Source organism: Acinetobacter sp. ANC 4558, assembly GCF_002135375.1.
Classification (GTDB): domain Bacteria; phylum Pseudomonadota; class Gammaproteobacteria; order Pseudomonadales; family Moraxellaceae; genus Acinetobacter.
This window is the reverse complement of record NZ_NEGH01000003.1, coordinates 57,672-115,342: the sequence shown is the minus strand read 5'-3', so window position 1 is coordinate 115,342 and position 57,671 is coordinate 57,672. Positions and strand designations below refer to the sequence as shown.

The window sequence follows — 57,671 nt, the reverse complement described above, 5'->3', positions numbered from 1 at the left end:
AGCAGCAAAAATTTTACATGTGACCCAACCATCAATTAGTTATGCATTAAGAAAAATTTGGGGATGAAATATTCTTGCGTCAAAAAGCAGAAATGATTCCAACAATTAAAGCAGAGATCATCTACAAAGTCTTTAAAAGTGCCTTATTACAGATAGACTCTATTTTAGTAGAAGAAAAGTTTGATTTAAGTAATTCGAAAGGAGTATTCAAAATTGCAGTATCCGATTTAGGAGCTTCATTTTTCATTCCTTTTATATATAAAAAAATTAAAGATATTGCTCCAAATTTAAATTTAGAAGTTATTCAACTCGATTATAAAGATATTAAAAATAGTATATTAAAAGGTGAGGTTGATCTTTGTATAGGAAATAAGATAGAAGAATTGAAAGATTTTTTTTATGAACTCATTTTAAAGGATGAATATATAGGAGTTATTAGTTCATCCCAAGATTTTCAGGAAAATAAAATAAAAGATTATTCTTTTATTTCTATATCCTCTCATGCAGGTCATAAACAATTGGAAGATTGGATTAAGACTAATAAGTTAAAAAATAAATTAAAATTGCCAAATTTCAATGCTATTGAGTATATGATAGAGAATGAAAATCATATAGCTATAGTCCCGTACACATTAACAAAAAAACTAAATTCAGAAGTAAAAATAATTGACTTGCCTCTTGAATTTCCAAAAATTGAAATTGTAGTTTACAGAAGCAATAATTCACTGCATCCCCATTTATGTAAATGGATTTCTACTGAAATAAATAAACATAACTGGTATTACTAATACAATAAAATCTATTTATATTTTTAGTGAAAAAATAGCGAGAAAATTAAATTACCAAACCAAGTTTATTCCTCGCTATGCTTTATTCCACCCCATATAATCAATTCTATTTTAAGCTGTATAATCGATAATTTTAATATTTACCCACGTCAGACTCTATTTTCAAGTCTTAAAATGGGGAAATAACACGTTTTCGAATGTTCAAAGATAGTTTTGCTGTAACAAAATCAGTCGAATAAAATTTGTTAATTTAATATAAATGAAGTTATTCAAATTCAAAAATGTGGTTTTTAATATCCCATTTTTACTATATTTTTAGAATAGCTATCATATTAAATTCTATTGATTTTTACTTTTATAGAGCATCTTATAATTTTGATAGTTTCTCTAAGAAAGAGTTGAATTAACATACATCTATAAAATTAGATAAGGCAGTATATTGTAATTATACTGCCCTAATATACATATTTAGATTAGAACTTATATGTTAATGATGCTGTCACATTACGAGGAGCGCCATAACTTGAACCACTCGCATTTACAAAATAAGTTTTATCAAATAAGTTATTAAAGTTTAATCCTATACTTGTTTTATTATCTACTTCATAACGCATCATTAAATTGACTAATACATAATTATCTTGCATTGTTGCCGCTTTTACTTGAGGGGTAGCTGTTGCGTTAAATATTTTTGACTGCCAGTTTACGCCACCACCAATCATATATTTTTCTGCAAATTTATAACTCGTAAATAATTTAAATGTATGTTCAGGCAATGTCGTCAGTAGATCTACGCCTTTTTTATCGATTGCTTTCGTATCGGTATATGTATAACCCGCATTAATTTGCCAATTAGGTCGTAACTCTCCACTCAGCTCTAATTCAACCCCTTGCATTTTTACACTATTTACACCGACATATGCATTTGAGCCATCAGAAGTTTTTTCTGTGGTTCCATCGGCTTTATAGTCGACCATTGGATAATCATCAACTTTAGTTTTAAATAATGCAATAGAGCTATTTAATGAATGATCAAAGAAACTTCCCTTTAGTCCTAACTCATAACTATTACCATTTTGTGCATTTAAATATTGATCATATTTGTCTCTACTTGATGTCGGTGAAAATATACTGGTATAACTTGTATATGCTGTAATTTGATCATTTATATCAAATAATATTCCTATATAAGGTGTAAATTGATTATTTTCTTTCTGTTTAACACTCACTGTTTTATGCGTTGCATACGTTAAAGTATGAGTATCTCGTTCCCATCGAGTGACTCGACCGCCGATTAATACAGACAATGGATCTAAAATTTGCCATTTACTCGAAGCGAAGATACCCAAAGATTTTTCATTTGTTTTGGTATTCCCTGTAATATTAAATACAGGCTGCATTGCCGTAGAACCATCCCAACCATTGATTGGTGTTTTAATTGTAAATCTATAGAAGTTTGGATCGCTTGCTTCACTTTGATAACCATTAAAACCAACGGCTATTTCATGTTCTTTTCCAAATAAATGTAATTGGCCATTTAAATAGGCATCTAAAGAGTGTACATCTGGCGTTGCTTTGAAACGTCCCCCCACCACTGTCATTTCACCAGGGTATGCAGTAATAGGATCATTCCAAATGACGCCTGTTGATTCACTCGTATAAAAAATACCTGATGATCCTGCTACACCATAAACTCGATCAGTTTTAACCTTCGTATAAGAATAATTCAATATTGCTTTCCAATCTGAATTAAATTGATGCTCAATTCCAGCAAAAAGATTTAATTTATCTGTATCACTATACGTCCAATTTGCCGCAGCATTATCTTTACGACCAAAATGAACAGGGACTGCTGGCTTATCACTGGATAGACGAGGAAAACCATGCACTGTTAGCTGATTTGCATTTTTGCGAACTAGATTTAATGCAGTAGTAATCTGTGTTCGTTCTGAAAGATCAAAGTCTAACGCTGTATAAAAAAGTACATGATTGTAATTTGCACGATCTTGCCATGTATTTCCTTGTTCATAAGCAGCAATTGCACGACCACGAATAGAACCACTATTATTTAATGGTGCAGAAACATCAACTTGGCTACGATAATTATCCCATGATCCTGCTTGAACATTTATAGACCCTTGTTTTTCATAAGTTGGTCTTTTACGCACATAGTTTAGACTCGCACTTGGATTTCCTGACCCATTAGTCAGTCCTGTTGCACCGCGGATCACTTCTACACGCTCATAAATTGCAGTATCTTCCAAACCGACGTAATCACTTCCACCAAAAGAAGCACTCGAAGTAGGAATACCATCTCTTTGATAGTTATTAATTGGGAAACCACGTGAATAATAAGTGGTATATGCAATTCCCTTACTCCCGAATTGGATTTTACTCACACCAGGCATTTGTTCTAGAACAGCATCAATATCTTTTAAATTTTGATCTTCAATCTGTTGCTGAGTAATTACGGTTATCGACTGTGGCGTTTCTTTTAGTGATAAATTTAATTTGGAAGAGCTCTTAGAGTTTTTAACACTATAACTAGTTTCATTTTCTTGGCTTGCTGATGTTGTAATGGTAGGAAGTACCGCTTCAATATTCGCAAAAGCAACTGTAGTGATGATTGGACTGGTATAAATACTTAAAAATAGTATCGTTTTAATCGCTTTAGCTAATGGCTCCTGAATAAATGTAAGTGATTCAGCCATTACTTTCCCCTTATAAAGTGATTTGTTCATTTCAAATAAGTAACAAAAAATAAAGGCAATAGTACAAATAAAAAATCACAAATAATAGTGATTATCATTATTATTTTCGCTATTTATTTTATTTATAGTGGTTAGTTAAAGACAAAGTCATTTCCCTTTCCCCATCCAGCCCTAGACGGAATAGTTGAATAGTTATGATTATTAAGGGAACTATAATCAATAAAAAGTTCCCTAAGATAAGACTACCTATTAATACATGTTTTTCATGTTTTTCATGTTTTTCATGTTTTTCAATATCGGCCTAATTCATCTAAAGACGTGAATAAATGGATATTAGAACAAATGACTAAAATTCGAGATGAATGGGACGATTGGTATAATCGCTTCATCTCTTTTGCTTTTCCTATTTATGAAAATACGGTAAAGCCGTTTGATTGTATTTTACAACCTGAAGATTACTTCCAAATAAATGGAGTATAATGCACCCTTCAGAGATTGGTTCGTCTTTTCAATAGTACTTAAAGCCGTGTCAATTTTAAGCGCAATATCTTCTTGCTTTGCATTTTGTTGAATGAAACTCCAACGACTTTCAACTGGCAAATAGAACACATTATCTTTTGTATAAGCTTGAACTACATCAATATGCTTTTCATAACCTTTTTCAATGAGTTTCTGTTTTTTCTTTTCAAAAGTATCGCTGATGAATTTTAAGAAAATTAGGCTTAGAACAATGTGTTTATGTTCAGACGATTCAACACTACCACGCAATTTATTCGCAGCATCCCAAAGTGCCTCTTCAAATGATTTATCATTCTTTTTTTCAGATGCTTTTGCCATTACTTTCAATTCTCAACCATGCATTCATATACTCTGACACAAAGTAAATTATTTGCTATAGCATGTAAAGAATAGAAGATTGTGAAAAAACCTGTACAGTCAACAACTCTCTATATTTACTTAGACTTATATAAAACCAATTCATATAAAAAATTAATTTTCTAAAATTTTTTGCATCCAACTTGGTTTCTTTGCATTAAGAAGGCATTGATATTCTTCTTTCGTCAATCCTTTCCTAAGTTTCTTTACGATTAACGCTTGATCTAAAATAAGCGGTCCAAGATAATACAATGTTGATATTGCCCAACCTACACGCTCATAAGGATACTGAAATACATCATGACAACGGGTTTTAATAAACCGAACCGTATAACTAAAAAATTGAAATTCTTTAGAATTTTTATCAGTATAGAAAACATCGATTAATGGCACTTGTGTACTTAGCCCTAATAGATTAGCTGCCCTTCCACCCTCATCTTGAAACTTTTGCCCAGCCCGTTTCGTTAAAGCTTTTAGTGCAATCACGATACTAGGAGATAAGATTTTATCTGGAAAAAAGCTATTCATTTTTACTTTGTAATAAATGGTCGGAAAGGCTGTAATGACTTCACCTTTTTCGAAAGAATTTCTTAGAATCCAGCGAAGCTTTTTATCATTTATATAAACACTAAAATCCGAAATCGAAAATATTCTTCCCTTCTCAAATTTTGCATACTCTTCTCGTACTATTTTTTCTTTAGACAGTTTCACAAAAGATATTCTCTGTTTTCTATATATTTGTTTAAGAATGCTCGTTTAAGATCATTTCCTTAAGTTGAGGCATTAAGTCTAATTATGTACCAATTACTACTATTACCAACAACTATATAGTTGTTGGTAATAGTGCAGTATTTTTACACGATTTGAATTTTCTAAAATTCAAAATCGGCATTTGATTCATTCTTTTGTTTAGGTATTAGTTCTGGCTCATAACTGTACTGCGTAACCTTAGATAGAACTTCATCAGAACTTTGATGAGTTGAAGACCTAACAGCTTCAATTCGTTCCTTGATTTCATCAAAGTTTTTTAGGCACGAAAGATATGAAGCTCTTTGAGCTTCAAGATGATCATTTTTATGGGATAAGACTGAATCACATTTTAGATAGTTCAGCATCCTTTCATCATTCTTGATGATTTCCCCAATCCTTGCATAGTCACTACGATCAATATTTCTTCTGGCTTCAGTCATGTAGGCTAGGAGTTTTTCCATTTTTTGCTCTGTGATCTCAATCAGCCATAGTGCTTTTTCATTCTGATAAGCCTGTTGTTGCTGTGCTGACAACTCTTGGTAAGCTCTAACATAACCAGGATAAAACCCATCAAATCTTAACTGCTAGACTGTTGCTGGCTTAGGCTTGTATCGCATTTGAGCAACAATAGGTTTTAGTTGTTCAAGTTTTTGATTAAGGTCATTAAGCCTTCTACAGTTTTCCCAAGCGTATTGATCTACTTGCTTTGCGTCTCCAAATCTTCGTAAAAGTCTATTGGTGGTTGAAATTGCAATATTTTCGAGAGTGCTGCCCTGAGATCTGATTGCTGTTCGATTATGGTTTGCTGAACGGGCTGCAATTCTATCCTCACTAAGTTTGCGATAGTCGTTTTTAAATCCAGCTGATTGAATACTGTCATTAATTGCTTTTGCAATTGGACTTTCAAGTTCTCTTGAAATTCTCTCTGTAATTGCTCTGAAAATTCGCCCTGCTCCAGCCTGAACATTTCGAAATCAAAAGCTCTTGGAATGAAAAATGTGGCAAATATGTGGCAATAAAAAAGCCACTTAATATGAGTGGTTGATTTATAACAAGAATCTTGGTGGAGATGGCGTCAATTGAATTCAAAACCTAAACCTCTAATTTTAAAAAGCTTTTATATTATTTATAAAATTCTGTACCCAATTTTTACCCAAATTAGATTTAATGCATTGAATCCTAAAACTAATTTTGTTCAAAGTCAGCTTTAGGATTTGAACTTGGGTACTGATTGTAGCACGTATAAACTCAATGTAAATTTAATACGTTATATCATTACCTTTATGTGTTTCTTTTTTTTCATATATCATTCAGAAGTACATCTTCAGGGTTTAGGTTATGTTTGAAAATATTGATGCTTTAAAAGCAAAATTAGATCAGCATCGTCCTCTTTCCCCTGCAATTGTAAAAAATCTACAAGAAGATCTTATTGTTCGTTGGACATATCACTCAAATGCAATCGAAGGCAATTCACTTACATTGCTAGAGACCAAAGTCGTTTTGGAAGGTATCACGGTTGGTGGAAAAACATTACGAGCGCACTTTGAAGCAATCAATCATAGAAATTCTATCTACTACGTTGAAAATATTATTAGAAAAGAAGAACCATTTTCTGAATGGCAAATTCGCAATATCCATCAACTCATTTTAAAAAATATTGATGATGACAATGCAGGGCGTTATCGCCAACAAAACGTATTAATTTCAGGTGCCACAACTACGCCGCCCGACTATACATTATTGAATGACAAAATGGCTCAGCTAGTCGATTGGTACAATACTGAGGCGCATAAGCTACATCCTATTGAACGTGCAGCTAAAGTACACGCAGATTTTTTAGGCATACATCCATTCACTGATGGCAATGGACGTATATCGCGTCTCTTGATGAACCTTGAGTTGCTCAAAGCTGGATACCCTCCTTGCGTGATTACAGTCGAAAATCGCTTAGCCTACTATAGAGCCATAGATCAATGGATGGCTTATGGAAAGACAGAGCCTATTATTCATTTGGTTGCTGATGCTGTACTACAAGGGTTTAAACCATATCAGGTTGTTTTAGGGATATAACCCGCTTTTACGACAGATTTGAAAAATATAAATAAATTAAACTTATCCAATCTTTTAACGGAATTGAAAGATTAGACTGTCACCAATCTACTGAATAAATTTTGTTTATCCATTATAAATCTAAATGAGCTGTTTATCATAATTATTTGACTCACCATTTGAGCCGAATATACACTATATTCTCATCACATTATTCAAGTAAAAGAGTAATCATTATGTATGATGATTGGATATGGAAACAAGTTAACTGGACAGCCTTCACATGGGATGACCATAAGATCCTTCCTCTAACGAGACACATTCATCAAAAGGTCGGTATTTTACTCGGGCAAAGTCAACATAATCCTGAAAAAGAACACTTAGCATTGGATAACTTAATTGCTAATCTTGTTTCCTCTTCTGCTATTGAAAATGAGACTCTCAATGTCTACTCCTTACGATCATCTTTAGCAAAACGCTTAGGTGTATCTCTAGAACAGCCTTATCCAAGCTCTGAACGTTCTGATGGATTGGCAGATATTATGTTCGATGCACTTAATAACTTTAACCAAGGTTTGACGATTGAAAGATTATTACAATGGCACCAATGGCTCTTTAATGAAACTGATTGGACAATGCAACGGATTCGTGTTGGTCAACTACGTGGACATGAGCCAATGCAAGTGGTTTCTGGTCGTATTGAATATCCAACTGTACATTTTGAAGCCCCACCACGAATTGGGCTAGAGCAGCGACTGAATGAATTTATTGAATGGTTTAATGCAAGTAAATCCAATCATTTGCTTGATCCAATTATTCGAGCAGGTATTACTCATCTGTGGTTCGTAACTCTCCATCCTTTTGACGATGGTAATGGACGTATAACACGAACACTAACCGACCTTGCCCTAGCGCAAATGGATCAACAAAGTATCCGACTGTACGCAATGTCACCTGTTATTTTGAATAAGCGGAAAAGCTATTACGAGGTACTTGAAGCCACTCAAAAAGGTGATTCTAATATCACTGAATGGCTAGTTTGGTTTTTAGAAGCTCTCAATGAAAGTCTAGAGCAGACTTTAAAACGTATTAACAGAACACTTTTTAAAAGTAATTTTTGGAAAAGATACTCTGAAATTGACTTCCACGAAGGACAACGTAAAGTCTTAAACAGACTGCTAGATGGTGGTGAAAATGGCTTTGAACATGGTATCAGTGCAGCACAATATCAAAAAGTTGCGAAAGTAAGCAAAGCTACAGCCACTCGTCACCTTACTGATTTATTAGAAAAAGGCTGTATTGTGAAATTAGAAGGTGGTGGGCGCAATACTAGATACCAAATTCATGATTCATTGAATTAAATAGGTGAGCATCCGATGAACCCCATCGCAAAGTTTTAACGGGGTTCAGCGGATGCTTACAAACCTTCAACATCCCCACTGAATTTCTACTATGACATCTGCTTTTGCGGCAAAAGAAACTTCATTTTCCTCAACGTCCGTTTTCATACCTTGAATGCAATATTTTGAACAGATAAACCCATTATATTCTCCTTAGTTAAGCAACTCTTTTTTCTGATTCAATAATTTTTATGTTTTGGTCGAGCTTATTTAAGTTATCTTCAGGATTCAACCACCAATCTACACTCCAAACTGAAATCGTTTCCCAGCCTAATCCCTTCAAGACAATTGGTCGAAGCTGATCCCGATCTCTTGCTGTTGCTGCTTGAGCATACCCTTCTCCATCAACAATGATACCTGCCAAGTAATTACCAGCTCTTTGATCATCCCTGATAGCTAGATCGACACCACTTTCACCATGCCCAACACTAAGATCAGCATTCCAACCAAGCTCTTGAAGCTTAAGTTGAAGATATTGTATAAACTCTTTTTTCATCTGCTTTTTCTTATGATCAACTTCACTCAAATGCAGTTGTCCATTTCGAGCAAAGATGAGGAAGTCTTTTAGATCTTTAACGCCTTCACTATTGGTACGTGCTAAATTAATTTCCTCAGGACTCAAGGCAGAGAAAACATGCAAACCCTGCCTAGCACGAGTAATTGCCACATTTAAACGCCGCTGTCCTCCTTGACGATTCAATGCACCAAAGTTCATTGATAACCGACCATCTTGATCTTTGGCATAGGTAATTGAGAAGATAATAATATCCCTTTCATCACCTTGTACATTCTCTAAATTTTTCACAAAGAGCGGTTCAATACCAGCTTTGCTAAGCGCTTCTAATTCAGGATATTTTGCCAATTCATTATCGAGTAAATCCTCAATTAACTTCTGTTGTGTCATATTGAAGGTGACAACACCAAGAGTTAAAGGGCTATTTTGACCAAGCTGTGATTTCAGATGATGAATAATAAACTCTACAATTGCTTTAGCTTCACCTAAATTTGTACGCGTATCACCTTTATCATAAACTCCATCGACCATATGCAACTGTATCGCTGTATCTTTCGCTACAGGTGCAGGAAATGTAAATAACCCACCTTTGTAGTATTTATGATTACTAAATTGAATCAGACTTTCATAGCGACTGCGATAATGCCAATTTAAAGCTAGCTCTGGTAATTGAGCAGCAAGACATTCATCCAAAATGCTTTCTAAATCCTCAGTTATTTCCTCATCAACTTCCTCATCCGAATCACCTTTTCCGAAAAAGCTTGTCGGAGGCATTTGTTTATTATCACCTACAACAATGGACTGTTTTCCTCTTGCGAGTGCCCCAATTGCGTCCCAAACTGGAATTTGTGATGCTTCATCAAAAATTACTACATCGAACTTTGCTTGAGTATCAAGATATTGAGCGACCGATAAAGGACTCATAAGCAAGCATGGCTTAAGTCCAACAAGTACATCTGGAATCTGTCTCATCAGTTCACGAACTGGTAAATGTCGACGCTTTTTGCCTAATTCCTTATTTAGTAAAGTCCATTGCACCTTATATTTATCTTGCTCACTAAAAATCTTATTCCAACGGTGAATGATTTCCTGACTCGCTGCTAACTGGTGCGCTCTATCTTGTTCTGCAAAAGACTGTATTTTTTGCTCATGCTCATCACTATTAAACTGATTAAGCTCAGGATGTTTACTAAATTGATAGACAATCCACTGTCGAGCTAAGTTTATATTTAACATTTTTAAAGCCGTATCAGGATCTCTTTCCTCCTTCAACAATTCAAGAGCCAAAGGCTTGAGGCCTTCTTTAAATAACCTATTCTTAATAACTTGCCAATTCAGCCAATTTCGCCAAGATTTATTTGAACGTTGCAACTGTTGCTGTCTGAAAAGAATATCCTCAAAGTCAATATCTCCATATGAGGTACGTTCTTTGTCAGGCTGTAATTGATGATCATTAAGCAACTTATCCAACAAAACTTCCAATTGTTGTACATGAGAAGATAGCTCATCCAAACTATGGGTTTTACTAAATTCCAGCGCTTTGAATAAAGTTGCTTTATCCTCTAGATTACTAGCAATAATTCTTTTAAATTCTTGCCACTGATTGAAAGCATCTTCAAATGTTTGCCAAGGTGTATTTTCACCTTGCCAATACTCCCCGAATTGATTCGAGCATTGATTTTCTATTTCAGAGAATTCTCTTTGTTGCTTTTGAATCTGCTGTAAAATTGGCAGATCATGAGCAACTGCAAGTGCTGTAAGGCGATTCGAATTGACTTGATATATTTTCATCAGGTTTCTAAGCTGAAACTTAGCAAACCATGAAAATGGAAAAATCTTAGACTCAGCTTCACGCCATTTAAACATCAGCTGATCTAATTCTACCTTATATATTTCATCATTATATTGCCCTACAAGTTTAGAACGTTGCCCATTCAGGTCTTCAACTAAATTCTTACAACGACGAATGGTATTAAGATCAACCTCCTTAATATACCCAAGCAGTTTTAGATCAGTGCGCTGAACTAAACCTACAATTGAATGAAACACCTTAAAATATTTTTTGATTTCATTTAAGTTTGCTTTTTGAGTGAAGCCAAAAGCTTCATTCCATTCATGTATTAAGTTATTTACATTGTTGACTTGAATCCCAATCTGATCTTGTACATGCTGATACTCTTCTTGCCATGCTAATGTCCAGACTTGTTCAGATAAACCCTCACCAAAGCCTTCTAGCTCTTCGACCATATTTGAAGACACTAATTGACGTTGATTCACAGCCTGTACAACAATTTGATTTAACTCTTCACGCTTTTCAGCTGTTAAATTGGCAATATCAATATCAGGCAAGCGTAAGGTTAGCGTTTCACGATAACGCAACTCATCACTCATCGCAGTATATAGACTCCAGCCTATCTGATGCTGGCTATGTAAATTTTTTACATGTAGGTTTAATTCATCACGGGTTTGGACTAATCGATCAGAAAGTTTTTTCCAGTCTGTATTTTTAGCTTGATTGGTGAGAAAGTACGGATCGTTATTTTTTTGAGCACGTTCTCTTAACTGATCTAAAACTTCCATCTTTTGAGCTTTTGATGAGTGCAACTGCAAACAAAGCTCACTAAGCCCAACCTGAGTTAGTCGTCTATATACTACATCTAAAGCAGCCATTTTTTCCGATACAAAAAGTACAGACTTCCCATCCGCTAAACATTGAGAAATCATGTTGGTAATGGTCTGAGATTTACCTGTTCCCGGTGGCCCTGATAAGACAAAAGTTCTACCTAAAGCTGCTGACATCACTGCAGACAGCTGAGATGAGTCGGATGACAGAGGAGTAAATAACTGTTGAGGTTGATAAGCTTGATCAAGTTTCTCTGACTGAGGAAACTCATCTTGCTTAATGAAAGGCTCTCTTGGCGTTTCAATCAGATGATTGACGACTGGCTGATTTTTTAATTCTTCTAGACGTGTATTTAGATCTAGCCACATTAAGTATTTTGAAAATGAGAATTGCCCTATAGCAGCCTCAGCTTTTACTTCCCACCCTGCAATATTGACAATAGCTTTACGTACAATATGCAAAATTTTATTTACATCTAGACCAGCATCATCCGTTGGCAATGGATTTAGCCCTGCTATATCGAGCTCAAAATCCTGTCTTAATAGCTGTAACAGCGTGGCATTAAAACGAGGCTCATCATCATACATAAATAACCGATACCCAGTTTTTGCAGTTTCACGCGTAATTTGCACAGGTATCAATAATAATGGTGCTCTGTAAGTTTTTTTAGAGCGCTCCGACTCTTTCCATTCAAGAAAACCAATTGCAAGAAATAAAGTATTCGCTCCACCTTCTTCTAATGCTGTTCGTGACGCTCGATATACTTCGATTAAACGTTTTTCTAATACTTGGGTCTCAAGTGGGCTAAATAATAACTTTCTAGATAGATTCTCATCTACATACTGATTGATATGCTTTTTTTCATTATCTCGTTGAACATCTTTCAGTGAAATACTATCTACACTTTTAAACAGAAACCCTTCTTGGTTTGCTAATGCATCTTCTAAGTTTGCTAACGTCATTTCTGAACAGTGCAAAGGTATGCTATAGCGATTATCTTTAAAATTTAATAACTTATTACGAAGACTTAAATCTAACAACCTTCTCAACCAGCGATCAACACGTGTCGTTTTTGTTTCAACAGGTTGATCAACTTCATATACAGGAATTGATGCTGCACTCCATTCGATCTCAGAGTGATCCAAATGGTTTTTCTTTTCGTGGTGAATAGAGAGCGGTTTAATACCACGTAAGCGAGATTGCCGCACATCAATTGCAAGATAAAATTTATGTTGACGGGTTTCATCTTTAATATATTGTTTAGCAGTTTCGAGTGCAGCAGTAAATTTAGCTTGTTGGGTGAGCAATGTGGTCTCTATGAAGACCACCTCGCCAAGATCGTATCTTTTTCTTAATGATTGGATATCATCTATGATGAGATCTACATTAGGAGTTTCATTCAACCATACCCCTAGGTAAGAATGTCCTTCTTCAACCACAATTAATGTATCAAGACCAACTTGCTCAGCTAATGCACTAAACAATAATGTGGTATCTAAACAGCACGCCAATTTCTCATCAAAAATTTGTTTTGGTAGGCGTATGCGCTGTCCTGATTTAATAAAACTTGCTGGGTTTACGATGTAATGAAGGTTTTGCTGAAGTAGAGCTTCCCATATAGCCTGTAACTGCGATACAACAGAATCTCTGTCACGATCCTGATATCCATTTAATGATCCTGCATTATTACTTTTTAATATTTCACTTGCACTGACTAAAACAGGGCTGAGAGCAGTAGCATTTGGCTGTGAGAAACTGGCAAGGAGCTCAATAGGCTGGCGTTCACCGCCCCATGTGTCAACTGTCAGCAAATCAATCTCAATCACTTTATCATCCAAAATTTGATCTTGATCTGTCAACCAGATAATTTCGATTTGCCCTTTTAAATTCTCAGGTAGTTCTTGTAAAAACTGAATATCAAAAACAAGTTTCGGCTTTTCTAGTGCTAATGTTTGATCCGCATCCAAATAAGCAATATTAATCACATGTTCTTTAAAATATTCAGGATTCGACCTAATAATAATGCGGGAGCTAGAGAGTACCTCTTTCGAAGATACGAGAATTTCTCGAATCAGAGCAACCGAATTCTGCTGTAAAACTAGGTTCAACGCTGAAGTAGAATCGATCTGCATGGAATATTTTTTAATATCCTGTTGTGCTTCTTTTTCCACCACTACCACCCTATCATTTCAAAAATATTAAAATATTGATTTTTAATAAATATTTAATTTATAATAATTAAAATTTACTAATAACTAATTAATAATCATAAGTTATTGTTATTCTTAATACAAATAATCTATTTACTTATATTTTTAGAGACTAGTGTAGGTGGGGATTCTGAGGTGGTGGCAATTGAACTCACCCCAAATACCTAATGCAATCTAGCCATTATAAAAATTGAAGTACTAGATTTTAACCCCAATTTACCCCGTGTTAAAAAGGCAGTGGCTAATATCACTGCCTTTTATTTCACATACTTCAAACCATACTACTATCTTCAACTTCTAAATCATCTAGCTCATCTTCACTTAAAATAACTGAAGACAATCCACTTTGATCCTCTAATACAAATACTCTCTCTTTAAATCTTTGCTTTAATACTTTTCTTCTAGCATTATAAAAATCCTCAAAACATGTAAAACTTAGAGAGACAGAATCATCAATGAGTAAATCTCTACTTGTAAAACCACATGTATTATTATTAATCCACACATCTAAAGACTGATCACTTTTTGAAAGATTTAATGAATCATTTAGCAAATGCAAGTTTGAAATAGAGTTCCAATGATTAGGATTCAAGTAGAATTTCCTCTGCTCATCTGTATGATTTATTAAATTTCCTATATTTTTTTTAGTGAAATTTGCTTTTGGATGTAAGTGGTCAATATGAAAATTTTCTGTTGCTTTTAGCTCAGGAAATAATAGATGTAAAACTGTTCTACAACGAGCTTCTCCATATTGGATATTTAATATATTTTCTATATATACATCATCAAATCTTAAATCTTTATTTGTTGCTTCATAAGCTTTTATAATTTGACTGAGAGGAAACAAAGGCTCTGACATATTAGATTTTATAACTTTTCGCATACTTGAAATAATAGAATCAGCTTGCCCGCCGAAGATGCCTTTGAGCAATACCATATAAAACCATTGACTAATTTTTTCTCTTTGCTCAGTTTGTTTCGATAAATCATTAATTGTTAAATATAATGGATTCCCATTTTGATCATGCTTATGGTATAAGTAATAACAAATTGGTATCACAGCATTTTTAGATGTTAAAGATTGTGAGTTTACTCCAAATTTTCTAACTAACTTAAATGTTTCTTTTATACAATCTTTAATATTATCCCATTGAGTTTGTATTTCTTGAACTCTTTCAGCAGTAAAATTTTTTACTTTAAAGCGGACATCTTCATCAATGAGCATTAATGCTGTTTTTAATATCCAGTCCCGTTCGATATAAAACCCCAAATCTTGGGACTGATAAATCCAGTTTGTGAGATTTTCTATTTCTTTTCTAAAATCACCATTCCAATTTGCCACAGCAATAGACATTAATAAATCAGAAAAAGCTAGTTTTGTACCACCACTATTTGTCCGAATAAAAACATCTAACACATGATCAACCTCTTGACTTTTTTCATTAAAATAATGAATTAATTGCTCTTTATGAATGGCCATATATAACTTCAAAAGAGTTTCCGAAGCAAAACTATTTGTCGATAAATTTCTACGTGCTAACTCAGGAAAAACAACTTTTAATATTGCATCAGCCAAATCTACATTTGGCATATTTAATACATCATGTAGACATAACCATTTTTTTATATGTGCCTGATCCAATTGCTTAAATTGAACATCAGTTAAAAACTTAAAATTATAATACATCATAGATTCTTCATTATCTAAAGGCTGAGATAAATCTAAATATAATTTACGAGATGGCAATATAGTTTCATCATAAGCTGTTGGCCACCAAACTCTAGGTTGCTTATAAGCATAAGTACTACATAGACCAATATACAATGATGTCAATCTTTGCTGACCATCAATAATTGCCTTAAAATTCTTACTGCTCGCATTAATTTCGATGTGAGGATTTTCCTCATTAAATCTTTGACAATATCTTGTTAAAAACTCATAAAATTTATAGTTTTTCTTAATATCTTCATCAGTAATTTCCCACATCATAAATGAGTTTATTGGATATCCTCTAAGGATTGAATCAAATAACTGACAAATTTGATTACTTGTCCAAACAAATTTTCTTTGAATCGCTGGCAATAAAAAATCATTCGTTTGAATAGCATTTACAGCTTCTTTTATTGTTAATGGCTTTTCATATAGTCCTGACATCATTACCCCTAAATATAGCATCCAATTAACGAATTTAATTAAAAAAATAATCATAAAAAATACTCCAGCTTAAAGCTGGAGTATTTTTTTCAACATCTGTCCAAGATAAACTGTACCATTGCCTACCATAAATAAGACATTCTTTTCAGCAAATTCTTCCTCAGAAAGAGTATTATTCAGAATATCTCTCATTGGTGTAATAGATAAAATAAAACTATTTAATGTTAAGTCAGAATGTTCAAGCTTAACCTCAATATTTTTGATCTCTTTATAGAACTCAATTTTAGCATCGTCATGATTCATATTTCTGATGCCTTTAGGATCAACTAAAGTTAAATATTGTTGCCCTGTTTGTTTATTCACTAACCACAATAAAAAGTCAGGGTAAAAATTACCAGCTAAAGCAAAACCCAATCCACGATACTTATTATCAGCATTACGCAACAAATAGAGTTCATAATCTTTCAAAACATCATTAGCATCTGGTGTATTGATAAAAGCTTGTAAATCTAAAACAAACTTTACTTCACTACTTTGTGTATGACTCGTATAGTCAAACAACATTGGCGACCATGTAAACGGAAGACTTTCATCCTTTTTATCCAATAATGGATAAAACAGGTGACGATCGAATGTAATTGCTCTGAAACTTCCATCTTCCTTCCAAGGCACCAATTTTTCAACATCACCTTTACTAACCAATTCTTTCAATGTTTCTAATCGGTCAAATACTTCTTGAGCTTCATTATTTTTACCTTCTTTCGCTGTAAGCGTATATTGCTCACAAATTTGCACAGGTAAATCTTTATCATCTAAGCTAAATTCCGTCACTTCATAAAACTGCCCTTCATAGGCATTTTTAATCGCATGATAGAACTTATCCATATAAGATTGTAAAAGCTCCGTTAGAATAGCTTGCTGTTTTTTAATTCCACCTACATCACTAGATAATTCTGATCTATCAATCAAAAGCTTATACCAGTCTTCCATAGATGATTTGATACGTCTTAAACAAAACTCCTGTAAATCATCAACATTCAATTGTAGGTTGCTATATCCACGCTGGAACTTATATTGCTGAAGTTTCAAATAAATTTCATCAAAATCAAACATACACATGATTTTAGGTGAAATCTCATGCTCTTGACGCTTGTCTTTAACATCTGTTTGACGCTTTGACTTATCGGTATGAAAGGCTTGCAAGCGAGGATACAAATCCAAAACGACAAAAGGTTTTTTGATTTTACCTTCGTATTGTTTTGGAATTTTAAACATCGAGAGCTTTAACTGAGCCTTAAAACCATTGGCTTGATTATCTTTATAGCCATCTTTCAAGGTCAGCGTTTTTAAACGAGGCGCTTTAATTTTATTTGTTGGAAAATCTAAAGTGACTAAATCCTGATTCAGAATAATGCCTTCATCATTCAAGTAGTCACGGAATTTTTCCATATAGTCAGCACGTAAACCAAAAATATTAATAGTTTGCATTAAGTCTAAATGCATACCTTTATATTCAGCCTTACTATAGATTTCTCTCGGTGTTCTTTTTAAAGAAAAATTCTCACCTTTTAATCGCACACCACGACCAAAGAGCTGAATAATCTGTGCACCTTCACCTGTCCCCATGTTCAATAATCCCATGGTAGAGACACGCCAACTACTCCACCCCTCGGTAAACTTACGAGAACCAATGAGAAGATGTGTTTCACTATCATCATTATTTAATGTCGGAAATAATGACTCCGCAAAATCATCAGTACGTGCATTTAGATAATGCGTTTTACTAGATTCTTCACAATTATCGTATAAGCCTTTTTCATCACCCACATTAATAACAGCAAAAGGCGTACTTTCCCCCACCTGTAAACGCAACTCACCTTTATTCGCCGTAATACGTACTACATTCAAACGTTGATTGGTTGTAGCGTTAAAAAAACTTTTTAAAATATCTTGATAAAGATCAGTTACATTTTGACCGTGTAAAGGTGCAAATCGATTTGCAAAAATATTGATACCTTTGGTATCGACCAAACGAGATGTATTGGTAATCAAATCATTGAGCCAACCAATCACCTTGCTCTTACGAGAAGCATCTAAAAAGTCAGCCAAGAATTTCACAATGGCTAAAATATCAGAATCATCATCATTGACTTTATTTCCAACAAATACCCACAGTGGTTTTTCAATATTAAATTTAGCCAGCTTTGCCTGATTCTTTTTAAATAGATATTGCTGTTGATAGAAAGATAGTAAACAAGCTGTAAGATAAAGATTACGCTCATCATCTTCATGATATTCTTTCATGTTCAGAATATTGACTTCTTTACCATAGCCATCTGCATAGAAATATTTGTACGAATAATCGAATAAAATACTTTTAGCATATACCTCTCGAAGCGCTTCCCGACGATATTTTTGCTGTTCCAAATCATCAAGCTGAATATTTTTTTTCTGTTCTTCGGTTAGCTTATTAATAGCCACACCATACAGCATTTTGGCTTTCTGTTTTTTGGCATCTTCAAAGCGTTTATAGACGTTGTCTGCCTTACTCACGGCTTGACCAAAGGTAGCCGAGTATTCAAAACTAAAGCCATCTTTAGTGAGAATATCTCGACGTTCCATCCAAGCACCTGCACTACTACTCGTACCACGGTGTCCTTCATCGATCAGAACAAGATTCTTTCCTTCCAAGCTCATGGTCGCAACGGTTTTATCACCGTCGGTATCACTCAGTTTATTCATATCGATGATTTGAATTTCATCACGATACAAGCTATTACGACTCTTTTGTTTATCGAACAAAGTTGCTTGAAAACCTGAGTCAGTGAGTTCTCGCAAATGCTGTTCACTCAAACCTTCATTCGGTGTAAGTAAAATGATTTGGTCTGGATAAGTGCTATCGCCATTTTGATTTTGGAAATAATCCAAATACTGCAAAATATTGACATGCATAAGCAGTGTTTTACCACTGCCCGTTGCATTCCAATAACCAATTTTATTTAGGTCTTCAGGTAAATATTGCTGAAATTGATCTGCATCAATTTTCTGATCATCATTATATTGTTCAAGTTCAACATTCAGCTCATTGAGCATGACAGCTTGATGATTAAAATATTGATCTAAATACAGTTCTGTAAAAAGCAATGAAAGGTATTGAAAATATTTTAGGTTTAAAACATGCCCTTCTATTTCATTACGTTGTTCCGTGATTTTTTGCCAGTGCTTCACAATGTTTAAGTCATAGCGACGTAGAACATCGATATCTACAACTTGCTTATTAAACAAGGTATTGCTGATCACACTAAAGAATTTCGTTTGCCCTGCATTATCACCTTCATACTCGATCCCCTCAAACTGAGGATAATCAAGCTGTTGTTTCATGCCTTCCAAACGATTCGGATTAAACTTCGACCACAACCATTTATTTAAAATCAATTGCTCGTGGAAATTGACTTTAACCGCTTTCGTTTTTGCTTGAGGAGCTTTTGCCACAGTACATTACTCCTCAAACATATTCTTTAAGAAGGTTTGTTCAATTGAACGGACTTTGAGTTGCTTTTCCTCACCCTCTTTACTGATGTATTTACTTGCAACATTGTGATCGCCATTGATATAAATCAATTGGTACTCACCATCGTTTGGATTAATTTTAAGTTTTGCCAGTAATTGATCGAGTTCTGCATAGCCAATTTTGTCGCAATCACGCCATAGAACAGTCGTGTACTCACCTGTACGTAATTTACCTGTGATTTGTACATATCCTTTGTCTAACTGATAATCTGCTTCTTGAACATTCATTCCAATGAGATAGTTAAAGGTTTCAACCAAGTCAATATTTTTACGTTCAAACGCACCAGCGCTATCCGTGGTGATATTCATTTGATAGCTAAATGGTTTGAGGAAGTCTTTAACATTCAGTAATGAATCTTTGCTTTCTAGCTCAAGCATATAGTGCATGAGATAGTCACTGTAAGCATTTTGATCTTCAGGCTTGGTTGATGTTTGTTGCTCGGCTAAAAGTGTCTGTTGAGCACCTTTACGCACCAACTCTAAGTTATTGAGCGTATCTTCATAACTTTCGAGTTTCATCACTTTTAAGCAATGGCTGATACCAGACTCAGGATTGGTTGGATTACCATCTTTCCAGTCTGCTGAATACACTACTTTTTGAATACGTGGCTTAATGACGGTATCAAAATATTCGCCTTGTTCCACAAGGATATATTTACGACTACCTCGGTCTTCACGATTTAAGGCAATAGTGGCATGAGCTGTTGTACCTGAACCAGCAAAGAAGTCCAGAATATTACTATTTTCTAACTTAGCTCCGCTTGTTCTTAAACAATCTAAAACTAAGTCATGGGCTTTAGCAAAATCAAAAGATTTCTCACCAAATAAATTTTTGAGTTCTAACGCTCCATAATTAGAAGATGCGTAAGTAGATTTATCCCACCAAGTTATTGGTAATGCTGTTACATCCATTCTAATTTTAAAATCTATTGAAATCTTATTATCCTGATCTCTGCGAATTCTATATTCTTCAAGTTCTGTTCCAACTCGTTGGTTACCTCTTTGCCAATTTTTTTGTATAATTTTTCCATCCTTATTAACATCAGGAAAAACAATAGTTTCGTTTGGTAGGGGTTGCTCAAGTAATACGTATTGCCCCTCCAAATCAGACCATTCCATTTTAGGAACTCTAATTTGATCATTATCACTAACAAAAATTGGGTAATAAAGTTTAGGACGATCTTCTCTTTTATCATTATTTCCAGATCTAATAAAGTTTGCCCACGAGAAACGTCCTTTGCTATCTTCTTTCGGATATCGTGCTAAAGATTTCTCACTTTTATCTAAACTAAGTGGCACAGTATTTTCTGATTTAGCATAAAACAAAGCATATTCATGTGCTGGTGCAAATTTACCTTTCGTCTTTCGTCCTGCTGGATTAGATCGAACTGGTGCCACTCCTATCTGCTTTATAAAAAATTCTTCTGCAATAGAGCGCAATTCACTGACTTGCTCATCATCAATTGCTAAACAAATAATACCTGTTTGATTTAATAAGTCCTTAGCTTTTTCAACTCTGTTATGCATTAAAGTTGCCCAAGAACTTTTCTTGAAACCATTTTTATATAAAATAGCAGATGCATCAGTATTATAAGGTGGATCAATATAAATACTATTTAATCGAGAATAGTATTTCTCTGCTAGTAAATTGATTCCTTGAAAATTATCGCTATTAATGATCAACCCATCTGTTTGGGCATCCAAATCATCAATTTTTTGTAAAAGCTTCGCTTTAAACTCAATACTGAATAATGACGTATCCACCATCAAAGCTTGGTGCTGTTTTAAATAATCAATCGTTCCCCAAACTGCATCTGTGCCTTTAAAACCTAAATCATCCCATTGTTGCCACTGCGCTGTATTTTCTGCAATTTCAGCATACAAGGACTCATCCACTCGGTCTAAAGTAATACAATACTCAGCACTAACGACAAACTTTTTCTTTAGCCACAACTTTTTCTGAAAATCTTCAAGCGACGCTAAAAAGCTAATGATTTCTAAACCAATTTGACGTAAACACTTGATAATACTGAGTTGGCGTTCAATCTGAATAAATTGATCAGTACTCACCACATCATCTAAATGCATTACTTCATTTTTAATATAAAAATCAAGCTCATGACGCAAAAATCTACCTAAGTCTTTATGAATAAAATAATCTGCTGTATTTTTTTGCGTATAGGTACTCAAGTGCTTTTGCAACACTGTACGCTTTGGTTCTTTTTCTGTCGGTGCAAGTTGTACTAAATCATTTAGCCAGTCAGCAGTTAAAACATCTGCACTCACAATTTTGTTATACGATTCCGTATTTAGTGTTTCTTGCTTAGAGCCTTTAGGTAAGGTTGCATATTCAAAAAGAATAGTCAGTTCATTATTTTGAATAGAGAACGGAACGATTGTTTCCTCAAACTCTTCACCTTCTTCATCTACACGAATGAAAGTCTTTGGTTCTGTCACAATAATAAAACGACGGTCTTTGTCGTTATCTTTACGGTTTTCACGCGCTGTATCTGCGCTCACCAAACGGAATAAAACTGAACGCTCATCATTCAACTTAAAACGATAGTTGCTAAACATCTCACCAGACTTGGTGTAGTACTGGTCTTTGTTTGCCCAATGCAACATGACTTCCTCACCAGAGTAAGGAATAGCATAGGTATCACCCTTATAACGACGTTGGCTAATAAAATCTCCATCATCATAATAACGACTAAAGAATGTCAACAAATGGCTATACACTTGTGACTGATCTGTCATTTGATGTGCATCAGCTTGGGTTAGAGCAATATATTTTTGACCTAATGCGCTTTCAATTGCTTCAGCATCAATAAGTTGCCCTTGCTCATTAAACGCACGTTTACCAAATTCTGCTTTCAGCTCAGCCTCTAATTCTTTTATGGCATTTTCATCCAGACCTGACTTTGCTTCACCAAGATATTGTTCTACTTTGGTTTTTAAACGCTTATCCAAAAACTCTGAAATTTCTGCACTACGTGCATTTAAAATACGATAAACTCCAAAATCCAAATCAGGACGATTGATTTGAAAAATCTCTTTGAGTTTAGAAACAAGTGCAGAAAACTGAGTACTCATGAATATTTCCTATTTTTCAAAACCTTATGATAAATAGGTTCTGGTGAAACGAATTAAAATTGCTTAGGCAAAATTAACTGATAAGGATACTAGAAATAACTTTGAATATAAAAAAAATTTGTAGAAAAAAATAGCAATTGGTATTAAACCAACTGCCATCTCACGACAAATAAATTCTCGGCTTTACTTGAGCGATGTAGTCTTTGCTCCAATGCATCAATCATTGCATCACGCTTATCTGCAATTTCATCTTCAACATCAAAAACCTGCTGTCGCATGCGTCGTTTTTCTTTTTCAGTTTTTTGTATTTCTTCTTGCAATTTCTTTTCTGTCTCAATATCAGGTGCTTTGCGAGATTCTCGTTTAAGACTGGATATTTTTAACTTTATATCTTCAAGCATTTTTTCCACGGCAAGCAAACTATCCTCCGCCCACTGTTCTAGCTTATCCCGTTCCTTTTTGAAAAATTCATCATTAAGCTCCAAAGCATGGTTCAAAGCAACTTGATATTGCTTATCAATATTTGCCTGAAAAATTTCAGGAATCGGGTCTGCTACATCAGACAATACAGTTGCATTGACTTGAAGCAAACGCTCACACAAATCTACATCTAAAACCTTACCATCATCAGTCATTGCTGTGATCACAATATGTTCTTCTTCTTGAAAAGAATCCAAACTCAAGACCGTAATAGATAGCCAACCCTTTTGCCCTTTTAACCCTTCTAGTAGCGTTACCTTTTGACCGTACTGGATATAATCGAACTGAATGAATTGTTTTGGTGTAGGTAATCCTTTGGCATTATCCAAAACAAATTCACCAAGCGGATGAGTCAAACGATAGATAAAAGTATTTTCAGGAATTCGCTCACCTTTTCGTATAAGCTGATATTTCCCTGATGGTGCAGTTAATATAGGTGACTTAGTTAAATCAAAACTTAGATTATGGTCGTGAAAATGAGCGAATTTTTCTAGAATAAATTTTGTAGATTGCCAAAACAAACGACTAATTTTATCTAGCTGTAGTTCAGCTCGTTCTTTTTGTACTTTTAACAAGTCATGTATATCTGCATCAAAATGCTCAAGTAACAGCTCTTGAGTCCTTTTCATTTTATCGTTGATTTGCTCTTCAAGTTCCTCTCTCAATTGCTTAAAGCTTTGTTCGATTTCTTCTGGACTACGACACTGATCATAAATTTCAGAAATCCGTTTTTCAAAATTTATACCACTTTCGACTGTTCCTAAAATATCATTCGATGCACCAAAGACACCATCAAACAATTGAAATTTATCTTTAAGTAACTCCAAAACTCGCTGATCCGCTTCATTTCTTTCATTTAAGAAATTAACCACAACAACATCAAATTCTTGACCATAACGATGGCAACGACCTATCCGTTGTTCCACACGTTGCGGATTCCATGGTAAATCATAGTTAATGACCAAGGAGCAAAACTGTAAATTGACACCTTCTGCTGCTGCTTCTGTCGCAATTAATATTTCTGCATCATTTTTAAAGAAATCGATTAAAGCCGTGCGTCGATCAATTGCTGGTGAGCCCGTGACATGTGGAGTCCCTAAATATTTACCCAACCACTTTTGATAAATACCTGTATTTGTTGCAGATGTATTACTGCCATTAAATCCTATTACTTTTCCGTTGTGTCCTCGTGCTTCCAAGAATGCGATCAAGTATTCCTGAGTACGCTTAGATTCAGTAAAAATAACAGCCTTTCGTTTCGCTCCCATTTCAAACATACGAGCAAAACCTTGTTCAATAGCAGAAAGTAAAGCGAAAGTCTTACTATCATCTGTAATTTTATAAGCCTGCTGTATATAACGTTCAATTTCAGCTATTTCAGATTTAATTAAATTAACATCTATTTGTCCATGACTTACTTCCTCATCAAATTCATCCAATAACTCTTCATCCATATCCTCATCAACAATAAAATTACTGAGCCAATCTTCATCTAAACTCTGCTGTTCAAGCAATTTTTTCAGTCGCTGTTGGATAGCTTCTAAAGTTGCAATTACAGCAGGAGTTGATGATGCTAAAAGCTTTCTTAAAACAATTGAAATTAAATGTTTTTGTTGTTGAGGAAACGCATAGCTAACCTCTCGTTGCAAATACTCACTGATTGAGTTGTATAGACTTTGCTCATCATCCGTAGGTGTAAATGGTACGGTTAAAGCATGGCGGTCAGTGTAAGGGACATATTCCAGAACATCTTTACGCAAAGTTCTTTGCATAAATTGTTGGATTCTTTTTTTTAAAGATTGAATATCACCATCAACCACATATCTAGAACGAAATGCCTTCTCATCCCCAAATAAATGCTCATCTATAATCGTACTTAAACCATAAAGCTCCATTAAGGTATTCTGTAATGGTGTTGCTGTTAATAACAACTTTTTCTTACCTATCAAGGAGCGTTTAAGACTATTCCCAATTTTATTACTTGAGCGGTGTGCATTCCGTAATTTATGTGCTTCGTCTATCACCACCAAATCCCAGGGAATTTGTGCCAAAGCATGTTCCATTCGATTGGCAAAAGGATAAGAGATTATAGAAATCTTCCCATTTTTAAATGGATCATAAACACCATCTTTACGAGCCATATTCCAAGTTTTTAAATCTAAAACTTGCGTAGGCAAGTTAAATTTATCTTGTAGTTCTTGCGCCCATTGCTTTCGTAAAGATGCAGGACAAATAATCAATAAGTTTCGACGTCGCTCTGCCCAATATTGGCAAAGCACTAGTGCTGCTTCAATCGTTTTACCCAAGCCAACTTCATCTGCAAGAACAACACCTTTGCTCAGTGGATTATTCAAAGCAAAAAGTGCTGCTTCAATTTGATGAGGATTCACATCTACTTGCGCATCAAATAATGACTGAGATAAACGATCAACATCACTTGCTGAACGTTTTTTTGTTATTTCCCATGCGAAATACTTTATTTGGTGGTCAGTATATTTCATTGAAATTTTTAAATTATTTATAAAAAACCATCCACTATACTGTAAATGCAAATCCAATTTAAACACTTTTTACAACATCAATAACAAAAATTAAATTTGCCAAAAGAAATAATTACTCTCTTGCCCCTGAGCATATGCCCACTCCGCTACCTTATGCGACCGCTCTTTATCTGTTAGAAATCCAAGCACAGAAATTTGATCAACGATAATCAAATCATGTTCTTCATTCCGCTCCTGCCACTTATGCAAAAACCCATGTGATGCTAGTAGATTACTTTTCTTAGAATTACAACTTGAATCTGCCAACACAAAGTTATGCCCTGTGTCCGATGGGTACATCGACCAAGGGATAAAATGATCGACTGCATAATTACCTTTTCGCATCGGCTTATTACAGTAGAAACATTTATAGTCCTGTAACTCAATCAATACATCTGCTACTGCATTTAACTGATTTCGACTCGGCTCAAACATGAATTGTTCAAGGTTCGGTAATTTATTCAAAATTGGCACATTGCTACTGTTTTTACGAATGTAATCAATCCAACGTTTCTGACATAGTTCTTCAATGATCTCGCTGAATTGTCTTAAGCAATACATCACTTGAGGTAAAAGAATAAGTTGCTTTCTACACGGATCAAGTTGATATAAAAACTCAAAATTTTGACCATTTATGTTTTGCAAGTAACGGACCGGCATCTCTTTGACAGTTCGGGCAACATCTTTAACTAACTTTAACCATATCAGAGCGTCTCGTCTTAATAGCCCAAGAGATGAGTAACTCTGCCGAAGATCAATAATCCGATTTACAATAGCTGCTTGCTTACCATTGTTCTGATTTAAGATCAGTTGACCTTCATCATTAAACACATATGGCACCGCTTGCTTCCAATACAGCTCAATAAATTTTTCAGCGATATCCGTATATTCAAGTGATAGACTACCACCTGAGTCATCACCCTTCTCGATTGCCAATCGACTCAGGCTAATCAGTAAAGCAAACTTATAGGTACTGCTAAAACTACCCGATTGTAAAATCAGCTGAATGTTTTTAAGGAACTTAAGCTGTTCCTGTGCCGTAGGAATAAAGTCAGGCATATTTTTTCCAAAGCAAATTGAGCCATTTTTCTTGTCTATCAGGTCGCTGATCTATTGTGGTCCACTGATTAATTTTTTGAACATAATCAAACTGCTCTCGTAAAGCCTCCGCTTGTTCTTCGTTTAAATCAGTAAATACTCGACCATCCTTGTCTCGATCACTATCACCATATTTAAATGACATATATAGCACGCCATTTGGTTTCAATGCATTTACCAGCTTCCCTACGACCTCAACCAATCGATTACGTTCACAATGCAATAAAGAGGCACATGCCCACACACCTTCATAAATCTCTTGCTCATCAATCTCATAAAAGCTCTGCAACTTCACTTGAATACCCGTAAGTAAGGTTGCTCTTTCTACAAGCCCTACTGAGTAATCTATTGCATCGACTTTATAGCCTTTATTTTTAAAAGCTAAAGTGTCACGCCCAGATCCACAACCAACATCAAGGATGTGAACATACTCAGGCAACTCAGCTAAAAAAAGCTGATACAGGCTTTCCATATCTACATTTAATGTTGCTTGTGTAAATTCATCTGCATATTTGTTGTAATAATCTATTGTTTTCATATTGAGGACTTAGGCTAAAGGTTGATCTCAGTCTACTAAAAAACAAAAAAATAAGGGAGCAAAAGCTCCCTGGTTATTAACGCTCAGCAAGCTTTTTTTCAATCCATTGATTAATCTCATAAGCTGACCAACCGATACGATTTTGGCTAATTTTGACTTTCTTTGGAAAAGTAGGGTCGTAGTAAGGTGAGTTCTCATCCATCATTTCATAGATGGTAGAACGTGCTACTCCTACAAATTCTACAACCTGCTTAATGTTGATGAGTTGATTCATTTGAAATGTTTGACCGATAAACGCATTCATGAGCTTTACTCCTAATCATTGATGCGAGCGGTTGTTCGCTCAAATGAATAAGGACTTCCGTAAAAAATTAACTCTCTTAACTAACTTGCTGAACCGATTGTTTCAGTTGTTGTGATAAACCTACATTTACTGTTTCCATCGTAGGTTGGTCATGCTGCCCAATGTGATAAAACTCATCTAATATCTCCATTGGCTCTTGTATAAACTGTGCATTCCTTAACCCCTCACTTGCGACCTGATCCAAAGCTTGCTGATTAAAACCTGCTTGCTGACTGTGTTGATGAATTTCTTGAGCAGTTTGAATCGCTGACTGTAAATCTGTACCATCACGTAAGGTGAGATCCACGTAGTAAACAGGTTGACGATAGCTTTGAGTCGTACTCTTTCCACGTAAGGTCAATTGCAGTGGCAGGCATGAAAGCAAACCATTGGAAGCTGCATGGTAGTAACGCAATCGAGCTGCGAGAGTTCGAATACTGTTAAATCCAGTGGTTCTAAAAATAAAACTGCCCATTTCATCTGACTGATCTAAATTGGCATACAAACGCCCATAGGGTTTACAGTGCCCACCTTGCGCTAAAGCACACAGATCAGGTGATGGACAGGAATGTTGCTCTACTCCTTGTGCTGTCATCCGTTGACAGGTTTCTCCATTTCCAACACAAACAGGCCGTCCTGTCTGACGATCAAATAAACTGTATTCAGCTCGCAGATTCAAATCAGGATCATTAAATAGCATGCGTACAGGAATACTGCGTAGTTTTTGGTTTGGAGCTTGTGCTCGTAGTTGTTCATCTAAAGGATGTTTCACCCAACCTTCTTTATTTTGGATCTGACTGGTAATGGTAAATTGGTCATCTTTTTCAGGTACACGTTTACCATTTTTCTCAACCACTCGACCAATGCTGATTCGCCCTAGAATCGGTGGGGTAATAGCTAAACCTTTAATCATGGTGATTTCCTTGAATTAATTTTTTATCGATTTCAGATATGTTTTGACTACATGACTCTTTTGCCTTGGGACCAGATCGTTTCTTTTTAGGAGGTAACTCCAAAAAGACGAAAAAGTTCCGCATTTCTTTCTTTTTTAGGCATGTTGAAGAAGCAAAGCTGTTCTCACGCCCTTCCTCCATGATGGAGGAAGGGCAAACGGGACGGCTTTGCTGTTTTTGGATTGGAGCAATATGGAGATGAATTACTCCGTATAGATATTGAAGCGACGGCTCCCTGCTCTATGTAAGGGATACTGGCTGAGTAATTCAGGCTGAGCTTTCAATAAAGCTTTCGTATCTAAACTTATACTGTCTTGAGATCGTTTCCAAATCACTGAGCCAGCTTTGAATAGCGCACGCTCTGCATCTTTCATCAACATTTGAATCTGATGTTTACTTTGATCAAAAATCTCTTGATGAACTTCAATCTGTTGCTTACTTTGAATCAACTGCTCAAACAATTGATTGGCTTCAGGAAGCTCGGATAAATCCTCAACTGAAAGTGGGATATGTGCTGGATACAATTGCTGAATCACTTTTGCAGCAGAAGTACTGGCATCGACAGAAGGTGGCGTATCGCTTATCACACAGTCCCAAAAATAACGCTCTGCCTGAATCATCTGTTCAATGACCGCTTCATCACGAGAGACCTTAAAGATCTTGGTTTCGTGACTACACAGTAATACACAAACATGCGCTGCTTGTTTCCCTGTAACTGCCAGCTGATGTTGTACCTGACACAGTACATACAAGGGCACACCATCACGCCAAAGCTTGATACCATGTTGCCCTGCTGTCTTACACTCGAGAATTTGCACCTCATCAGTTCCAACAACGGCATAATCGAGATTAGCCAGCATAAAATGTTTATCAGGATCAGGATGCTGTAACACCGCATTAACTCGGCGTACCTTATTATTGGTATGCATGCTGTAATACTCAGCGACCAATGGTTCGAGTTGTTTGCCCCAATACAGTGGAGCAACACCAGAACTTTCATCTTCAATCGACTGTGTTTGCCGTCCTGTTTTGATCATCCAAAGTTCAAGCATCGACATATAAGGGTTCAAACCACAGGCGGTTGCGGCATCACTACTGCCAATACCCTGTTTTCTAACTTCAAGCCACTCTTGATAAGCCATATTTTTAGTATTGACTAAACGTTTGGCTGAATTCGCTTTTTTATGCGTGATCAATTCTGAAAGAACAGCACCCGATGAAAGTACTGGCTGTGATTGAGTTGATATATTATTTGGATTCATGATTTTTTCCTCATCGTTGAATGCGATGCAAATAAACGACATAAAAAAAACCTGTCTGACGAATGTCAGACAGATCATTATGAGATCGCCTTAATGTTTAGGCGTAATTTTCAAATAACTTAGGCTATAAGTTGTAATGCGTTATCTAAGGCACGTTGCTTTAATCCTGCACCTGCACCAAACCATGCGGAATCTAAACGATGATCAGTACTCATCGCACGACGCTCATGGTCCACAAACTCAGTCATGGCGCACAGTAAGCCATAAGCGGTATCTTTGGCTGACGAAAGCTCTGCACCTCGTCCTTGACCATTAAACATGTTCATCGCCTTGGTCATTGCACGACCATTTGGTTCCGTCTTATTCGCTTGATTTTGAGCATTTGAGGCAACCTGACGATAGAACTGAATCAAGTTATCTTCAGCGTCAATCATCACCATTGTGCTGTTGTTAAACACGGAGTCGAAATAAGCAGCCGCTTCTTGTTGTGATACTTTGCGCTGAGTCAGCTGTTTCATTTCATACATATGCTCATGCCAGTTATTCACTGAAAGACCAAGTTGTTGTTTGACCTTATCCGCATCAAACTTGGTGCTATGTGGAACTTTGACTACACCGGCACTGGCATTTGCCCCCTTAAGGGCAATGGCTAAGGTGTTATTACAGACTACACGAATTGAGGTAAATTGAGCTGTGGTCGCCAAACTGCCATCACAAGCGGTTGCCAGCAGAATATAACCATGACTGACATCTTTGCCTTTTAACGCTGTAGATTGCCCTGTACGTGCTAAAGCCCACAGTTTCTTACCACCTTTCAATACTCCAGCAGTTTCGAGTTCAAAGCCGGATTGTTCAGTCAAATCCCGATAAAACTCTAGAATTTCGATAGGTTGAACCTCTTGATAGCGTTGGCTCACAACGGATAAAGGTGCATGCGTATCAGAGCGATACAGCACACGTTGCTCTTCAAAAGGCATAATAATGCTTTGACCACGTTCATTCTTTGCCATATAGCTGACATCTGAAGATTCAATTCGCCAATCCATACCTGCCTGTTTAGCCCAGACTTCAATGGGTTGATGTTCAGTCAATTGATTTCCTAAACCATGCCAAGGTGTTTCACCAACGTAAGCCATTTGTTCAATTTGATGTGCCATGATGAGAATCTCCTTAAAGTCTATTATCTGAATGTGATGATTGAGCATGATGATTTGGACAATCAAAGCTTTGTTGACAACTAGTACAAAACATCATCGATATGAAGGATGAAAGTTTTTTAGGCGTAAAATGCTCTTGAATCACCAAAGCAACACCACTAACTACAATACCTACTGCTGTACCTAGTAATGGAGGTACTTTCATGCCTCGTGCTAATTGAGTACAGATGGCAGTAATATTGGCTGAAGAAAAGAAAGCACCAGATGTGCCAGTACTTTCTGTTGATATACGATCAATACGGATTAATTGCTCTGATCCACAATATGGACAAAATTTCATTATTTTTTCCTCTAAACAGTCATAAAAAAAGCCATGCCCTTTGCAGGACATGGCTTTTAAATTCTTTCTCTGTTGTTAGCTATTAATTAAACTGGTAGCTAAGCTGGCCTTGAGTGGTTTCTACATCGACTTGTACTACGTTATTGACATGACATTTCAATTGTAATTTTAAGATTTGTCCCATTTGAAAATAGCGTGGGAAATTTATATTTTGATAACCACATTGGCCATTATTGACCGTAACATTGGTGACCTCTATTTGTTCAGCGACATTAGAACGGATCATCAATACTGAAACAGTCTGAGCACCAGACCACCAATTACTATTATCTTGTACTGAAATTTCTACACTAAATGTATCTGGATCTAAAGAAGAAGAGCCACATGCAGTTAATGTCGATATGGATATAAGAAGAATTAAAAATGTCCAAATGAATATTTTCATTTTTTGTTCCCACTATGGAAATAATGAATCGTTTTTTCCAAACGCAATAGAATAAACATCATCATGTTGTGAATGTATAAGTACGACCGATAAATAAATTTCCGGTCTTCATCTGGGTAATATGTATCTGAAATTTATTTATTCTGAATATCGAATCCACTCTTGTAATACTTCACGTGCTTGATTGAGCTGTTGAGCATGATCAGCAATGAGCTCCTGTACTGCCAAGGGTAAATTGTGATACTGATCAGGATGAAATATTGCTATCTTTTTTCGATATGCCTGTTTAAGGGTTAGGCTATTCAATTGCTCTGGCTGTAATTCGAATAATTTACAGGCGTGTACAACAGACATTGCATCACGATCAACGTATTGCTTGTGCTCATCGTGATGATGTAATTGCTGTAGAAAAGCATCGAGTACTTGAGCAAGTATCTGTATGGATGAGCTTGAAAGCTGTGTGAAATTTAACTGTATTTGATGATTCAAAATAAGATCATGATTGATTAAGCCCAGCTTAGCTTCAATAGACTGTAACATTTGAAAAGGGTAATGAGACATCGATTCAAAATCTGCTCGATAATATAATCCTGTGTCAGTTACAACTAATCCAGCCTTAGCACTACCGAATACCGTGTCATCAACTAGTAAAAGTATAGCTGAGTGATTGATCTGCTCTGGTAGATAATATTGTGCACCTAAGCGCTTTTTATAAGGGATATCCGGTGTAATATAAATACCGAGTTGTGCTTTGAGATGATGCCTCAAAACAGTCTGTTGTAAAAAATGTTGAAAAGTAATTTGGGCCATAATTGATCCTGATCGTCAGTGTTGAGCTTTAAAAAATCCAACCCAACAACTGAAAAGGCCACGTTAATGCCTTACCGAACAGGTAGGCTTTAGAATACAAATCTGGATAGCTATAAATCAAATAAAGCCAATAACCCAGCAATACGATGACATAGAAACCAATAAAATTTCTCATTGTTTAAAATCCTAAATACTTGAATTATTTTTTTATTTCAATTTATGGATACATTTCAGCGTGTAGGCCTGACCACGCTCATTAAAGTCAGCAGGGACTTTATAAATATCTTCAATATCTTTGAGTGTCTGAGTACCGTAATGTGCTTCTAATTTATCGTAGACACATGAACAGAAGGCATTATTACCTCCTGCTTCTTTACAACCTTGTTTGAACTGGCGTTCAACTTTAGGGGCACAAGCACTCAATAGCATCGTTAGTATTGCAACGCATAGAATCTTAAAAATAGAAAAATAAGGATATTTTGGTGCAGTAGCCAAATTAAAATAGGACACGGGATTTCCCTCTAATTATTCATCATTCAATTTTGATTATTGTGAAGTACTTAAAAAGCTATTCACAACAATGTGCCAATACCTGACTAAATCAAGATGGGAATGGATGAAAATAAAGAGAATAGAAAATTATTTTTAAAATAAGTTCGCATGGCGGACTCCTTAGGTATCAAGAAGTTCTACCAAATCACTGTCAATTGATTATGGTGGCAGAACGAAAGAGGGTTGACAGACTGAACCTAAGAATCAGCACACCCGAAGGTGTCCCCCTCCCGTTCTACCGCAGAGGGAGCACGAGGGCACACACCAAAAGAAGAGATCTTTTAGTGCACTTAGGATAGCGGTCTGTCAAAACCGACTGACAATGTAGGTCAGTAGGGCAAGAATAATCAGCTAAAGGAATATCGTCAAGCTTAGAGATAGCTCTGTGCTGAAAAACCATGCAAATACTCGTTCTTTTTCTGATCAATTCCTCTACGATTTTTGGTGACATATTGCCCAGTACCAAAGGTCCGCATTCGAGGCAGACGAACACGAAGGTGTTGAAGCTCTTTTTCAGGGTTTACCAGATATTGAGCAGCACTTAAGGCATTGTGTACTTCTTTTGGATTATCTCGATGAATCATGCCTATACCCAATGTATCACTCTGAATAAATTTCTTTTTATACTCAGGATCATTAGAAATAAAACAACATCCCTTGTCTTGTGTTAATTGAGTCCAATACTGCCCAATCTGTAATCCAAGACCAAAATCATGTTGATGCTTATTTCCATCAAATATCAACAAAGTATGGCAATGTAATCCCTTATCCATACCTTCCTCTATTGCCCATGCATAGCCCTGTAAACCAGAAAAATAGCCATCTTGATTGGAGTAGCGATTCGACATCACCTGTAAATAGCCTTGGAATTTTTCAATATCAACTTCATGCTGATATTGTTTCTTAATCGCAAAATCCACACGCACAAAGAGCAACCGCGCATAATGATTCAAAAGATTGGTCAGATAATCTCGTAACTTATTTTGATTTTTTATTTCACAACGTCTGTAGCCAGCATCTTGATCAGTAATTCTTTTCGCTTGGCTTTGAATGTACTCAAATACATATTCCTTCATGCCATGTTGAGATACATATTCCTTTTTCGATTTAAGCAACTGCATCACTTCAGCATAAATCTCAATTGCTTCACTATATTTGTATCTAGAATCAAGCATAAATTCAGGAAGTAAATCGGTAGGGTTAAGCTGTTGGCTCTTGGAACCTGTTGCTAGGTTACGAACAAACTGATCAATAGAACGGTATTGTTTATGATTTAACATGATTAACTCGTGTTTGGTTTATTTCATACCAAACACAAATGATGTATTTTTTTAGTGATTAGATCTTCTTGTAGTTATCAGTCTAATACTTACACTATACACATATAGAGTATTCATTGATTCATGTACTAGCATGTATCGTATAGTTAGTTATAGATCATAGAATGTATAGGTATTGGTAGAGTATTATTATTAATTTATTAATAATATTAATAACCTGCTAAGCCAAAACTCCGTAATGCTTGACTATTCCATAGATTCTTTAATCTATCCTTATTAAAAAATCCTATAATTCCTGTAAAATTCTAAAATTATGCCTGAGCTAAAGTTAATTTAAAAAACCAACTCTTCACACGTTGGATGCAACAATCCATACTTCTTTTGGTTTTCAATAGTCATCTCAAGTTTCTCTTCAATACGCTTATAGAGTCGATCATCTTCGATGAATGAGATTTTATAAAGTTCATTTTCTTTTAAATCCTTAGATGGAAAGATATAGCCATTTAATCCGTCATCAAGCATAGGTATCGGTATAATTGAAATTTGAGAATGAATATGTGTACGCTGTACGATAGACAGTATTTCATTACACATTAAAAATTGACTTATAAATGCATAAATTTGAAATTGACCCACTTCCAAAGTTTGCCGTATCTCAGGCAATATATTTTTTATATTTTCAGACAATTCAAATTTATCGACTCTAAAATAGTTCTTAAACATCATCATATTTTGTTGAATATGGCCTATATAAAGCTGTTCTATTCCATTATTTCTCATTGATAAAAATTGAGCAATATACTTAAAAACAAACTTTAAACGATGACTATTATTTTTCTTATTATTAGTGCTTTTTAAATCAATCTCTTTCCACTCTTTCGCTTTTAAAATACTAACTCTCTCTAAAATATGCTGCGGATAAAAATCTAATAAAAAATCAAAGTTATCAAAATTTTTAAAATGATAATTACTTGTTTTTGGGTCTTTAAAAAGAGTCTCAAATATCGGTTTCTCTATATCCCCATTAAAATTATCAGTAATATATTTTATGGCTGACAATCCTTGTTCAAGTAAATCTAATTCCATTGGGAAATAAGTGAATTTAAAATTCTGATATTTTATATTTTCACCCCATAATGGATGGGACAAATTCAAAAAGTAAATTGCGGATGTGAAATTTAGATATTGATTATCAAGCGTTCCATTTATTTTCGAGCGAACGATCCCAAATTCAAATAGTTTTTTTAGTGTTCTTTGTATTGAATATCGATCCATCCCTGTAAAAATATTTAACTCGTGCATTCCTAGTTTAACGACAATTCCATGTCGATCACTATATAAGACTAAGCTAAATAAAACCAACCATGCTTTATAATCTAAATTCCAATAATTTTCGATAGATTTTTGTTTATGGTGATATCTACACCTATCAATATTAGAGATAAGAAATCTATCAAACTCGAATAATTGACACTTCGTTCTCAACGGTGAATGAAAGAGATTATTGATAATTATTCGATCATCTTCTTGTAAATAAACCAATCCTTTTTTTGATAAAACTACTAAAGTTTTTTTTAACTTTTCTCGGCCTACTTTTAACCTTTCAACCAAATCAATTAGCTTTAACTGATCTAACTTTTCAATTTCTTGATCCAGCAGCCAAAGCCTAAAAAAGATGAATCTATCAAATGAATCTAATGAGTGATCAATACCTAAGAAAATTTTATTGAATTCTTTAATTTTTTGTTGATTTGACATAAAGAGCACTATTAAAAAAATAGTTAATATTAAGTTAATATTAAGTTAATATACATGTTAATGTAACATATAATATTAATTTTTCAACAAACAAAAGGATTCCCATATGTCAAGACCGGAGATCAGTTTGCAGGAATGGTTAAATACTGATGTGGATCAAAAAATGAAGTTTCTTCAAATAGAGATGGATCCAAAAAATGCGGATGGCATACTGCAATACATTCCAAATCAGCAGGAAAACAGGATCCATATAACATTCCGAAATAACACTCAAAATCTAGAACTAAGTGGTCTTTTTAACTATAACAATGGACAACAATATTTTATATCCTATGTAGTTTTATCCTTCGACCAATATAATAAATTAAGAGCAAAATATAGACGATTTGATAGAAAAAAAAATGAATCGGGCTTATTAAAAAAACAGTATAAGTTTTCACAACAAACTGCTAGTAACATTAAAAAATTAAAAAATTATTGGTCACTTTCTAGAGAAGAAAATGTGATTGAAAATTTAATAAATTCTCATTTAAATAGAAAAGAGATAGAACAAACAAAAATCCAACTCAACACAAAACTTATAAAGGCCAATATTCTTAATCAAGCAATTGATAAGCTAAATAAAGATATTTATGATCTTAATAATAAAAATGAATATTTATCAAAAAAAATAAAAGAAATGGAGAAATTATTGGCTGTAGAATATTTAAAGTCTGATCACTATAAATATCTTTTAGATGAAAACAAAATAGAGACATCAATATCAAAAATTGATGAAGAAAAAATTCAAAATAAAATCATGGAAATAAAAGAAAACTTAAAAGTGAGTATATATAGCTAGATTGAGGTTTTAGGCTACATTTTAAAATATTTAACATATTGATATTAAATACTTTAATTTACGAGTGTTGTAGCTGTAGGATATGATTTAGCTATAACTAAAATATATAAATCCTTTTTTCTATTAAATTTTATTTGATAAAAATTCATTTTAAAACTTAGAAATAAAAAGCTCGTAATTAAACGAGCCATTCTTTTATTTTTTTACCGTACCACTCCATGATCTTTACACGCTCATCCCAATACTGTGCTCGGTTATATGCGGAACGAATGCGGTTCTGTGGCACATGGGCAAGCTGACGTTCAATCGCATCAGGATTAAATAAATTTGACTCATTCAGCACTGTACTGAAGAGTGATCTGAAACCATGTGTCGTCATTCGACCTGTATAACCAGAACGTTTAATTACAGCTAAAATTGATTCACTACGCATAGACTCTTTATTATTTAAACGGTGTGGAAATAACAAATCTTGATTATGTGTTAAACGTAATGCTTGAAGTTCATCAATCATCATATTCGTTAAGGGTACACGATGGGGTAAACCATTCTTCATCCGTTCAGCAGGAATATCCCACTTACGCTCTTCTAGATCAAATTCATCCCAACGTGCTTGCAATAACTCACTTACTCGAACGCCAGTCAACATAATCAGAATGATTGCATGGTGAGTCTGAGCATCTGCTGGATAGGCTTTAATCCGTCTAAGAAACTCAGGCATTTCACTTTCAGGTAGTGAAGCCAAATTCTTCACTTTTTTATTCTTAAGTGCATAAACCAAATCACTTGCAGGATTATCATATCGATAGCCATGTGCAATTGCATACTTCATCACCATGCCACAACGTGACAAAGTACGCTTTGCCACCTCTAATGAGCCTCTAGCTTCAATCTTTTTAATAATCTGTAAAATTTCTGGTGCTTGAATTTGATTAATGCGCTTGTTTGCTAGAGAAATATAAAGCTCATCTAACGATGCTCGCACATTACTAATATGTTTAGATGACCAAGTTTCTCTTTGGTTCTCAAACCAATCCTCTGCAACCTCTTTAAAAAATGGTTTTATATCTTGGTGCAAAACAGATTTAGAGTGTTTGTATTTCAGTTCAAGTGCAAGCTCTCTTGCTTTCTTTAAACTTAGTTCAGGGTATGGACCAAGTGACTCCGACTTACGCTCACCATGAACTGTATAACGTACATTCCAGTATTTTTGCCCAGCTGGTGTGACTAATAATGACAGGCCATTTTCATCTGAAAGACGATAACGCTTATCTTGAGGCTGTGCTTTTCTACATTCGGTATCTGTGAGCTTCATCTATATTTACCCTTTAATAAGTTTAAAAATTATTGGGTAAATTTTCCCAATATTTACCCACCAAGAGCAAATATTGGGTCACACAGCTTAGGACAGTATCGGATAATACAGCCAATAAAAAAGCCCTTAAACATTGAGTTTAAAGGCTTTTTTACATTCAGTCGAACATCTCTGAATTGAATTTTGGTGGAGATGGCGGGAGTTGAACCCGCGTCCGCCAGCACTACGCTCGAGAATACTACATGCTTAGATATCGTCTATTATTTTAACTCTTTGTGACCCGACGAACAGGATACAAATCGCGATCCTCTTAATTTAGTACAAAATCCCAAGGCTTGATTTTATACGGACTTGTGTGCGTGCGCTTCAGTCGGACTCTCTAACCACAAGTATTCAGAGATTCGGACAAGCTGCCCTTAGGCAGCTAGAGCGTATGATTCGTCGTTTGCGACTAAAAAATGCAAATTTGATTTACGAGAGAAAATGCGCTCTCGACATGCATCTATGAGTTTCATCACCAGCGTCGAAGCCAAGAACATCCCCAAAGTATGGGTTAAGTATAACACAACTAAAAATATCCATAGCTTATTTTTCACTCACTTGCATAAACACATACGATAATTAAAATATTTACGTTAAGATTTCATCAGGCAAAATCACAAAATTTATACACTATGGGTTATTTACTAGCACTTGATCAAGGCACAACCTCAAGTCGTGCCATTATTTTTAATGAACATGGAATAGTTCAAGCCAGTGCACAATACGAAACACAAATTTACACCCCTCACTCTGGTTGGGTTGAGCAAGATGCTCAAGAAATTTGGGCATCTCAAATCGCAGTTATACAACAAGCCCTTGCATCGGCACGTATTTTAGCAAAAGACATTAAAGCGATTGGATTAACGAATCAACGAGAAACAACGATTGTTTGGGATAAGCGGACTGGTCGACCTTTAGCACCTGCGATTATTTGGCAAGATCGTCGTGCAACTGAGTGGTGTAATCAACTTATTCAACAAAATTTAAATGAAAAAGTACAACATAAAACGGGCTTACGTATAGACCCCTATTTTAGTGCTGGAAAGCTTGTTTGGTTACTCAAAAATGTAGCGGGATTAGCTGAACTTGCACGGCAAGGTTATGTCGCTTTTGGAACGGTTGATAGTTGGCTCGTCTGGAATTTGACACAAGGTGCCACGCATATTATCGAAGCCAGTAATGCCTCCCGAACCATGCTCATGAATTTAGAAACCCAAACATGGGATGATGAATTACTTAATTTATTTAATATTCCAAGTTCAGTACTGCCTAAAATTGTTCAATCAGATTGCCACATTGCAGATACTGCTACAGGGTTATTAGGAGCAAATATTCCTATTACTGGCATTTTAGGAGATCAACAAGCGGCATTATTTGGACAATCTTGTTTTGAAACTGGCATGGTAAAAAATACCTATGGCACCGGCTGCTTTATGCTTTTTAATACAGGGAACCAAGTTCAATACAGTAAAAATAAACTTTTATCCACGCTCGCTTGGCAGATAAATAACCAACCAACATATGCCCTTGAGGGAAGTGTGTTTATGGCTGGTGCTGTCGTACAATGGTTAAGAGATGGTCTAGGCATTATTCAAAAAAGTAGCGATATCGAGAAACTTGCTACAAAAGTTGCACATACCGATGGTGTGATACTTATACCAGCATTTACAGGATTAGGTGCCCCTCATTGGGATAGTGAAGCACGCGCTTTACTTTGTGGCATGTCACGAGGCACAACAAAAGAACATATTGCACGTGCAGCTTTAGAATCTATTGCATTTCAAGTTTCAGATGTTTTAACTGCAATGCAATCTGATCTCTCTCACCCTTTAAAAGAACTTCGGGTCGATGGTGGTGCCAGTCAAAATAATATGTTGATGCAATTTCAAGCAGATCTGTTAAATGTTCCTGTTTTACGCCCCAAGATGCTTGAGTCTACAGCTTGGGGGGCTGCTGCAATTGCTGGATTAAAAGCAGGTGTTTTTAAGCAATTATCCGACATATCTTCATCATGGCAACTGGATCAAGCATTTGAACCACGTATGAGTGAGGATCAACGCCAGACTCATTTAGCCCAATGGAAAGATGGCTTAAAAAGGGCTAAATCAAATATTTAAATACAAAATATCTATCTTCAATTCAGTAAAAAACCGCAATTCCTGCGGTTTTTTAATTTATATTTTCCATTATTTACTTTAATGCATATGCTCCCCAGCAGAAACACCTTTTTTCGGTTTTGGACAAAGCCAAATAATCAAACCTGCAAAAAAGAAGACTAAAGACATGGTAAAAAAAACATAATCGGCTGAAACGGTATAAGATTCTTTATCTAATAAACTAATGATATATGCAATCGCACCTTGATCATTTAAGCCGATACCCATTAATGTATTTTTAGTCTCATCAATATTCAGTGAACCAGCAAGTTCCGCTCTTGAAACTTTCGCATGATCATCCCAGATCGTTACAGCGATAGAAGCTCCGATTGCACCTGCCATAGTTCTTAAAAAATTCATAAGACCTGCAGCAGAGGCCATTTCATCTGGTCGTACTGCCGACAATGCCATATTGGATAATGGGATGAAAAAGAATGGAATAGCGAAGCCTTGAATAATTTGTGGCCATGCTAAACTCATAAAATCTGCGTCGGTCGTCCAAAATGCACGCATTAACGTCACACCACCAAGCAAACATAAGCCAAAACTTGCCAATGCACGTTGATCACATTTAGTTGCAAGTTTAGCAACAACAGGTGACATGGTTAAACTACCAAACCCCATGGTTGCGGTAAGTAAGCCAGCCCATGTTGCGGTATAACCTAAATTAATTTGTAACCACTGCGGAATCAGAACAATACTGCCAAAAAATGCACCAAAACCAAAAGCAAGAGCCAATACTGAGATAGTAAATTCGCGGTATCTAAAAATTTTAAGATTCACAATTGGATATTTGTCTGTCAGCTCCCAAATTGTAAAGATAATTAATCCTACAAATGCTGTAATTGCCAGAATTACAATGAATGGGTTATTAAACCAATCTCGTTCATGCCCTAAATCAAGCATGAGCTGTAATGCTGCAATCCATAAAACTAAAAGTAGTAATCCACCTAAATCTATTTTCAATTTATTGGTTGGGGTTTCCGCCGATTTTAATAATCTCATCACCGCAAAAGCACAAGCTAAACCAACTGGAATATTAATAAAGAAAATCCAATGCCAAGACCAATTATCACTAATGGTTCCACCCAAAATTGGCCCAAGTATAGGTCCTAATACGGTGGTCATTGCCCACATACCCATGGCCTGAGATTGCTTTTCTACTGGAAAAATGCGCATTAATAGCATTTGGCTTAGGGGCATAATAGGCCCACCAAAAAGCCCTTGCCCAATTCGGCACATCACTAACATTTCTAGACTAGTCGATAATCCGCACAAAATAGAAAATATGGTGAATCCAAGTAAACTCACGCCAAACGTTTGAACCGCACCAAAGCGTCCAGCTAACCATCCTGTTAATGGAACACAAATTGCCTCTGCAACGGCATATGACGTAATTACCCAAGTTCCTTGTGAGGAGGATACCGCAAGACTGCCCGCAATATGAGGTACTGAAACATTGGCAATGGTCATATCAAGCACAACCATAAAGTTTGCCAATGCAAGTACAAAAGCCGCTAGCATTAAGCGACCACCCTTTAGATCACTAAATACAGTAGTTTGATTCATGGCGAATTACTTCGAATTGAGATCAATCGTTGCATCCATCGACAAGCCAACACGAAGTGGATGTTCGACTAATTCCTTTGGATCTAATTGAATTCTTACAGGTAAACGTTGAACGACTTTAATCCAATTCCCTGTTGCATTTTGCGCTGGAATCAATGCGAATGCTGCCCCTGTTCCACCTGAAAAACCAACAACCGTACCCGTATATTCAACTGAACTACCATAATAATCTGAGGTAAGTGTTACCTTTTGTCCAGCACGCACACGTTCCAATTGGCTTTCTTTAAAATTTGCATCAACATAAACTTGTTTTTCTGGCACCACAGACATTAACACTGCTCCCGGAGAAACACGTTGTCCGACTTGAATATTACGGCGAGTCACAACACCATCAACAGGTGCTTTAATTTTAGTCCGTTCAAGATCAAGTAATGCTTGTTTTAAACGTGCTTGAGCAACCAACACATCTGGTGTGGAATGTTCATTTGCACCTTGAATCAGTGCTTGGTTTGCATCTAAATTACTTTGCGCGGCTTTTTGACTCGATTTCGCTTGTGCCAAACCCGCATTTGCAACCTCCAAAGCCGCTTGTGCAGTATTCACTGCATTTTTAGAAGTACTCAACTCTTCTTGCGAAATAGCACCAGACGAACGTAATTGAACACGTCGATTATATTCTTCCTGCACTTTCGTTAAATCTGCTTGTGCTTTTGCTACTTGGGCAGTTGCACTATGAATGGCATCATCACTGACATAAATTTGTGCATTCAATGAGCTACTATTTGCTTGTGTTTGCTTGAATTGACGTTGTGCTTTTAACAGCTCTGCTTGCGCTTGTTGTACTGCAATTTCAGCATCTCTAGGATCGATCTCAACTAATAACTGCCCTTGTTTTACATGCTGCGTATCACTCACTAAAACTTGAGCAACTTGTCCAGTCACCATTGACGTGATGGATGCAGTCTCTGCACCCACATAAGCATTGTCAGTAGAAACAGTATTATTGAAAAAGTTTTTCCAAATCAAAAAAATAATCACTGCGATTACAATCAATAGTGCAATAAAACTCAAAGCTTTTTTTCTTTTTGCTTTTAATTGCGTATCATCAATTTGATCTGGCGGTGTATTTTGAACATCTGTCATCGAAGTTTCCTAAAATCCAATTCACTTGGTCATCAGGCATCACCTTGTTCAACAAGGGTGGACATATGTCCATTTGGTGTCGATGAGAAAGCTTTTATATTTAACCGTGAGGTATTGTAAATATAAAAAATTATTTTTCTAAAACATATAATGTAACTGATTGGTCTAGATGCAGTCTAATCTCTATTTATTTTAATTTTATATTACACATATCACATTTATAAACTCAATATGCATAAGAAGCAATAGCCGTAGCAATCGGTTTTTCTTCATCATTTACCATCGTCATGCGCATGGTACATCCTTTACGTCCTAAACGTAATGTCTCCGCACGCGCAATAAAATATTGACCACGCCCTGGTGCTAAATAATCTACACGAATATCTACGGTGGCAAGTTTCGATACTTTTTGACTAATGTCTACAAAGTCTTCAGAGGATGCATTTTTATATAGCTCCCCCATTGCTGCAATTCCTCCAATGCTATCAAGAATGGTCGCAGCAACGCCTCCATGCAATATTTGAAATGCGGTATTGCCAATTAAACTCTTTTGCATTTCGACATAAGCTTCAATTTCACCATCAATTACCCGCATACTCATTCCACAAAAAGAATAAAAGGGAGACTGATTAAATGCATGACAAAGCTGTTGCAAAATAACATTTAAATCAGCATTTGAATCAAATTGAATATTACCTGTCCAACTTTTCTTTAATGACATGATTGACTACTTAAATAATATTGATTGAATAAAAAAATGAATTGTATTGCCCTAAAGCACAGATAAGCGTCTACAATAGGCCACAGTTTAATACTGATCATTGAGATTGTTATGACTTATACGTTCAATCGTCCTGCTTTTCCTGCTACCCGTATGCGCCGTATTCGTAAAAATGACCAATTAAGGGCGATGGTTAGAGAAACCCATTTAACAACCGATCATCTTATTTATCCTGTATTTGTATTGCCTGGGCAAAACCAAACTCAAGATATTCCAAGCATGCCAAACATTCAACGTTTATCGGCAGACTTATTACTAAAAAAATCTGAAAAATTACTTGAATTAGGTATATCTAAATTAGCACTATTTCCAGTTACTCCACAAGAAGATAAAAGCTTAACCGCAGAAGCTGCTTGGCATGAAGATGGTCTTGTTCAAACGACACTTCGTTTATTAAAAAAAGAATTACCTGAAATGGTTTTAATCACCGATGGGGCTTTAGATCCATACACCACACATGGTCAAGATGGCATCATCGATGATACTGGCTATGTGCTCAATGATGAAACCGTTGACTGTTTAATCAAACAAGCTTTAAGCCATGCTGAAGCAGGTGCAGATGTCATTGCACCTAGCGACATGATGGATGGTCGTATTGGTGCAATTCGCCAAGCACTAGAAGCCAATAATTTTATTTATACCAGTATCATGGCGTATTCAGCAAAATATGCATCAAGTTTTTACGGACCCTTCCGTGATGCAGTGGGTTCATCAAGCAACCTCAAAGGGGGCAATAAATATAATTACCAAATGGATATTAGCAACCGTGCTGAAGCCCTGCATGAAATTGCCCTCGATATTCAAGAAGGTGCAGATATGGTAATTGTTAAACCTGGTATGCCTTATCTCGATATTGTCCGTGAAGTCAAAGATAATTTTGGAATTCCAACCTTTGTTTATCAAGTCAGCGGTGAATATGCCATGCTTGCAGGTGCAATTCAAAATGGATGGTTATCAGAAAGTGCCATTATTGAATCGTTGATGAGCTGCCGCCGTGCAGGTGCAGATGGCATTTGGACTTATTTTGCTGAAGAAGCAGCAATTCAATTAAAACAAATGAAATAAGAAAAGGATTTCGGTGCACATGCATATCGCCATTCTAGGAGCAGGCATTAATGGCTTAATGTCTGCTTTAGAGTTCTTAGAACAAGATTGTACCGTGAGTATTTTTGATCAACGACAAGTAGCCAAAGCAGCATCTTGGGCGGGTGGCGGAATTCTTTCACCAATGTATCCATGGCGTTATTCACAAGCTGTGAATGATCTTGCTAAACATGCCATGCCTTTATATCAAGAGTGGAATCAAAAGCTTCAACCAATCACAAAAATTGATTTCCAAATTCATGAAACAGGCATGCTTATTTTAGATGAAGATGATTTTGAGATCGGACTGAATTATGCACATGTACATCAAAATCCTGTTCAACATGCTGAATACTTACAACACGAACAACTTGAACAACTCAATCCACATCTGCATCCTAAATACCGACAGGCAATTTATTTCCCGCATCTTGCGAATGTCAGAAATCCACGTTTATTAAAATCAATTACCACCTATTTAAAACAGCACCCTAAAGTAACATTCCATGAATATTGCCCAATTAAAAAGTTAAATATAAAACACGGCATCGTTCATTCTATTAGCAATCATCAAGGAACTATATTTCAAGCCGATCATTTTGTACTGACCACTGGTGCTTGGTCCGAACAATGGGCGCAGCAATTACAAAAAGAAATACCTGTTCAGCCCGTACAGGGACAAATGGTACTCTTTAAAACCCCTGAAAACTGGCTACCGACCATGTGTATGAATAAGGTGATGTATCTTATTCCACGTTTGGATGGTCATATTGTCTGTGGTTCTAGTATGCGAGAAGTCGGTTTTAACACTGAACCTGATGCTAAAATCAAACAAGATATTTTAAGTGCTTGTTTTGATATGATTCCTGAGCTTAAAAAATTTCCAATAGTACAGGAATGGGCTGGTTTAAGACCAAGCTCACCTTCAGGTGTTCCCTATATTGGCAAAATTGAACAAACTCATAACCTTTGGGCAAACTTTGGACATTTTCGTAATGGACTATGTATGGCACCAGCATCTGCTAAACTCCTAAAACAATTAATGTTTAATTTACCCACCATTGAAAATGCAGCAGTCTACGCCCCTACTCGTTTAATTCATCAAGCTGATGCAATTATCAGTTAAATGTACACAAACTTAGCTTTTCAACATGATCTATCCAATGCATAGCCGACTTTCAATCAATAGGCTATGCATATCATCGAACTCAAATTATTCATTTATTACATCTTATTTATTGCGTTATTTATCTATCGTATGAATCTAATTTAATCATAAGCATACTTTCAAAAATATCGATACCAATCATACTTACTCTTTGTGCACATATATTCACTCATATTTTATGAATGATGCAATTTATTGGCCATACGAATGGCTTGAGGACCATAAAACCAATAAGTTAATACCCATAACGGAATTGCAATCAATAAAAATAAAATCGCAATGGTCAGCATAAATTTTGGTTGTTGCAAGTAAAGTGTAAAGATTTCCCAAATTTCTGGACTATTTCTAGAGAAAAGAAAAATACCTAAAAATACAAACAATAAATTAAAGCACCAAAAAATACTATTAATCCCCCAAACTAATTTTTTTCTTTCGGTTGTGTTAGGTGCTCTTTTTTCTCGCTTTATAAATTTAAATAAAACCCATACCATTGCAATAAGAAAAGGAATCACTGTTAAAATGCCACCTACGCCCTGTGGTAATAACGCAGCAATCACACCACAAATACAGGTAAAAATAAAAAGTAGAAAAAAAAACCAAATAAAATAACGGGTTAATACGACCATGACATTAACTCAAACAATTTGAATAACTCAGTATAAAAAAAAATGATTTTTTTTTCATTTTATTGTCAACCATTCTACATCCCATAGCGTTATATAAGTATAAGGTTTGTCGCAACCGTGAAATTGTACTGGCATCCACAATATTTTCGGCGACATCCCTAAGAGCAATAAGTTCATCGCTTGAACATGAATTTTGAAATAGTAGCCAAAATTTTTGTTATAAGCATCCTTGACCGACGATTTCATCATCACTCGAATCGTCGGTCTTTATTTTTTAACATCATATTTTATGTTTTCAACACTTCTTCTTGTTAAAAACCGATAAAACTAGAATTTCACTTCTAAATTTCGCTACTATGTTCATCTGAACATAGGGTAAAATTATGACGGTTCGTTTTTTTCATACTTCAGATTGGCATTTAGGACAGTTTTTCTATAATCATTCACGTCAATATGAACATGAACAATTTCTGTCATGGCTGATTCAGCAAATTAAAGATAGGCAACCGCATGCTTTACTCATTGCAGGTGATATTTTTGATGTGATCAATCCTGCTTCTGCGGCACAAAAACAACTCTATCAATTTCTAGCCGATGCTCATGCGATTGCACCACATATGCAAACCTTAATGATCGCGGGTAACCACGATTCAGGTTATCGCATTGAGCAAGTTGAACCATTACTTGAAAAATATAATGCAAAAGCAGTTGGTGTAATTGCTTGGAATCAAGATAAAACATTAAATTTAGATCGACTTTTACAACCTATTTTTAATGAAAATCAAACTATTGTTGCTTGGTGTTTAACGCTTCCATTTTTACGTGCAGCTGAAATTACGGGATATAATGATCAGACCACCAATAGTCAAAATGCAATTGCATATTTACACCAGCAACTCATTACTGAAGCCAAAAAAAGAACCACTGTAGATCAAGCACTTATTTTAATGTCACATGCACATATGCAAGGCGGTGAAACTTCTGACTCCGAGCGTCCAATTATTATTGGGAATGAAGAAGCGCTTTCAACACAATTATTTGATGATGTTATTGACTATGTTGCACTGGGTCACTTACACAAACCTCAAAAAGTAGGTCAACCACATATTCGTTATAGTGGCTCCCCTATTCCCTTATCATTTAGTGAGTTAAACTACAAACACCAAGTTATAGAGGTCGAAATCGACCCACTTAAAAATGATGAGTCGCGTGTTCATTTCAACATTTTAACCATTCCAAGAAGCGTACAATTACATAAAATTAAAGGTCATTTGACTGATGTTTTTGAACAATTAAAAGCGTTACCTGACGGCGAAATTGAATCGATTGATCAACGTGAATATATCGATATTGAATACCACACAGATACCCCTCCACAGCCTAATTTACGTCAACAATTTGAAGATGCTTTAGCACCAAATCGTTATCGTTTAGTGCGAATTTCACGACAATATATCCCCCCAAACTCAACTCAAAATTCGCAAACTACAATCCATTTAGAACCACCTACGCCTGAAAAACTCTTTCAGCAAATATGGGAAAAGCAAGGTTATAAAGCAGATGATAGCGTATTATCAGATTTTTTAAGCTTAGTTGAAGAAGCACAAAAATCACTTGAGCAAGATGAGAGTCGCTAGAGAACTATTATGAAAATCTTATCTATTCGTATTAAAAATTTAGCATCTTTATCAGGTGAGCATTTTATTGATTTTGAAAGTGAGCCTTTAGCCAGTGCCGGATTAATTGCAATTATTGGAAAGACTGGTGCAGGTAAATCAACCATTTTAGATGCCATGTGTTTGGCATTATTTAACCGTATTCCTCGCTTAAAAGATAGTGATGGGAAATTAGTTGATGTTGATGGTACTGAACTTCTTACCAACTCCCCCTTAACGGTATTACGTCGCGGTACAGGTCATGGCTTTGCTGAGTTGAGTTTTATTGCACAAGATCAGAAAACATATCTAGCACGTTGGGAAATTAAGCGTGCACGGGAAAACCCGAATGGTAAGTTACAAAGTGTACAACGCTCTCTCAAATGTTTAAGTGATGGCGTTATTGTTGCCGATAAAACCAAAGCAGTAGAAACTGCAATTCAAAAAATTACTCAACTCAGTTTTGAACAATTTACGCGAGCCGTTTTATTGGCTCAATCTGAAGTTACTGCATTTTTAAAAGCACGTGATAATGAACGTGGTGAGCTACTACAATATCTTACAAATTCTGATATTTTTGAAAAAATTGGTCAATTGGCCTATGAAAAAACAAAACAAATTGCGAATCAACGCAAAGAACTTGAAAATCTACTTGGACATATCGAAATCTTATCTGATGAAGATGTCACTCGATATTCAGAAGAATTAAAGCAAAGTAATGTGCAACTACAATTATTGGAAACTGAAAAACAGCAACTCAATAAACAACAGCAATGGTTTGAACAACAGCATAAATTTGAACTTGAGTTACAATCTCGTCAAGCTTATCTGACGGAACAACAACTACAATTTGATCAACGCGCTGATCAGCGTCAACAATTGGTACAACTTGAGGTTTTTTCTTCAATTCGCCCAAGCCTTCTTCAACAAAAGAAAACTGAAGCTGAATTATCTTATTTACAACCTCAAATTCAAAATAGTGAACAACAATTTAATACGATTCGAGTTGCATTTGATGCTGACAAATTAGCATTTCAAACAATTGATGACCAACTTAAAACACAACAACGCTTTGAACAGGATCATCAAAAAGTCCTTGAACAAATCAGAGTACGCATTCAAGAACGTGATTTTATTCTTCAGCAATTTAATAAAACAAAAACCAACTTAATAGCACTTCAAGAGAAACAGCAACCTCTGCAACGCGAACATCAACAACTTAAACTTGAGATTGAGCAACTTACATCCCAATATCAACGGTCGACTGAGTCCCTACTCAGTACTCAGCAGTTTCAAAGTTTAGACCCCAATTTACCAACACATGTAAACCAATTACAACGCTTCTTACAACGTTACCAACAATTTGAACAGCAATATGGTGACATGTCAGTTGCCATAAAAAGTTTAAAAACAAAGCAACAACAGCTGCAAGTTTCACAAACACAAGATGGACTCGATGAAACCATTACTCAGAATATCAATTTAAAACAGCAGCAACGGGATAATCATATACAACAATTACATCAATTAAACGTCATACAAAACCATTTACAGCATTATTTTCAAGTTCAGATAGAGCAAAAAAAAAATCAAACTCAACACAATGAATTACAACAAGATGCTGAACGACTGCAACATCAATTACAACTGACAGAGCAACAATATCTCAACCAAAAACAAGAACGTGAGCAATTACAACGACTATTACAGCAACAACGATTATTGCATAGCGAAAATATTGAAAAATTACGTGAGCAATTAATTAATGATGAACCTTGTTTAGTCTGTGGAAGTACAGAACATCCTTATGCGCATAACCATGTCATTTTTTCGCGTGAACTTGTTGATTTACAGCAACAACAAGAACAACATGCAATACATGTAGAAAAAGAATATTTTAAAACTTGGCAACAATCTCAACAGTATTGTATAAAAAACACAGCCTCACTCGAGATCAACATACAACAAAAAACTGAACTTATTTTTAAATTTCAATATATTGAACAACAACTTTCCACATTACTTAAACAAATTGATTTATCGATTAACCTATCTGATACACAAGAAATCATTGAGCAGACGATCACTTGTACAATTCACCAGCACCAACGAGAAAATGAAAGTATTGACCAAACGCTTATTCATCTTAAAAATGTTCAAGAACAACAAAAACAACTTAAACAGTATATTCACGAAGTTAATCACCAGCTTTTTGCTGTACAACAATGTGAACAAAATATTCAAGATATTTTAAGCTGTTTAAATACCGAGCAACATGAAAAGTGGAAAAAACAAACTTTGGAAACTGCTAGTCAGTTCAATCAACAACTTCAAAACCGCATAGAACAATTAAAACAGACTGAAAGCTTTCATCTGCAATTAAATTCTAAAAATCAGTATTTAAATCAGCTTGAACAACGTATTGAGTTTTCAAATGAACAGATCAAGTCTACAGAAATACAAAAAAACGAATATGCCAAAAAAGGTAAGGAAAACACAGAGTCTGCCATTCAATTAATTTTTGATATAGCCAAAGAAAAAGTTGAAAAACCACATGACTGGTTAATTCAATTCGATCAACAACGTCAACAATTACAACAGCAATTCAATATCATTCGTAGCAACTATGATCAAGTTCGCCAAAATTTTGAAAATCAGCAGCGCCAACTCGATCAACTGCAAATACAAAATCAGCAACTGAAAGCACAACTACAGAATATTTTGTCCGAAGTACAAAATTGGCTCACTCGTCATCCTGAGTTTGACTGTGCGCAATTAAACCAACTACTGAACATTCAAACTGAACAAGCACAGCAAATACGTATATCTGTGCAACAGCTAGAACGTGCACTTAATGATGCTAAAACTGCTTTTAAAACCATTCAAGAGCAATATCAGCAACATCTTCTATTACAACCTGCCATTGAACGTATCCCACTACAAACTCAGCTGAGTGAAGTTCAAGAACATATGCTACAAATACAAGAGGTTCGTGACAGTGTTCAACTCAAACTTAAACTTCATCAAAACAATTTAGATAAACAAAAAAAGTTTTATGATCAAATTCAACAGATTCAACAAGAAGAACATCGATGGAATAAAATTTCTGGCTTAATGGGCGATGCGAATGGTAAAAAATTTCGTGATTATGCTCAGCAATATAACTTAGATATTCTCATTGAATATGCCAACCAACAATTGGCAATACTTTCTCAGCGTTATACCTTAAAACGTTTAGATCATTCATTAAGTTTGGCAATTGTCGATCATGATATGGATGGAGAAACACGTTCTGTGTCATCACTTTCTGGTGGTGAGTCATTCTTAACAGCACTCGCCTTATCTTTAGCGATTGCCAATATGGCTTCTGGCTCCATGAAAATTGAATCTTTATTTATTGATGAAGGTTTTGGAACCCTCGATGCCTCTTCTTTACACTTGGTTATGAACGCACTAGATCAACTCCAAAGCCAAGGTCGTAAAGTGGTGCTTATTTCACATATTCAAGAAATGCATGAAAGAATACCGGTACAGATTCAAGTGAAAGCTATTGGTGCTGGTGCAAGTACAATCGAGATTGCCAGTTAATTTTTGATTATGCCTATGGCTCAATTAGTCATAGGCATTTTAGAAAAATCAGATCAATAGAATTTTATAAATACAAAAACTCTCTATTCTTTATTATAGCAAATGCTGATTATTTCGAGTAATCTCGTGCTCCAAACAACGCTGTCCCCACACGTACCATTGTTGAACCTGCTTGAATCGCCTCTAACATATCTCCAGACATTCCCATACTAAGTGTATCCCAATCTTCTGGATGTAAATGCTCAGTCTTTACCTTTTCAAATAATTCATGTGCATCCATAAATGCATGCACATTATTCGGTGCAGGGATTACCATTAGACCGCGTAGTTTTAAATGAGGAAGTTGGCTTATTTCACGAACTAACAATGCAACCTCTTTAGGTTGACAACCATCTTTACTGTCTTGAGCATCAATGTTGACTTGTAAACAGATATTTAATGGTTCTTGTGAACTCTCACGCTGATTAGATAAACGCTCTGCAATAATTAACCGATCTACCCCATGTACCCATGTAAATTTTTCTGCTAATAGTTTGGTTTTATTTCTTTGCACATGACCAATAAAATGCCACTCAATATTTAAGTCCTTTAATTCATCAATTTTAGCCAATGCTTCTTGTAAGTAGTTTTCTCCAAATGCCCGCTGTCCAGCGTCGTACATCTCTCGTAATGCCGCACTAGGATGCGTTTTAGACACTGCTAACAACCGTACTTCTTCTGGCATTCTCTTGGCTAAAAGACAAGCTTGATGAATTTGTTCTAAAACTGAACGATGTAATATTTGAAGGCTAGCCATTAAGATATTCTCTTTTCAGAAATTTTTTACTTTTAATTTCAACAAACTGTTGGTTAAGTTCGCAGAAAGCCTTATTCTATCAAAATAATTAAAACTATATTCACTCAAAAAAACTATATTCATGCTTGGGGACTTAAATGGATATTATAGAACTATTAACGTTTGCAACAAAAAATAATGCATCAGATCTACATTTATCTGCAGGAATGCCACCACTCATACGAGTGGATGGTGAAATTAAAAGAATCAACCTGCCTATATTAGAACATCATGAAATACAAAAACTCATTTATGACACTATGAATGAAAAACAACAGCAAAAATTTGAAGAAAGCTTAGAAATTGATTTTTCTTTTCAGATTTCAAATTTAGCGCGTTTTCGTGTGAATGCTTTTCATCAGAATCGTGGTATCAGTGCCGTTTTTCGAACAATTCCATCTAAAGTTTTAACGATGGAAGAGTTAAATATGGGGCAGGTTTTTAAAAATATTTGTGATATTCCAAGAGGATTGGTACTGGTTACAGGACCTACAGGTTCTGGAAAATCTACCACGTTAGCTGCAATGATTGACTATATTAATGACAATCGCTATGAGCATGTTTTAACGGTTGAAGATCCAATCGAATTCATTCATCCATCTAAAAAATGCTTAGTCAATCAACGCGAAGTACATAAAGATACTTTTGGGTTTAATGAAGCATTACGTTCTGCACTGCGTGAAGATCCCGATATTATTCTTGTTGGTGAAATGCGAGATCTTCAAACCATTCGTCTTGCACTTACTGCTGCAGAAACAGGGCACTTGGTCTTTGGCACGCTACATACTACATCCGCTGCAAAAACAATAGACCGCGTCATTGACGTTTTTCCAGCAGAGGAAAAAGAAATGGTACGCACCATGTTATCAGAATCTCTTCAAGCTGTTATTTCACAAACCTTATTAAAGAAAAATGGTGGTGGGCGTGTTGCAGCTTTTGAAATTATGATTGGAATTCCTGCAATTCGAAATTTAATTCGTGAGAATAAAGTGGCTCAAATGTATTCAGCCATTCAAACAGGTGCAAATCACGGCATGATTACCTTAGATCAGAGTTTAAAAAACTTAGTTTCTAAAGGTGTAATTTTAGCCCAGACTGCTCGTACATTAGCAAAACAACCAGAAACTTTCTTATAAGCTCAATGATATTTGTAGACTTAACCCATACTCAATATGAAATTTAATCTCAAATAAAAAAGGCTTCTTTAAAGAAGCCTTTTTGATCTAAATAAAATTAACGTTTACGGAATGCTTCTTGGCACTCAGGTCCATCACAATAACCATAAAGATTTAACGAATGTCCAGTCAACTCAAAACCAAACTTTCTTGCCACTTCATGTTGTTCGTGTTCAATAACATCGTTGGTAAACTCAACGACTTTGTTACAGTTTTGACAAACAATATGATCATGATGATCTTCCTGCATAATTTCAAATACAGAATGATTATTTTCAAAATGATGGCGCTGAATAATACCTGCGGCTTCAAACTGTGTTAACACTCGGTATACAGTTGCTAAACCGACATCTTCCCCTTGCTCAAGTAATGTTTTATAAATATCTTCAGCACTTAAATGGTGTTGTCTTGAATTTTCTAATAATTCGAGTATTTTTATACGTGGAAGTGTAACTTTCAGTCCAGCCTTTCGTAAGTCTTGATTAGAAATAGCCATGAATAAGATCTCTCAACAAAATTAAAGTTGGAATATGCAACAAACATAAGATGCAGTATGATCTATCCGTGGATCAAATGCATCATAATTAATTTGGGATAGTGTAGCAAAATGCAAAAAATCATGTTGACGTTATTCGTCACTTCGTTGCTTATAGGTTGTTCAACCTTAGGCGTTTATAAAGTTGATATTCCTCAAGGTACACCTTTAACCCAAGCACAAGCAGCCAAAATTCAAGTGGGAATGACCCACCAACAAGTTCGCTTTTTACTTGGTAGTCCAACAATATCAGATCCTTTAAATCCTTTACGCTGGGACTATATTTACAACTATATCCCAGGAACCTATGCTAAAAAAGCAAAAATCCCTGCTGCACACGGGCAACATTTAAAAATTTTCTTTAATGCACAAGGCATCGTAGAGAAAATTGAAGGTTTAGAAACTATTCCTGAGTCTCAACCTGGGCTTCCAGGCTCTAAAGAAACCATTTTAAATGCGCCCCCACTATAAGTGCTTTAGTAGCTAAAATAAAACCCCTCTTTGAGGGGTTTTTCATATTATTTCAATTGTTTAAATCGATTACCCTTAATAATTCGTCCAACTGGATGGTTTTCTGCTCGTTTTCTTCGAATATCTTTAGGGTTCACTGTTAATGCACGATATATCTCGACCCGATCACCAACAGCCAGTATTTGATTCTCATCTGTAAGACGAACACCAAAAATTCCCAATTGTAAGATTTCAGGCAAATCAACCTGCATACGAATACCGCTTAATTCAATTGCTTCTTTGGCAGTTAATCCCTCTTGATATTCAACTGCAAGATTCAACTGCTGATCTGGTGTCGCATAAGCAACCCAAACGTATGGAATCATATTCATTATATCCATTGCCCAAGATAAGCAATGATTGCCATAATAATACCGAGTGGAAGAATAATACGTACAGCAATACGCCAAAGATTATAAAATATTTCGTGGCTAAAATTCATCGATTTACGCAAATGGCTAATTTTCATAATCCAGCCTGCAAAAATTGCGTAAATAAAACAAATGATGAGCCCCCAAAGTACAATAACATGATTAAAAACTACACTCGTTTGTGGAATCGCCCAAATGAATAAAGCGACCAGTAAAATAACCCATTGCACAATGACGGAAGTTTGACGCTGTGCCAATTGCTCTCTTGCCATTTGCAGCAATAAAGCTGAGCCAGCAAGTACAGCCAAAATGAATGCGACTGCTGGAATTTCTGTACGAATTGCAAAAAAACCAAATGCAATCACTGCAAATAATTGTGCAATCCATACGGGTAAAGCTGTTTTAGTCGCAACATCTTCAGATTGGATGGTAGATAAATTAGATTGAGAATATAGTCCTAGTCCTAAACCACTCGCAACCAATGCAAGAATAGTCGCATGTCCCCATTCAGAAAGTTCAAGTGGTGTAACTTGCCATTCGGGTAAAGCGGTTCCAATGACATTGGCAAACACTAAGGAAGAAATCACACCCAGTGCGGTGAGTAAAACAATTATTCCTCGCGGAATAAAAGAAATCACGACTGCCAAAATTGCAAGACCAACAAATAAAAGGTTAGATTCAAACCTAGGTACAGCATAAACCATTAATAACTGAGCAGCATTATTTAAAATAGCACCAGCTAGAAATGGAATAAAAATAACAGCTAACCAGCCCACAACACGCCATTTTGAAGAGGCATCTGCATCTCTAGTTAAGCTTGATAAAGCATGCAATGCCGTCGTTTTAGAGCGCTTAGCGAGTGCAATTTCTAAATAACAAATAGGTAATGCTAAAATCACCATTGTCAACAACCAAAGAATCCAAAAATCAATCTGGCGCTCGACTTGTATTCCTGTGACTGGTGCTAATGTTGTAATAATAATAAATGATAAACAAAATGCCATTATTGGCGATAGCCATCGTGATAGAGCATTATGAGACATGATGCTTTCCTATTAAAAATCTATGGCTATTTTGCCCTTCTCATAACGGAAAATCAAAAAAAAAAGCAAACTAAAGCGAACCTTAGTTTGCTGCGCAAAATTGCTGTTCTTTGTTTTTCACTATTATTTGAAAGGAATCTATTTAATAAAACATGCTTTTTGTTAAAAAATTATCATTTACGGCGTCATTTTTAATTTTTTTTGACTCAAAAACTAAATAACAGATTCATTCCTAAAGAGTAATATTTCATATATTTTTGTATATGAAATATTACTTGAAAATTTCAATTGTCTATTTTTAATACTGATCTGCTCTTGTTATCCGTTTTAACGCTGGATTTAAACGTTCACGCTCCAAACGTTCAATATGGGTCATATGAATTTGTATGGGTTTGCCATCCTTAAATAAAATCATTTCACCAGGTTGAAAAGCTGTCCATTTCTCATTCTGCGTCAATGGTTCAGTGGTAATTACTGCAACACGATCTTCTGGTGTTGTCACATGACTAAAATCAACCTCAACATCTAAGTCAATTAATTGTGCAGGTTTAAATGGATACTCTCTGACTAGCCAATGTAATTTAGTGACCGCATAACTAAATAAAGCTTGTCCATTCGATAGGCAAAAGTTAAATGTTCCATATTCAGCAATTTTAGGGGAAATATCTAATAAAACATTAAAAATATCGTCTAATAAAGGCTCTTTATATCCAAAATGCATCACTAACTGATCCAGTAAATAACAAAATGAACGTTCGCTGTCGGTATTTCCTACAGGTGTATAACGTCCTGAAAGTTCTGGATGAAAACCATGTAAATCGCCATTGTGTGCAAAAATCCACTGTCTTCCCCAAAGTTCACGCATAAAGGGATGTGAATTTTCTAAATTAATTTTACCTTGCGTTGCTTTACGAATATGCGCGATCACATTTCGAGATTT

General features: G+C 35.5%; 44 protein-coding genes and 1 other RNA gene (2 of these 45 cut by a window edge). 12 read left to right on the top strand and 33 right to left on the bottom strand.

The window, feature by feature from the left end:
• Positions 1-67 carry the 3' end of a LysR family transcriptional regulator gene (locus tag B9T31_RS18215; RefSeq protein ID WP_086180886.1) on the top strand. It extends 71 nt beyond the left edge of the window, so 67 of the gene's 138 nt are visible here — the last part of the coding sequence; its start codon lies beyond the left edge, outside the window; the stop codon is at positions 65-67.
• A gap of 7 nt (positions 68-74) precedes the next feature.
• Positions 75-788 (top strand): LysR substrate-binding domain-containing protein, encoded by a 714-nt coding sequence (locus B9T31_RS05120; RefSeq protein WP_086180885.1) that lies wholly within the window; start codon positions 75-77, stop codon positions 786-788.
• A 473-nt stretch (positions 789-1,261) separates the two neighbouring features.
• On the opposite strand, the gene B9T31_RS05115 is transcribed toward B9T31_RS05120, so the two are convergent.
• The 4 genes from B9T31_RS05115 to B9T31_RS05100 all read right to left on the bottom strand — a co-directional run bounded on the left by B9T31_RS05115 (position 1,262) and on the right by B9T31_RS05100 (position 5,658).
• A complete protein-coding gene (locus B9T31_RS05115; protein WP_171264695.1) occupies positions 1,262-3,499 on the bottom strand; it encodes a TonB-dependent siderophore receptor in 2,238 nt (745 codons plus the stop codon).
• A 441-nt stretch (positions 3,500-3,940) separates the two neighbouring features.
• The gene (locus B9T31_RS05110) at positions 3,941-4,336 is read right to left on the bottom strand and encodes a type I restriction-modification system subunit M N-terminal domain-containing protein (RefSeq protein ID WP_228145982.1); all 396 of its coding nucleotides are present in this window, start codon (positions 4,334-4,336) and stop codon (positions 3,941-3,943) included.
• A 153-nt stretch (positions 4,337-4,489) separates the two neighbouring features.
• Positions 4,490-5,086: a DUF6088 family protein gene (locus tag B9T31_RS05105; RefSeq protein WP_086180883.1), complete on the bottom strand. Its 597-nt coding sequence runs from the start codon at positions 5,084-5,086 to the stop codon at positions 4,490-4,492.
• A gap of 161 nt (positions 5,087-5,247) precedes the next feature.
• Positions 5,248-5,658: a hypothetical protein gene (locus B9T31_RS05100; RefSeq protein ID WP_086180882.1), complete on the bottom strand. Its 411-nt coding sequence runs from the start codon at positions 5,656-5,658 to the stop codon at positions 5,248-5,250.
• An 805-nt stretch (positions 5,659-6,463) separates the two neighbouring features.
• Here B9T31_RS05100 and B9T31_RS05090 point away from each other — a divergent pair.
• Positions 6,464-7,195 carry a Fic family protein gene (locus B9T31_RS05090; RefSeq protein WP_086180881.1) on the top strand — a complete coding sequence of 244 codons (732 nt, stop codon included), beginning with the start codon at positions 6,464-6,466 and terminating at the stop codon, positions 7,193-7,195.
• Positions 7,196-7,410: 215 nt separating this feature from the next.
• Positions 7,411-8,535, top strand: a complete 1,125-nt coding sequence (locus tag B9T31_RS05085) for a Fic family protein (protein ID WP_086180880.1) — start codon at positions 7,411-7,413, stop codon at positions 8,533-8,535.
• A gap of 196 nt (positions 8,536-8,731) precedes the next feature.
• Here the strand turns inward: B9T31_RS05085 and B9T31_RS05080 are convergent, their stop codons facing one another.
• The 18 genes from B9T31_RS05080 to B9T31_RS04995 all read right to left on the bottom strand — a co-directional run bounded on the left by B9T31_RS05080 (position 8,732) and on the right by B9T31_RS04995 (position 36,295).
• Positions 8,732-13,843, bottom strand: a complete 5,112-nt coding sequence (locus B9T31_RS05080) for a DUF4011 domain-containing protein (RefSeq protein WP_086181078.1) — start codon at positions 13,841-13,843, stop codon at positions 8,732-8,734.
• A 349-nt stretch (positions 13,844-14,192) separates the two neighbouring features.
• Positions 14,193-16,076 carry a DUF262 domain-containing protein gene (locus B9T31_RS05075; RefSeq protein ID WP_086181077.1) on the bottom strand — a complete coding sequence of 628 codons (1,884 nt, stop codon included), beginning with the start codon at positions 16,074-16,076 and terminating at the stop codon, positions 14,193-14,195.
• Between the two features lie 69 nt (positions 16,077-16,145).
• Positions 16,146-19,568, bottom strand: a complete 3,423-nt coding sequence (locus B9T31_RS05070) for a DEAD/DEAH box helicase family protein (RefSeq protein WP_086180879.1) — start codon at positions 19,566-19,568, stop codon at positions 16,146-16,148.
• A gap of 6 nt (positions 19,569-19,574) precedes the next feature.
• Positions 19,575-22,739, bottom strand: coding sequence for a site-specific DNA-methyltransferase (locus B9T31_RS05065; protein WP_086180878.1), 3,165 nt, complete (start codon positions 22,737-22,739; stop codon positions 19,575-19,577).
• Between the two features lie 143 nt (positions 22,740-22,882).
• Positions 22,883-25,720 (bottom strand): SNF2-related protein, encoded by a 2,838-nt coding sequence (locus tag B9T31_RS05060; protein ID WP_086180877.1) that lies wholly within the window; start codon positions 25,718-25,720, stop codon positions 22,883-22,885.
• 90 nt (positions 25,721-25,810) lie between these two features.
• Positions 25,811-26,818 carry an HNH endonuclease gene (locus tag B9T31_RS05055; RefSeq protein ID WP_086180876.1) on the bottom strand — a complete coding sequence of 336 codons (1,008 nt, stop codon included), beginning with the start codon at positions 26,816-26,818 and terminating at the stop codon, positions 25,811-25,813.
• Positions 26,811-27,395 carry a class I SAM-dependent methyltransferase gene (locus tag B9T31_RS05050; RefSeq protein WP_086180875.1) on the bottom strand — a complete coding sequence of 195 codons (585 nt, stop codon included), beginning with the start codon at positions 27,393-27,395 and terminating at the stop codon, positions 26,811-26,813. The genes B9T31_RS05055 and B9T31_RS05050 overlap by 8 nt, the downstream gene beginning before the upstream one ends.
• A 76-nt stretch (positions 27,396-27,471) precedes the next feature.
• Positions 27,472-27,699, bottom strand: coding sequence for a helix-turn-helix transcriptional regulator (locus B9T31_RS05045; RefSeq protein ID WP_086180874.1), 228 nt, complete (start codon positions 27,697-27,699; stop codon positions 27,472-27,474).
• A 76-nt stretch (positions 27,700-27,775) separates the two neighbouring features.
• Positions 27,776-28,651, bottom strand: coding sequence for a hydrolase or metal-binding protein (locus B9T31_RS05040; RefSeq protein ID WP_086180873.1), 876 nt, complete (start codon positions 28,649-28,651; stop codon positions 27,776-27,778).
• 243 nt (positions 28,652-28,894) lie between these two features.
• Positions 28,895-29,887: a lambda-exonuclease family protein gene (locus B9T31_RS05030; protein ID WP_322853499.1), complete on the bottom strand. Its 993-nt coding sequence runs from the start codon at positions 29,885-29,887 to the stop codon at positions 28,895-28,897.
• Positions 29,888-30,072: 185 nt separating this feature from the next.
• Positions 30,073-31,110 carry a DUF932 domain-containing protein gene (locus tag B9T31_RS05025; protein ID WP_086180870.1) on the bottom strand — a complete coding sequence of 346 codons (1,038 nt, stop codon included), beginning with the start codon at positions 31,108-31,110 and terminating at the stop codon, positions 30,073-30,075.
• 13 nt (positions 31,111-31,123) lie between these two features.
• Positions 31,124-31,450, bottom strand: a complete 327-nt coding sequence (locus B9T31_RS05020; RefSeq protein ID WP_086180869.1) for a hypothetical protein — start codon at positions 31,448-31,450, stop codon at positions 31,124-31,126.
• 82 nt (positions 31,451-31,532) lie between these two features.
• On the bottom strand, positions 31,533-31,895 hold the full coding sequence (locus tag B9T31_RS05015; protein WP_086180868.1) for a hypothetical protein: 363 nt from the start codon (positions 31,893-31,895) through the stop codon (positions 31,533-31,535).
• 138 nt (positions 31,896-32,033) lie between these two features.
• The gene (locus tag B9T31_RS05010; protein WP_086180867.1) at positions 32,034-32,705 is read right to left on the bottom strand and encodes a J domain-containing protein; all 672 of its coding nucleotides are present in this window, start codon (positions 32,703-32,705) and stop codon (positions 32,034-32,036) included.
• Between the two features lie 28 nt (positions 32,706-32,733).
• Positions 32,734-32,880, bottom strand: a complete 147-nt coding sequence (locus B9T31_RS17755; RefSeq protein WP_171264694.1) for a hypothetical protein — start codon at positions 32,878-32,880, stop codon at positions 32,734-32,736.
• A 32-nt stretch (positions 32,881-32,912) separates the two neighbouring features.
• Entirely contained in the window at positions 32,913-33,215 is a 303-nt protein-coding gene (locus tag B9T31_RS05005) for a hypothetical protein (protein ID WP_086180866.1), read from the bottom strand.
• A 413-nt stretch (positions 33,216-33,628) separates the two neighbouring features.
• A complete protein-coding gene (locus B9T31_RS05000) occupies positions 33,629-34,537 on the bottom strand; it encodes a YagK/YfjJ domain-containing protein (protein WP_086180865.1) in 909 nt (302 codons plus the stop codon).
• 333 nt (positions 34,538-34,870) lie between these two features.
• Positions 34,871-36,295: a hypothetical protein gene (locus tag B9T31_RS04995; protein ID WP_086180864.1), complete on the bottom strand. Its 1,425-nt coding sequence runs from the start codon at positions 36,293-36,295 to the stop codon at positions 34,871-34,873.
• A 106-nt stretch (positions 36,296-36,401) separates the two neighbouring features.
• Between B9T31_RS04995 and B9T31_RS04990 the strand changes: the two genes are divergently transcribed.
• A complete protein-coding gene (locus B9T31_RS04990; protein WP_086180863.1) occupies positions 36,402-37,136 on the top strand; it encodes a hypothetical protein in 735 nt (244 codons plus the stop codon).
• 178 nt (positions 37,137-37,314) lie between these two features.
• On the opposite strand, the gene B9T31_RS04985 is transcribed toward B9T31_RS04990, so the two are convergent.
• Together B9T31_RS04985 and ssrA are read right to left on the bottom strand one after the other, a co-directional pair.
• Positions 37,315-38,451 (bottom strand): tyrosine-type recombinase/integrase, encoded by a 1,137-nt coding sequence (locus B9T31_RS04985; protein ID WP_086180862.1) that lies wholly within the window; start codon positions 38,449-38,451, stop codon positions 37,315-37,317.
• 184 nt (positions 38,452-38,635) lie between these two features.
• Positions 38,636-38,994: a transfer-messenger RNA gene (gene ssrA / locus B9T31_RS04980) on the bottom strand.
• A gap of 131 nt (positions 38,995-39,125) precedes the next feature.
• Between ssrA and glpK the strand changes: the two genes are divergently transcribed.
• A complete protein-coding gene (glpK, locus tag B9T31_RS04975; protein ID WP_086180861.1) occupies positions 39,126-40,610 on the top strand; it encodes a glycerol kinase GlpK in 1,485 nt (494 codons plus the stop codon).
• 78 nt (positions 40,611-40,688) lie between these two features.
• Here the strand turns inward: glpK and B9T31_RS04970 are convergent, their stop codons facing one another.
• The 3 genes from B9T31_RS04970 to B9T31_RS04960 all read right to left on the bottom strand — a co-directional run bounded on the left by B9T31_RS04970 (position 40,689) and on the right by B9T31_RS04960 (position 44,082).
• Positions 40,689-42,218, bottom strand: coding sequence for a DHA2 family efflux MFS transporter permease subunit (locus B9T31_RS04970; protein ID WP_086180860.1), 1,530 nt, complete (start codon positions 42,216-42,218; stop codon positions 40,689-40,691).
• Between the two features lie 6 nt (positions 42,219-42,224).
• Positions 42,225-43,361 carry an HlyD family efflux transporter periplasmic adaptor subunit gene (locus B9T31_RS04965; protein WP_086180859.1) on the bottom strand — a complete coding sequence of 379 codons (1,137 nt, stop codon included), beginning with the start codon at positions 43,359-43,361 and terminating at the stop codon, positions 42,225-42,227.
• A gap of 226 nt (positions 43,362-43,587) precedes the next feature.
• Positions 43,588-44,082: a thioesterase family protein gene (locus tag B9T31_RS04960; RefSeq protein WP_416202520.1), complete on the bottom strand. Its 495-nt coding sequence runs from the start codon at positions 44,080-44,082 to the stop codon at positions 43,588-43,590.
• A 111-nt stretch (positions 44,083-44,193) separates the two neighbouring features.
• Between B9T31_RS04960 and hemB the strand changes: the two genes are divergently transcribed.
• Complete coding sequence (hemB, locus tag B9T31_RS04955) at positions 44,194-45,207, top strand: porphobilinogen synthase (protein ID WP_086180857.1); 1,014 nt, start codon at positions 44,194-44,196, stop codon at positions 45,205-45,207.
• Positions 45,208-45,226: 19 nt separating this feature from the next.
• Positions 45,227-46,351: a glycine oxidase ThiO gene (gene thiO, locus B9T31_RS04950; RefSeq protein ID WP_086180856.1), complete on the top strand. Its 1,125-nt coding sequence runs from the start codon at positions 45,227-45,229 to the stop codon at positions 46,349-46,351.
• 218 nt (positions 46,352-46,569) lie between these two features.
• On the opposite strand, the gene B9T31_RS04945 is transcribed toward thiO, so the two are convergent.
• On the bottom strand, positions 46,570-47,019 hold the full coding sequence (locus B9T31_RS04945) for an ABZJ_00895 family protein (RefSeq protein ID WP_086180855.1): 450 nt from the start codon (positions 47,017-47,019) through the stop codon (positions 46,570-46,572).
• A gap of 383 nt (positions 47,020-47,402) precedes the next feature.
• Here B9T31_RS04945 and B9T31_RS04935 point away from each other — a divergent pair, with 383 nt between their 5' ends.
• Both B9T31_RS04935 and B9T31_RS04930 read left to right on the top strand, forming a co-directional pair.
• Positions 47,403-48,656, top strand: a complete 1,254-nt coding sequence (locus B9T31_RS04935) for an exonuclease SbcCD subunit D (protein ID WP_086180853.1) — start codon at positions 47,403-47,405, stop codon at positions 48,654-48,656.
• A 9-nt stretch (positions 48,657-48,665) separates the two neighbouring features.
• A complete protein-coding gene (locus B9T31_RS04930; RefSeq protein WP_086180852.1) occupies positions 48,666-52,262 on the top strand; it encodes an AAA family ATPase in 3,597 nt (1,198 codons plus the stop codon).
• 109 nt (positions 52,263-52,371) lie between these two features.
• On the opposite strand, the gene B9T31_RS04925 is transcribed toward B9T31_RS04930, so the two are convergent.
• Entirely contained in the window at positions 52,372-53,058 is a 687-nt protein-coding gene (locus B9T31_RS04925) for a YggS family pyridoxal phosphate-dependent enzyme (RefSeq protein WP_086180851.1), read from the bottom strand.
• 137 nt (positions 53,059-53,195) lie between these two features.
• Here B9T31_RS04925 and B9T31_RS04920 point away from each other — a divergent pair, with 137 nt between their 5' ends.
• Complete coding sequence (locus tag B9T31_RS04920) at positions 53,196-54,233, top strand: type IV pilus twitching motility protein PilT (RefSeq protein ID WP_086180850.1); 1,038 nt, start codon at positions 53,196-53,198, stop codon at positions 54,231-54,233.
• A gap of 97 nt (positions 54,234-54,330) precedes the next feature.
• Here B9T31_RS04920 and fur read toward each other — a convergent pair whose 3' ends face one another.
• On the bottom strand, positions 54,331-54,768 hold the full coding sequence (gene fur, locus B9T31_RS04915; RefSeq protein ID WP_086180849.1) for a ferric iron uptake transcriptional regulator: 438 nt from the start codon (positions 54,766-54,768) through the stop codon (positions 54,331-54,333).
• A 111-nt stretch (positions 54,769-54,879) separates the two neighbouring features.
• On the opposite strand from fur, the gene B9T31_RS04910 reads away from it, so the two are divergent.
• Positions 54,880-55,278: an outer membrane protein assembly factor BamE gene (locus B9T31_RS04910; protein ID WP_086180848.1), complete on the top strand. Its 399-nt coding sequence runs from the start codon at positions 54,880-54,882 to the stop codon at positions 55,276-55,278.
• A gap of 47 nt (positions 55,279-55,325) precedes the next feature.
• On the opposite strand, the gene B9T31_RS04905 is transcribed toward B9T31_RS04910, so the two are convergent.
• The 3 genes from B9T31_RS04905 to B9T31_RS04895 form a co-directional block, all read right to left on the bottom strand.
• Positions 55,326-55,649 (bottom strand): RnfH family protein, encoded by a 324-nt coding sequence (locus tag B9T31_RS04905; protein ID WP_086180847.1) that lies wholly within the window; start codon positions 55,647-55,649, stop codon positions 55,326-55,328.
• Positions 55,649-56,731, bottom strand: a complete 1,083-nt coding sequence (locus B9T31_RS04900) for a hypothetical protein (protein ID WP_086180846.1) — start codon at positions 56,729-56,731, stop codon at positions 55,649-55,651. Before B9T31_RS04900 ends, B9T31_RS04905 begins: the two co-directional genes overlap by 1 nt.
• Before the next feature lie 298 nt (positions 56,732-57,029).
• Positions 57,030-57,671: the 3' portion of a class II glutamine amidotransferase gene (locus tag B9T31_RS04895; protein WP_086180845.1), read on the bottom strand. The gene runs 207 nt beyond the window's last position; the window shows 642 of its 849 coding nt (coding positions 208-849); its start codon lies beyond the right edge, outside the window — the gene reads right to left on this strand; its stop codon occupies positions 57,030-57,032.

Excerpts from the sequence above, each read along its gene's own strand:
- B9T31_RS05085 (WP_086180880.1), top strand. The coding sequence starts at position 7,411 with ATGTATGATGATTGGATATGGAAACAAGTTAACTGGACAGCCTTCACA.
- B9T31_RS04970 (WP_086180860.1), bottom strand. The coding sequence starts at position 42,218 with ATGAATCAAACTACTGTATTTAGTGATCTAAAGGGTGGTCGCTTAATG.
- B9T31_RS05065 (WP_086180878.1), bottom strand. The coding sequence starts at position 22,739 with ATGAGTACTCAGTTTTCTGCACTTGTTTCTAAACTCAAAGAGATTTTT.
- B9T31_RS05060 (WP_086180877.1), bottom strand. The coding sequence starts at position 25,720 with ATGAAATATACTGACCACCAAATAAAGTATTTCGCATGGGAAATAACA.
- fur (WP_086180849.1), bottom strand. The coding sequence starts at position 54,768 with ATGGCTATTTCTAATCAAGACTTACGAAAGGCTGGACTGAAAGTTACA.
- B9T31_RS04990 (WP_086180863.1), top strand. The coding sequence starts at position 36,402 with ATGTCAAGACCGGAGATCAGTTTGCAGGAATGGTTAAATACTGATGTG.
- B9T31_RS04905 (WP_086180847.1), bottom strand. The coding sequence starts at position 55,649 with ATGAATATGATTCCATACGTTTGGGTTGCTTATGCGACACCAGATCAG.
- B9T31_RS04900 (WP_086180846.1), bottom strand. The coding sequence starts at position 56,731 with ATGTCTCATAATGCTCTATCACGATGGCTATCGCCAATAATGGCATTT.
- glpK (WP_086180861.1), top strand. The coding sequence starts at position 39,126 with ATGGGTTATTTACTAGCACTTGATCAAGGCACAACCTCAAGTCGTGCC.
- B9T31_RS04930 (WP_086180852.1), top strand. The coding sequence starts at position 48,666 with ATGAAAATCTTATCTATTCGTATTAAAAATTTAGCATCTTTATCAGGT.
- B9T31_RS05110 (WP_228145982.1), bottom strand. The coding sequence starts at position 4,336 with ATGGCAAAAGCATCTGAAAAAAAGAATGATAAATCATTTGAAGAGGCA.
- B9T31_RS05055 (WP_086180876.1), bottom strand. The coding sequence starts at position 26,818 with ATGCCTGACTTTATTCCTACGGCACAGGAACAGCTTAAGTTCCTTAAA.
- B9T31_RS05090 (WP_086180881.1), top strand. The coding sequence starts at position 6,464 with ATGTTTGAAAATATTGATGCTTTAAAAGCAAAATTAGATCAGCATCGT.
- B9T31_RS04960 (WP_416202520.1), bottom strand. The coding sequence starts at position 44,082 with ATGTCATTAAAGAAAAGTTGGACAGGTAATATTCAATTTGATTCAAAT.
- hemB (WP_086180857.1), top strand. The coding sequence starts at position 44,194 with ATGACTTATACGTTCAATCGTCCTGCTTTTCCTGCTACCCGTATGCGC.
- B9T31_RS04925 (WP_086180851.1), bottom strand. The coding sequence starts at position 53,058 with ATGGCTAGCCTTCAAATATTACATCGTTCAGTTTTAGAACAAATTCAT.
- B9T31_RS05010 (WP_086180867.1), bottom strand. The coding sequence starts at position 32,705 with ATGGCCCAAATTACTTTTCAACATTTTTTACAACAGACTGTTTTGAGG.
- B9T31_RS05020 (WP_086180869.1), bottom strand. The coding sequence starts at position 31,450 with ATGAAATTTTGTCCATATTGTGGATCAGAGCAATTAATCCGTATTGAT.
- B9T31_RS04935 (WP_086180853.1), top strand. The coding sequence starts at position 47,403 with ATGACGGTTCGTTTTTTTCATACTTCAGATTGGCATTTAGGACAGTTT.
- B9T31_RS05080 (WP_086181078.1), bottom strand. The coding sequence starts at position 13,843 with ATGCAGATCGATTCTACTTCAGCGTTGAACCTAGTTTTACAGCAGAAT.
- B9T31_RS04985 (WP_086180862.1), bottom strand. The coding sequence starts at position 38,451 with ATGAAGCTCACAGATACCGAATGTAGAAAAGCACAGCCTCAAGATAAG.
- B9T31_RS17755 (WP_171264694.1), bottom strand. The coding sequence starts at position 32,880 with ATGAGAAATTTTATTGGTTTCTATGTCATCGTATTGCTGGGTTATTGG.
- B9T31_RS04945 (WP_086180855.1), bottom strand. The coding sequence starts at position 47,019 with ATGGTCGTATTAACCCGTTATTTTATTTGGTTTTTTTTTCTACTTTTT.
- B9T31_RS04910 (WP_086180848.1), top strand. The coding sequence starts at position 54,880 with ATGCAAAAAATCATGTTGACGTTATTCGTCACTTCGTTGCTTATAGGT.
- B9T31_RS05115 (WP_171264695.1), bottom strand. The coding sequence starts at position 3,499 with ATGGCTGAATCACTTACATTTATTCAGGAGCCATTAGCTAAAGCGATT.
- B9T31_RS05025 (WP_086180870.1), bottom strand. The coding sequence starts at position 31,110 with ATGGCACATCAAATTGAACAAATGGCTTACGTTGGTGAAACACCTTGG.
- B9T31_RS05000 (WP_086180865.1), bottom strand. The coding sequence starts at position 34,537 with ATGTTAAATCATAAACAATACCGTTCTATTGATCAGTTTGTTCGTAAC.
- B9T31_RS04965 (WP_086180859.1), bottom strand. The coding sequence starts at position 43,361 with ATGACAGATGTTCAAAATACACCGCCAGATCAAATTGATGATACGCAA.
- thiO (WP_086180856.1), top strand. The coding sequence starts at position 45,227 with ATGCATATCGCCATTCTAGGAGCAGGCATTAATGGCTTAATGTCTGCT.
- B9T31_RS05040 (WP_086180873.1), bottom strand. The coding sequence starts at position 28,651 with ATGATTAAAGGTTTAGCTATTACCCCACCGATTCTAGGGCGAATCAGC.
- B9T31_RS05075 (WP_086181077.1), bottom strand. The coding sequence starts at position 16,076 with ATGTCAGGACTATATGAAAAGCCATTAACAATAAAAGAAGCTGTAAAT.
- B9T31_RS05045 (WP_086180874.1), bottom strand. The coding sequence starts at position 27,699 with ATGAATGCGTTTATCGGTCAAACATTTCAAATGAATCAACTCATCAAC.
- B9T31_RS04995 (WP_086180864.1), bottom strand. The coding sequence starts at position 36,295 with ATGTCAAATCAACAAAAAATTAAAGAATTCAATAAAATTTTCTTAGGT.
- B9T31_RS04920 (WP_086180850.1), top strand. The coding sequence starts at position 53,196 with ATGGATATTATAGAACTATTAACGTTTGCAACAAAAAATAATGCATCA.
- B9T31_RS05015 (WP_086180868.1), bottom strand. The coding sequence starts at position 31,895 with ATGAAAATATTCATTTGGACATTTTTAATTCTTCTTATATCCATATCG.
- B9T31_RS05050 (WP_086180875.1), bottom strand. The coding sequence starts at position 27,395 with ATGAAAACAATAGATTATTACAACAAATATGCAGATGAATTTACACAA.